This is a genomic window from Streptomyces sp. NPDC033216 (assembly GCF_055577115.1).
In genome coordinates, this window is sequence record NZ_JBVIQK010000015.1 from 68,018 (window position 1) to 125,340 (window position 57,323).

Consider the following 57,323-nt stretch of genomic DNA (forward strand, 5'->3'; position numbering starts at 1 on the left):
ACAAGGCACCCAGGGCGGCACCGGAGCCCAGGGCGCCCAAGGCACTACCGGCGCCCAAGGCAGCCAAGGCAACGTCGGCCCGCAGGGCACGCAGGGCAGCCAGGGCTCCCAGGGCGGCACCGGAGCACAAGGCACCCAGGGCTTCCAAGGCACCCAGGGCTTCCAGGGCGGCACCGGCGCACAAGGCACCCAGGGCGGCACCGGAGCCCAGGGCGCCCAAGGCACTACCGGCGCCCAAGGCAGCCAAGGCAACGTCGGCCCGCAGGGCACGCAGGGGTTCCAGGGCGGTGCGGGCGCCCAGGGAAGTCAGGGCGGCCCCGGTGTGCAGGGCGCCCAGGGCTTCCAAGGCAACCAGGGTTTCCAAGGGTTCCAGGGCACGAGCTCCGGAGCGCAGAGCTCGGTCGTCACGGCTACCAGCGCCACGGGCAGCGCCGTTGTCCTGTGCCCCGCCGGTAGGTTCGCCGTCGGCGGCGGCTACCAGGTCGACGGGCTAGGCCTCGCCGAGATGATCGTCAGCCGTCCTATCGGGGGTTCTCCGGCTACCGGCTGGCAGGCCACCGCGGACGACGCACGCACCATCACCGTCTACGCGGTATGCGCGCCGTGAACCCCCGAGCCGTGAAGCCTCTCGCCCGGCCGGCCGGCGCACACGGCCGCACGGGGCGACGGCTCCCGGAAGCATCGGCCGCGCAGCCACAGGTGCTTGCTCATGCCGCCCGACTCACTCGCGTTATCGGATCGGTGAGGTAGACCCCTTGAAGAAGCGGTTCGTACTGTGGACCGGACTCGCGGCGGTAGTCGTGGTCGCCAATGCGGCGACCGGCTGGGTCCAGCTGCTCGCAGGAGACCCCGAAACCACTCCCCCGACGGCGTCCGGGCCGGAATCACCCGTGTCCAAGCGCGCCGCCCGGGCGGAGGCACTGCTCCAAGAGGGCATCAAGCGGGGCGAGAACAAGGACTTCTCCGGAGCGACGCATAGCTTCCGACAGGTCCTGGACCTGAACGTGAATCCCGCCGACAAACTCGCCTGGTACAACCTCGGCGTCATCGCCCAGCACAACAACAAGACAGTTGACGCACGCGCGGCCTACGACCACGCCCTCGAAATCGACCCGAACTTCGAGTCGGCCCTCTACAACAAGGCGCTTCTGATCGAGTCGAGCCACACCGACCAGGCGATCGCGATCCTGCGGCACATCGTGGACGCCGAACCGAAGGCCGCCACGGCCCATCTGCACCTCGGACAGGCCCTGGCGAAGAAGGGCCAGGACGAAGAGGCCGAGGAAGCCTTCGGTCTCGCCGTCCGCGCCGACCCATCGCTTCTCCAGTTCGTCCCGGAGGAATTCCGGGAATCCGCGAGCGCAGCATCGACAGCAACTCAGGTAGGTACCCCGGAATGACTTCTTCCCCGACCCCGAGGTTCTCCGTCTTCACCCCCAGCCACCGACCGCGCTTCCTGGACGAATGCCTCGCGACCCTGCAAGCGCAGACCTGCTCCGACTGGGAGTGGATCGTCCTCCTCAACAACGGCGCGCGATGGCGGCCGGAACGCCCCGACGACCGTGTCCGGCTGGAAGTCGCGGACGACATCCGGGGGGTGGGAGCCGCCAAGCGCCGTGCCTGCGAAGTCGCACGCGGCGAAATCCTCGTGGAGCTCGACCACGACGACTTGCTGGCGAAGGACTGTCTGGCGGAACTGGCGAAGGCCTTCGACGACCATCCCGACGTCGTCTTCGTCTACAGCCACACCGCTCAGATCACCGAGGACGGAAGCCGGGACGACACACGGTTCAACGAAGCGCACGGCTGGCAGTACGAGGAGGTGGACGTCGACGGCCGCCGCCTCCTGCAAGCCATCTCCATGGCACCGACGCCGCACAACGTCTCGTACATCTGGTACGCCCCCAACCATGTGCGAGCGTTCCGCAGGGACACCTACGAGCAGGTCGGCGGGTACGACGCCACGCGCACGGTGCTGGACGACCAGGACTTGATGTGCCGTCTCTTCCAGGCCGGCGACTTCCACCGCATCCCCCGATGCCTGTACATGCAACGAATGCACCCCGACAACACCCAGCGCGACACCGAGATCAACGCGCACATCCAGCGCGAGACCGTCGCCCTGTACGACAAATACATCGAGTGCAACGCGCTCGCCTGGACCAAGCGGCGCGGGCTGCTCGCGCTGGACCTCGGCGCCGCGCACCGCAAGCCGCCCGGCTACCTGGGAGTGGACCAGTACGCAAGGGACGGCGTCGACATCATTGCGACGCTGCCCGCGCCCCTGGACCTCCCGGACGACTCGGTCGGTCTGCTCAGGGCGGTGGACTTCCTGGAGCATGTGCCCGCGAAGGTTCCACTGATCAATGAGCTGTACCGCCTCCTGGCACCGGGCGGCATGCTCCTCAGTCAGACACCCAGCTCCGACGGCCGGGGCGCCTACCAGGACCCGACTCATGTCGCCTACTACAACGAGAACTCGTTCTGGTACTACACCGACAACCAGTACCGCGCCTTCGTACCGGAGATCCAGGCCCGATTCCAGAACTCACGGCTGGTCACCTACTTCCCGACCGACTGGCACTCCAGGAACCAGATCTCCTATGTGCAGGCCAATCTGATCGCGGTGAAGGACGGCGCCGAACGCTGCGGCGGTCCCTTGCTGGTGTGACGCCCGGGGCGACGACATGTGTGCTGGGGACGCGGTCACCTTTGGACTCGTCCGCGTGACCCTTGACGAGGGTGACCGCCGGCTCGACTCGGGCATCCCCGCGATACGCAAGGCTCTCTGCGTGTGGGCGCCAGCGTCTCACGGCGCCCTCCTCGTACGACCTCCGGATGGACGACGTGGCGCTGAGCACCCGGCGAGCGGGCGGGTCCGGCTCATGACGCGGTGCCCTTCGGGCGAGGCGCGCTGACCCTCGCCCGAGGGGCCGCCGGTGTCAGGACAGGAAGCTTCCGTAGGGGCCGTTGAGAATCTGGGTCTTCTGGCTCTGGCTGAAGTGGGTGGCGGGGTAGTCGTGGAAGGACGCGGACACCGGGTTCCAGGTGAAGGGCGCCAGGGAGTCGACGGTGACGGCCGGATTGCCGTTGACGTAGATCGAGTAGCCCTCCGGGACACCGGGGTAGCCGCTGCGGGAGCTGGAGCGGCAGGAGCGGGGCCACGCCGCGTGAGCGAGCACGAACACCCGCTCGACGTCACGGTCCTGCTGCACGCCGCCGAGCTGCTCGACGGTGATCCGCAGGTCGACGACTACGGGCCCCTCTGTGCGACGGTCGCCCGGGTCAACGCCCGGGCGATGGAACGCGACATCTACGGCTCGCTGTACCTGAAGGCCGCCGCCCTGCTGCACACCCTGGCGAAGCTGCCGTGCCTGGAGCACTCCGAGGAGGCCTTCGCCTGGCACGCGGCCGAGGCCTACCTGCTCCTCAACGAGCGTGCCCTGGAGTACCCGCCCAAGGCCGCCGTCGCACTGGTACGCGACGCCGCCACCGGAGCGCTCGGCGCCGCCCGGATCGCCCGGCAACTGCGCGACTGGACCCCCCACCTGACCCCTGCGGGACGCAGGGCACAGTCATCGCCGCCGCCGCTTCGTGGCGTAGGACAGGCCCTCCTCCCAGTTCCGGAAGGTTGGCGCGTCGAGCGGAGCTGGGTCCTGCGCTAGGACGGGTGGTAGGCGCTCACCAGCAAGGTGTCGGCCGTGCGCGGTCCGCTGGTGGTGGCAGGCAGGACGTCGGCGGTGATGCGGGTGAATCCGGCCTCGTCGAGCAGCTGGGTCCACACGTGCTCCTGGAGGACCCATCGGCGCATCTTCGCCGCTTCGCCGTCCGGCGTCCTTGCCGGAATGTCGGCAGCCACCGCGTCAGGCTGGGCAGGTGCGCCGCTGAGGTAGTGGGCGAGGGTGGCGAACACCAGTTGTCCGCCCGGCTTGAGGGCAGCGGCCGCCGCCGGCAGCACCTCGCGTGGGTCGGTGAAGTCCAGAGCGCCGAAGACGCTGTACAGCACGTCGTACGCGCCGGTTCTCGCCTGTAGGTGGGACACCACGTCGGAGTGCACGATGCGCAGACGAGGCGCGAGGTGCCCGTACAGGTCGACCGCCAGGGCGTGCTGGGCGGGCGAGGCGTCGACGGCGACGATGCGGGCGGGCCGGTGATGGACTGCCAGGTGTGCCGCGTGCCGGGCTGTGCCGGCGCCGAGGTCGCCCACGCGGCGGCCGGTCAGATCACCGAGGACCTCCGGGCCGGGCCCGGCGTCCTGGCCCCAGCTCCAGGAGAAGGTGGCGGGAACGGTACGGTCGCCGGCGGCGCGGGCGCGGGCGTAGTGGTGCCAGAGGTCTGCGGTGCTGGTGGTCACCCTGCCCATCCTGGTGGCCACCACCGGGCGGCGGGCCGGTTCGCCGAAACCTCACCCGGGCATGTTCATGTACATGAACGTCGTGCACATGGGTGTACTCCTTGCGACGACTGTGCCACGCTCATGACAACTTCCTGGGCCGGTACGAGTTGGAGGTCATCCCCGCATGGTCGTTTCCCGGCGCACTGTCCTTTCCACGGCGGCCGTCGCCGCCACCGCCGCACAAGTGGCCTCAGCGCCGGGCGCGCGGGCCGCCGCTGCCGAGCCGCCGGCCGAGGTGAGACGCACGCTGCGGGCGGCCGCCGACTACGCCGTCGAGAAGGTGGGGGCCGTTGCCCCGCAGGTGACCGGCTTCCCCGTCGGAACGCGGTTCGAGAAGTGGGTGTACTCGCAGAGCGGGGACTGGGTCGGCGGGTTCTGGCCGGGCACGCTGTGGATGGCGTACCTGCACAGCGAGGACGGCGCGTTCCGCGACCTGGCCGTCGACTGGGCCCGCCGCCTCGCTCCCCGCCGCTACGACACCACCACCCATGACCTGGGCTTCCTGTTCTACCCGTCGTGGGTCACCGCCTGGCGGCTGACCGGTGACGAGGTCTGGCGGGCGGGTGCGCTGGAGGCGGCCGGCACGCTGGTCCGGCGGTACAACGCGCGCGGCCGCTTCCTGCGGGCCTGGGGCCGGCTGGACGAGGCGAACAACGCCGGCCGGGTCATCATCGACACGATGATGAACCTGGACCTGCTGGCCTTCGCGAGCCAGGAGTCGGGTGACAGCCGGTACCTCGACATCGCGGTCGAGCACGCCAGGACCACGCAGCGGCACTTCCTGCGGCCGGACGGGTCCACCCCGCACGTCTTCGACTTCGACGCGGAGAGCGGTGCCCCGGTCGGGCCCGGTACCGTCCAGGGCTACAGCCCCGGTTCGTGCTGGTCGCGGGGGCAGGCCTGGGGGATCTACGGCTTCACCACGATCCACCGCCGAACCGGCGAGGCGGCGTTCCTGGACACCGCGCGCAGGCTCGCCGACTTCGCGATCGGGGCGCTGAGCTCCGACCATGTGCCCGTGTGGGACTACCGCGCGCCGCAGCAGCCGTACGACGTCAAGGACGCCTCGGCCGGCGCGGTGATGGCCTGCGGGCTGCTGGACCTGTCGGCCGTGACGGGTGAGCGCGCCTACCGCGAGGTGGCCCTGCGGCTGCTCACCGCGCTGTCACGGACCTGCCTGACACGGAGGTCGTCGCGCGCCGACGCGGTCGTCGCGCGCTGCACCCGCAACCGGCCGGCCGAGGACGGGGTCGAGATCTCGGTCCCCTACGCCGACTACTACCTGCTGGAAGGCATTCTGCGCGTGCTGCGGCCACGGGACGTGGACCGCGCGATCGACCTGTCGAGCCGCTGACACGCCGCTCGCACCGACACCGGCCCACGAGAGAGCGGGAGATGCGCGACATGAAGGGCAACGAGGGCGTGGCCACCTCCGGAATGACCAGGCGCGGCCTGCTGGGCAGCGCCGTGGCCGTGGCCGGCGCCGTCACGGGAAGCGGGACCGCCGTGGCCGCTCCGCACGCGCGTGGTCACGTTCCCTCCCTGTGGCACGAGTTCACCCGTGACCCGTATCGGCACCCTCAGATCCCGTACATCGGCCGGGCGGGCTTCGGCGGTGGGGCGGCGCGCCTGCCGCGCCACCCCGTGGTCGCCGACGTGCGCGCATTCGGCGCCGTGGCGGACGGCCGCACGGACTGTGCCCCCGCGATCAACCGTGCCATCGCCGCCGCCGGGAGGGCCGGCGGCGGCACGGTCACCATCCCGCCGGGCACCTTCCGCATCGACGGCCTGATCCGCGTGGGCCACTCCAACGTCGTCCTGCGCGGCGCCGGCAGCGGCCGCACGACGCTGTACGCCACGAAGAACCTCACGGAACTGATCGGCCCGTACGGCTCCCGCTACGGCGGCGACAAGTCGTCCTGGTCCTGGGCGGGCGGCCTGATCTGGCTGGCGCCCCAAGCCCGCTGGGACTCCCTGACCGCGGCGATCAGGGCGCGGGCCTGGCCGTTCGAGGGCTGGACCGGCAACCGGCGCGAGGAGTGGCGCACGCTCACCGCGGTCGGCCCCGCCCGCCGGGGCGACGCGACGGTGACGGTCACCGACCCGGCCGGGCTCCGCCCCGGCGCCCTGGTCCTGCTGCGTCTCACCGACGACGCCGGACACACCCTGCTCAGGCACATGGCGGGCGACGGCCCCGGTCCCGACGCCTACGCCTGGACCGACAAGAGCAAACTGCTCTCCTACGTCCCCTACGAGTGGCCCGTCCGCGTCAGCCGCGTCCACGGACGGCAGGTCACCCTGGAGCGCCCGCTTCCCCTGGACGTACGCCCCGAGTGGGACCCGCGGTTCACCACGCACGTCCCGGAGCTGACCGGCTCGGGCGTCGAGGGGCTGACCCTGGAGGCCGTGGAGAGACCCCAGCAGCCGCACCTTCTCGACCTGGGTCACAACGGTGTCGTGCTCCAGTGCGCCTACGACTGCTGGGTCGACGACGTGACGGTGCGGCACGCCGACAACGGCTTCGGCCTGGTCGCCGCCTCCGCGTGCACCCTGCGCCGCACGCGGGTGGCGGGACGTGGCTCCCACCACCCGTACTTCTGCCGCGAGGGCTCGCACGACAACCTGATCGAGGACTTCGTGATCGAGGAGCGCACCACGCCCGCCCCCGCCGGCACCCAGTTGCACGGCATCAACGTCGAAGGGCTGTCCTCCCACAACGTCTGGTCGCGCGGCGACATGCGCATGGGCACCTTCGACAGCCACCGCGGCATGCCCTTCGCCAACGTCCGCACCGACATCACCGTCAACAACAACGGCCGCCACGGCGGCGACGCCAGTGCCGGGCCGCTGTTCGGCGCCCGCTTCGCCCACTGGAACATCCGCGTCACCAACGGCCGCGCCGGCCTGATGAAGATCGACGGGTTGGCCCCGTACTCCGCGACCGTCGGCATCTCCGAGGTCCGCGAGTTCGACCAGATCGACGTCCCCGACTTCACCGGCGACCTGCACAGCCGGCTGGAACTGTACGGCACGACCGACGTGGTGCGCCCCCGCAACCTGCATCAGGCGCAACGCGACCTGCGCCCGCGCGCGGAAGGGGCGGGCCGATGAGGGCAGAGCGCCGTCTGGCCGTCCTGCTGGCCGCCCTGACCGCGTTCGTCGCGGTCGCCGTGGGAACCCACCCTGCTCTGCCCGCGCCTACGGCGAGCGCCGCGCGCGGAGTCCCGCGTACCGCCGTGCTCGACGGCGCCCGCCTGCTCCAGACGAAGACGCGTCTGGCGCACGGCGACGCCCGTCTCCGGCACGCGGTCCGGGCACTGACCGCCCGAGCCGGCGCATGGCTCGGCCAAGGCCCCTGGACGGTCGTCGACAAGCCCCGTCCGGCGCCCGGAGGCGACGTCCACGACTACCTGAGCCAGGCGCCCTACTGGTGGCCCTCCCAGCCACCGGGCCCCGGCAACGAGTGGGGCTGCCCGTACGTGCAGCGCGACGGACAGCGCAACCCCGAGGTCGACACCGGCACCGACCGCCAGGACCTGGAGAAGGTCGTCGACTCCGTCCACGACCTCTCGCTGGCCTGGTACTACACCGACGACCCGCGGTACGCCCGCAAGGCCGGCCAGATCCTGCGCACCTGGTTCCTGGACGCGGCCACCCGGATGAACCCCCACCTGGACCACGCGCAGTTCATCCCCTGCAAGTACGACGGCCGCGCGATCGGCATCATCGACTTCTCCCAGTCGTACACCGGCGTCCTGGACGCGATCGCCCTGCTGGACACCGGCGCCCCCGGCTGGTCCGCCGACGATCGCGCCGGCATGACGCGGTGGAACACGGACTTCCTGGCCTGGCTGCGCACCAGCGACTTCGGCCGGCAGGAAGCAGCGGCCGCCAACAACCACGGCACGTTCTACGACCTGCTGCTCGCCGCCCTCGCCTACGCGACGGGCGACGAGGAGCTGGCACGCCGTACCGTCCGGCAAGCGGCGAGCGCGCGCATCACGCCCCAGATCGCCGGTGACGGGAGCCAGCCCCAGGAGCTGGCCCGCACCCGCAGCTGGCACTACTCCACGTTCACCCTGGTCGCCCACACCCGGCTCGCCGCCGTCGGCCGCCACGTCGGCGTGAACCTGTGGTCGTACCGGGGCCCCGACGGACAGAGCCTGTTCAAGGCCGTGGACTACCTGCTCCCCGCCGCCACCGGCGCCGCGGCCTGGCCGCATCCGGAACTCGCCTTCCACCGGTACGCGGCCACCGACGTCGTCCACGCCGCCGCCGACGCGGGCAGCACCCGGGCTCGACGGGCCGTGGACGCCCTGGAGGAGCCGCCCGGAGGCGACCTGTGGCCGCTGCGCCCGGCACCGGAGCAGCTCGACTCGATCGTCGGGTGAACCGTCACTGACGGACCGTCCGGGCGGCCCGGCCACACCTGATCGCCCGTCGCGGCGCCGCCCCGCCCGAGCCCTCACCGCGTTGCCGTGTCAGCGCGCGTCGCGTGGGCGCGATCCCGATGCCTGTGGAAGCTGCGCTCCGGACCGGGCATCGACTCCACACCGAACGGACCGGTCGTGGAGCCGACGACGCTCCGCGTAACGGAAGCACCGCTCCATCACCGGCCAGCGTCAAGGGTCTCTGTGAATGGCACCTTTCGGACTGCGGCGGCGATCGTGTGGTTGAGGGTGACCTCCGTGCTGTCGCGACTTTTCAGGACCTCTGTCGCCAGGCCGGGACCACGCAGGATCTCGCACGCACTCCGCTACAGGACATCGACTTCGCTCCCGGTCGACGGTCATGCAACACCCGTCCTGCCGGGGAACAGGGCGCCGCCCCGGCTCCGTTCGTAGCCGGGGCGGGTTCTCGTCATGTGCGGTCAGGACTGCGGCCGGTTGCGGCACAGGCAGAACGGATGCCCGGCCGGGTCGGTGTAGACCTGCCACCCGTAGCCGGACTCGCCGACGAAGCTCTTCTGGAGGGTGGCGCCCAGCTTGATCACCCGGCGCTGCTCTGGCTCGAACTCGTCCACTTCGAAGTCGAGGTGGAACTGCTGCGGATGCTCCTGGCCCGGCCAGCTGGGCCGCTGATAGTTCTCCACCCGCTGGAACGACAGCTCGACGCCGTCGTTGCGCAGGTTGACCCAGTCCTTCTGACTGATGTCGGTGTTGATCTCCCAACCCAGCAGCTCGGCATAGAACTCGGCCAGCTTCCAGGGGTCGGGGCAGTCGAGAATGACATCGGTGAACTTCAGCATCCGATCATCGTAGGTCGCGGCGCCGGACGCCCTCAAAGCATTAGATCGGGCGCACCTCGGGTTGGTTCGCACATTCGGGATGCCGGTCCGACGGAGCAGCGGTGTGTGCCGGACGCGTCAAGCGGCTCGCGGGGCTGAAGATGTGGCTGCCGTGGGTCGGCTTGAGTGCCGAGCGTTTTCGGCCCCGCCGTGCGCTTACCGCCCCGTCCCACGCCCGGACGACGCCGCGAACCGAGGGCTTCCGGCCAACCTGATCGTCTCTGAGTACGCGTACTCAGGTCCGGGGACGATCACGCGGCCAGACTGTGGCGTCCATGACAGATCAGCGAGGAGCGAGTGTGGAACGAACGAGAAAAGTCCTGGCCATGACCGTGCTGACCGCCTGTGTGATGGCAGGTGCCGGAGCGGGGCCCGCCGCCGCCGTCGGAGATCCCCTGCTGCCCCACCCCGGTCCGGAGGGTCTGGTGTGGGTGGAGGAACAGATCGGTGACGGCGGGGTCGCGTCAGGAGGCGCCTGGAGAGGGCTGCCCACCGTCCTCACGGTGGCGTGCGAGGGCGGCGGGGATGTGCGGGTGACGATGCAGTCGCAGGAGTCGGAGGTCGCGGCGTTCTCGGTCGACTGCCCGGCGGGGACAACCGGAGTGGGCTCGGTGACCATGGACGCCGGCGTGGTGCGGTCGGGCTCCTTCACCATCAGGGTCGACGCCTCGTCGGAGGAGATCCGGTGGGCACTGACGGTGACACAGCCGGAGTAGCCGGGGTGGTGTGGTAGCGCCGAGCGCTGGTCCCCGGCTTTCCTGGAGGCGGTCCACTTCCGCCCGGCCGGCGGCGGTTCACCGGGACTAGGGCAGTTCCTGGAGGAGACGGAGGGGCCGTGCCCCATCTCCTGAAGTGCCGGAACTGTGGGTAAGGATGCGTCGCAGAACGGTGCAGAAGATCATGTGGCGCCACGCACATCTGTCCCCATGCACCAGGCAACCAGGCATATTCCGGGACACCTCCGACGGCTGCACAAGCACCGCTCGCTTGTGCAGCCGCTCGGACTACATCCGGGTCAGGGCCAGGACCCGAGCGTGTGGACTGCCAGGAGAACGCAGAGCGTCAGCTGCACCGCCCCGAGAACCGGGTGCCCGATCCGCAGCAGCACGACGGCCGTTACGCCGACCGCCAAGGCCAGAGCGCCGAAGCCCAGCACTGGCGCCCAGTCCAGGCGTGGCACGCTGGTCCCCGTCTGTCCGGAGCTGGCGTCCATCCGGCCCAGCCCCCGGACGGCAAGGACGATGACGACCAACAGCCCGGCCGCCGCGTCCGCCACCAGTACGAGAAACAGGAGACAGCCTGCGGTGAGGGCACCCTCTCCGTCGGCGGGCCGCTTGTCGGCAAGTCCGGGCATGACTCGACGATCGCGCGGAATCCACCCTTCCGAAGGATCCGTCGCCGAGTCGCAACCGAGGCGTACTCCGCCCTTCATGAACCTTCGGGTGAGCGCGGCCGGGATCGCGCCGTCGCGACGACGTCTTGTTCACGAAGGCTCCGCCCCCCCAAGACCCGTGTCGGGGAAGGTTCTGACAGAGCGTTCCGAACGGTTCGGGCCGGCCGGGTGCAGGGTGAGGGCAACCACCCGCCGTCGCTCGCGTCCCGAGAACGAGAGGAGCCCGGGTTTCACCGCGAACGGGTTCTCAGGCGTGGCCCGCACCATAGAAGCGTACGTAGTCGACGGTCATCGTCGCGGGGGACGGCGTCGATGCGTCGGGCGGCCCCGGCCAGTCGCCTCCGACAGCAACGTTGAGCAGCAGGTGCATGTCCTGTTCGAAGACCCAGTCCCGCGCTGAGGGGAGGTCCGACGGAGTCAGGGTGAAGTACGGCTTTCCGTCGACGGACCAGATGATGCGGTGCGGTTGCTTGTCGACAGCGTAGGTGTGGAAGGCAGTCGAGGCGTCGGCGGTCAACGTGGCAGTTTCACCGAGCCCGTTCTCGTTGTAGTAGGTCGGTCCATGGGCGGTGCCGTACACCGTTCGCGGCTCCCCGCCGACCACCTCACAGATGTCGATCTCACCCTGTCCGGGCCATTCGACGCCGTTGTCGCCCAACATCCAGATCGCGGGCAGCAGCCCCGCACCCGTGGGCATTCTCGCCCGGATCTCCGCCCGCCCACGGGTCAGCGCGACCTTTCCCTCCGTGGTCAGGCGGGCCGACGTCCAGGGACAGAACTTCTGGGTGTAACACGGTAGTTCGACCCCCGGTGGAGCCGGACGCGCCGATACCTCGAGGTGACCCGCGCCGTCGAGGGCGGAGTTGGCCCCGTCGTCCGTGTAGTACTGCAACTCATCGTTGCCCCACCCCTCGGCCTCCCGGTTCCCGATATCGGTGTTCCAGAACCTCTCCGGCGGCCGGGTTCCCGCCGCTCCGTCGAACTCGGCCTGCCAGAAGGGCTTGTCCGCGGCCGGCATCGGACCGCGCGTCTCCGTCGAGGCCGTTCCGCAGGCGCCCAGCAGACCACCCAGGGCCAGCACGAGTGCCAGGCTGGTCCGTCGGTTCACCGTGCTGCTCCTGAATGAGCCCTCACCGGAAAAGTGCGCATGACACGAACCTTACAAAGGCGCCCGCGGCCTCGTCATTTCGCCGGCGCTGAGGTGTCCTCCTGATCCGCGGCGGGTGATCGACCGCGGGTCAGACGGAGGTCGGTCAGGGCGAGGGTGACAGCGGAGGCGACCACGACGGCGTTGAGGCACAGGGCGAGGCGGGGGCCGATGCCGACCAGAGTGCCCGCCAGTGCCGTGCCGGCCGAACCGGCGGCCATCTTCAGCCCGGCCATCGTCACGAACACCTGCGCCCGGGCGTTGGGCGGGGAGTACACCGATCGCACGGCCAGGGACGCGGTGAACAGGACCGCGCTCGTCGCTCCGGCCAGGGCGAAGGTCGCCAGCGCGAGGCCGTAGCCGGGTGCGAGCGCACAGAGGCCGACGGCCACGGCGTTCGCGGCGATCAGCCGCAGCACCCAGCGCTCCGGTTCCCCGGTGAGCGGGAACGCGCCGGTCAGCAGTGCTCCGCAGAGGTTGCCGACGCCGTAGGCGGCGCCGAGGGCGGCGCCCGCGCCTGCCGAGCCCTGGAGGTTGCGGCCGAAGACCACCGCGATCACCATCACGCCGCCGGTGCTGACCGAGGTGATCATCGTGGCGATCATGACGCGCCGCAGCGGACCCCGCCGGACGATCACTGCGAGGGCGTCCCGTACGGGCATCGAGCGCTGCCTCGTGGCGGCGGTCCGGTGCTCCCTCGGCAGCGCGAACATCAGCAGGCCGGCCACCACGCCGGCCAAGCCCAGCGCGACGACCGCGGTCAGCGCTCCGCTCAGGGCGGTGATCGCGGCGACCGCGGCCGGACCGAGGATGTTGCTGCTTCCGTAGGTCGCCGAGTCCCATCCCTCGGCCCGTCGCTGGGCGCGGGTGTCCTCGCCGACGATCAGCGCGAGCCGACTGCTGAGCCCGCCCGTCATCAGCGGGTCGCAGAGACCGCCGATGACGACGAGCAGACCCACCAGGGCGACGGGCAGACGGCCCAGCGTCAGACCGGTCGCGGCGAGCATCAGTCCGAAGACGATGAACGCGGCCGCCAGCCGGAATCTCGGTTCGCGGGCCTCCTCCAGCCAGCGTGCCATCCACGGTCCGGCGACGTTGGGCAGTGTGAGCAGGGCCGCAAGCAGGCCGCCGAGCGCGGCCCCGCCGTGGCCGGGCCGGGCCAGCGTCAGCGCGACGAGCGCGACGGGAGCGCCGCCGCTCGCCGAGCGTACGAGCGTCGCCGAGGTGAGGTACACGGCGAGGGAGAGACCCCGGCGCTCTCGTAACTCTCCCCGTGCGGCCTGTGGTTCCGGCGTCGGCGGTCCGTCCGCCCGGTCGGGTGCGTGCGGGGCGCCGGCCGGCTCCCGCTCCTTCGATGCCGCGGTCGCGTCCGGCGTCCGCAGGGTGCCGGACGTGGCGTCGTCGTCGGCGTGCTCGCGGCGGTCGGACACGTCTTCTCCGTTCGGTGAGGTCCGGCCGCGGTGTCCGGACGCACTGTTGCTGTTCATGCCCGCGGTGCTCCGCCGGCCGCCGTCGCGCCTCACGCGGCCGGAGCCGGGGTGCGGGTCCGCTCGGCCAGCAGCGGGAAGCCGAAGAGACCCTCGATGTCGGCCTTGACCGCCGAGCACGCCGCCTCGGCCTCGGCGGGCGTGGGGGCGAGGGCGCGCAGCATGCCGAACGAGTCGAAGTTGGTGCGCATGGGCGGCACCACGTCTCCGGCTCCCACCCGCGCGTAGCCGGAGTGGAGTCGGGCCAGGAAGGGGGCGAACCAGTCGTCGGGGAGGTGGGCGGGCACGGTGGACTTCTCCGGGGCGGCGAGGAACGAGTGCGAAGCCGAGCCCTCCAGGGGCAGCGGGCCGTCGGGCAGTGGCCCGCCGAGGAACAGGTCGACCAGCAGGGCGAAGACGTCCACCCCGGCGACACTGCTGATGGTGTCCGGCAGGGAGCCGCCCGTCAGCCGCGGGTTGACCTCGATGAGCCGGAAGCCGGACGGGGTGTGCATCACCTCCACGTGGAAGATGCCCAGGTCGAGGCCGAGTGCGTGGCACACCTCGACGGCGTAGCGGCCGAGTGCGGCCTCGTCGGCGTCCGGCAGCCCGGACGGGACGGTGCATCCCAGTTCCAGCACCGGGTTCTCCCGGCTCACCTTCCGGCTCGCGCACACGAGGGGGACCAGGCGCCCCCCGGACGCGGCGACCTCCACGGAGTACAGGTCCCCGGACACCAGTTCCTCGACCAGGTACCGCTCGTCGAGCTGCCGGGCCATGCCCTCGGTGAGCCCGTCGCGGTCGGCCGCCGCGGCGGCGAAGTGGGCACGGACGGCGGAGGGGTCGCGGGCGATCGAGGTCACGGCCTTTCCGATGCCGAGGACCGGTTTCACGATCACCGGGTAGCCGATCGCCTCAGCGGCCTCCAGCGCTTCGGCGGCGTCGGTGACGACACGGAAGCCGACGCTCGGCACCCCGCGCTCGTGCAGGATACGGCGGCATTCGCCCTTGTCCCGGGCGGCGAGGGTGCCGGTCGGCGAGGTGCCGCGCGCGCCGATGCGGGCGGCGAGGTCGGCGGCGGCCTGCGCCCCGTAGCTCAGCGTGGAGAGCACCGCGTCGACGCTCCCGGGGTCCGCCCCGGAGGCGAGCAGTGCGGCGTACACCGTGTCGCCGTCCAGGGGGTCGGCGAACGGGGCGGTGTGGTCCGCGAGTTGGATGGCCTCCCTGCGCTGGTCAGGGGTGGCGGTGAAGTCGTAGAGGGGGCAGTGCAGGTAGGTCACGGTGTGACCGCTTCGCTTCGCGTGGGCGAGTGCCTGAACACCCAGACCCGTGGTCTCCACGAAGAGGAGGTGAGACATTGCGGCCCTTCCTCGCCGCGCGGCGGCGGGGGATCGATCCGAACGGATGCGGGATGGCGTCGGACATGACAGGTGTTCCCACTGAGCGGCATTTATGTCCGGTCGTCCGAGCGTCGCACGAGCCCACCAGCGGCCGCGCGAGGGCACCGGATGCGGGTCGGTGCACGTGACGTGGGCCGATGCACGAACGCACAGGAGAACCGGGTGTTCACTCCTCGTCGATGAACGAGATGTAGGTCACATTTATCCCCGAGTGATGTGTGATTCACGCGGGGCTGGTGAACCGGGAGCAGCGAAAGCCCGGGGTGATCCGGAGGGCGGCTCGCGGCACACCGTCCGAAGGTCCCCACGGCTTTTCGCGCTCCACGCACCATCGGGTCGAGACCAACAGGTCCCGACCACAGGTTCGAGCCGGGGGAACACGTGAGCCACAGCGCGAAGACCGAGACGACGGCCGCCTTAGACAGGCCGCTGCTGTTACCGCTGGGAAGGCGGGCCGGCGACATCAGTACCGTCGTCTTCCATCCTCTGGGGGGCGGCTTTCTTCCCTACCTGGGTCTCGTCGCCCACCTCTCCCGTCATGGCCCCGTGTACGGCATACGGGCGCTCGGCCTGGAGGAGGGCGAGGAGCCGGACACCCGCATACCGGACATGGCCGATCGTTACGCCGAGGCGGTGGCCGCCCTCCCCGCCTGCCCCGACCTGTTCGTGGGCTGGTCCCTCGGCGGGCTGCTCGCGTTCGAGACGGCGCGCCGGCTGTCCGGCGGGCACACGCCGGACCTGGTGCTCGTCGACAGCAGTCCGGCACCGATCGGCCAGGGACCCGAGGCCTACGGCGCCGTACGCCGCCAGGTCCTGAGCGAGGCCGCGGCCCACATGGACGCGGACGCTCTCGCCCGCACGGAGCGCACCGTCGACGCCCACCTCGGGGCCCGCACCCGCTACCGCGCACAGGGGCGGCATCCCGGCCGCACCCTGCTGATCACCTGTACCGGCAGTGACGACCCGCAGCAGGCTTTGCGCTGGTCGCCGCACCTCGCGGACGTCTCCGTCCGCTCCCTGGACACCGACCACTTCGGCGTCCTGCGCGCACCGCATCTGCTGCAACTCCGTTCGCACATCCAGGAGTTCATCGGAACTCGCGGCAACGGCCCGGCGCGGTGCCCCGCGCCCGGCACGGAACGATGTAGAGCCGTCGCGGCTCCCGTCCGCTGACCGGCGCCGCTCCGCAGGCGCACTGACGGCGCCACCTCGCGGTCCCGCCCTGACGGCGTGCACCGCCACCCGCGTTCCTCTCCCCTTCCCGTTCCCACCGTTCCGGCGGGGTGCACCACCGCCTCCGCCCGGGACGGCGCACCCGACTGCCCGTCGGCGGTCATCTCCCGTGTCCGGTCATGCACTCAGCGTTCCCGGACGCCCCGCGTATCCCCGTCCCGCTCCGGCAAAGGAATGGCATGCAGCACGCACAGCCCACGTCGCCCCACCTCACGAGCGTCGTCAAGAAGGTCGTCGCGGCGGCCTCCGAACCCCCCGTCGACCCGCGCGACCTGACGGACGACGAACCGCTCAACGGCGAACGCCTCCACATCAACTCCCTCACCCTCATCAGCCTCCTGGTCCAGATCGAGGAGGAGAGCGGCGTCGCCCTCTCCGACGAGCTGTTCGTCGGCAGGTCCTTCGCCACCGTCGCCGACATCACCGCGATCGTCGAGCAGAGCAGCGAGGCCGCCGCATGACCGAGGTCCCCCGCCGCTGGCGCAGCGTCCTCCCCCACCTCGGGCAGCCACTGCCGGCCGACCGTACCCAGCACTCCGCCACCGACAGCGGCAGCGTGCAGGCGAACCTGCCGATGGAACTCGTCCGTCAGAGCTTGCAGTCACGGGAGTACTGGGACATCCCCGAGGAGGTCGTCGACGCCTACCGGCGTTTCCGTCCCACCCCGCTGTGGCGGGCCCGCGCCTTCGAGAAGGCGGTGGGCGCCCGGGTGCCGATCTGGGTGAAGTACGAGGGCGGCAACATCTCCGGCAGCCACAAGCTCAACACCGCGCTCGCCCAGGCCTATTACTACCACCGGGCGGGCGTGAAGGAACTGGTCACCGGCACGGGAGCCGGCCAGTGGGGCACCGCGCTGGCCGCCGCCTGTGCCCGCTTCGGCATGCGCTGCACCGTCTTCATGGTCGGCGGCAGCCTGGAACGCAAGCCGTACCGGGGCGTGTTGATGCGGATGCTCGGCGCGCGCGTCATCTCCAGTCCCAGCACCCTCACCGAGGTCGCCCGCTCCGGCCGGTCGGCGGGCAACAGCCTCTCGCTCGCGATCGGCGAGGCCGTCGAGTACGCCGCCCGCACGGAGGGAGCGGCGTTCTGCATCGGCAGCGGCGAGACCTACAGCATCCTGCACCAGTCCGTGATCGGCCTGGAGGCCATCGACCAGCTCGCCGAGGAGGGGGGCGAGGTCGACGCTGTGGTCGGCTGCGTCGGAGCGGGCTCCAACTTCGGCGGCATCGCCCTGCCGTTCCACGCCCTGGCCGCCGCCGAGGGCACCGAACCGCCGGCACTGATCGCGGCGGAGTCCAGCACGACCCCGAAGCTCACCCGCGGCGTGTACGCCTACGACCGCACGGACGCCACCGGATCGTCCCCGCTGGAGGCCATGTACACCGTCGGCAGCGACTACTCCATCCCCGACTCCCATTCGGCGGGCCTGCGTTACCACGGCGCCGCCAAACTCGTCTCCGCCATGCGGCACGCGGGACAGGTCTGCGCCACCGCCGTCGACCAGGTCGCCGCCCTCGCCGCCGGCCGCGCCTTCACCACGACCGAGATGACCCTGCCCGCTCCGGAGTCCGGACACGCCCTGGCCGCCGCCGCCCGTGCGGCGGGCGACGGCGGTGGGGAGGGCGACGCCCCCCGTGCCCGCACCGGCGTCCTGGTCTGCGTGAGCGGCCACGGCTACCTGGACCTCGGCGCCTACCAGCAGTTCCTCGAGGGCGAGCTGACCGACCGCGCGCCGGATCCGGCGGCGATCGCCGACGCCGTCGCGGGTCTCGCCCGTATCGACGCAGCGGCGGACACCGGCGCGGCGCCCGGCCGGATCACGGTCCCGCCCGCCGGGACGGCCGGACGGCCGGCGGGTGCCGCCGTCGGTCTCGAGGAGGTGCGATGAGCGCCCCCGCCGTCCCGCGGACCGCCCCGCCGGCGGATCTGCGCGCCGAGCTCCTGGACTGCCTCCAGGTCAACCTGGCCTGGCTGGCCCGCGTCGAGTACGGCGTGTCGCCACTCGTCCTCGGTGCGCGCCTGGAGTTCGCGCCCCGCGACGACGGTCCCGGCGGTCTGCCGACCGTCGAGGCGGCCACCGACACCCACGTGGAGCGCACCGCCGCGGCACTCGGTCTGTCCCTCACGGACCGTCACATCCTCGCGCCCCGCACCGGTGTCCCGCCGGCGGGCCCCGGCACCCTGTACGTGATCGCCGACGCGTACCACCTGCCCTGGGTGCCGTACCACGGCCACGCCCACATGGACCACAGCTTCCTGCTCGGCAGGGACGCCTCCGGGCGGGCCGTGGTGCGCGACGGCTACCACAACGACACCCCGTACGGTCCGGCCCGGCCCGGCACCTGGACCCTCACCGAGGGGGAGCTCGCCGAGGCACTGCCCGACGGCGCGCGCGTCTACCGCACGACCCGCGCCGGGGTCCCCCAGGACACCACCGCGGTCGTGCCGGCCACTGCGGCGGCCGTCGAGTCGTACGTGCGCGCCTACCGCGAGCACCCCGACCGGGAAGAGACCCTCGCCCGGCTCACCCTGGAGACCTGGCTCCTGGCCCGGGCCCGGCGGCTGCACGCCGCGCGCCGGGCCACCGGCGGGGGCCCGGCGCCGGCCGTCGAGGAGCACCTGACGGCCTGGGGCAAACTAACCGAACAGACCTTCCTCGCCCACCGCCGCGTCCAGCGCGGCCGACCGGAGCCCGCCGGCCCGCTGGAACGGCTGGCCGAACTCCTGCACGCCGACGCCCGGGTCTTCGCCTCGCCGTCCCCGGCGCGGGAGGCCGTCCCGGCCGCCGCCGCGGCCGGGGCGACGGGCACCGGTTCCCCGGACACGGACGCCCTGCGCACGGCCGTCGCCGAGGAGGCCGCCGCCGTGCTCCGCGTGCCCGCCGCCGAACTGCTGGCGGGCCGCCCATTGACCGAGATACCGGGCTTCGGCTCCTTCCGCATGGTCGACATCGTCGAGCGGATCGAGGAACGGCTGGACATCGAGTTCGACGCCGCCGATCTCGTCCCGGAGAACCTCCACGACCTCGAGGGCCTGTGCCGCATCACCGCCCGCGCCCACCGGGAGACGCCGTGAACCTGCTGCACGATCTCATCGACACCGCGGCGCACCGCGCGCCGGACGCACCCGCCGTCACCACCTCGCGGGAATCCCTCACCCACGGCGAACTCGCCGTCGCCAGCCGTGCGGCCGCCCACTGGCTGGGCGCCCTCGGCGTCCGCCGCGGGGAGCGCGTCGTGGTGGTGGCCCCCTCGGTCGTCGAGGTCGCCGTCGTCGTCTACGCCGCCTCGCGGATCGGCGCCCCCTTCGCGCTGCTGCACGAACAGACCCGCGGCCGGGCCCTGGCCCACGTCCTGGACGACGCCGAACCCGTCCTCCTGCTCGCCGACGACGAGGACGCCCGGCGCCTGGCCGCCGAACGCGGCATCACCGCCGCCCGCCTCTCCGACGTCCCGCGCGGCCCGGTCCCGGCCCCCGGCCGGCCCGGACCGGCCGCCGACGAGAGCGGCACCGGCGTTGCGCTCCCGATCGACCCGGTCTGCCTGATCTACACCTCCGGCACCACAGCGGCCCCGAAAGCTGTGGTGAGCACCCACCAGCAGGCCCTGTTCGCCGTCCACGCCATCCAGGGCGAACTCGAGTACCGCCCCGACGACGTGGTCTACAGCCCGCTCCCCCTCTCCTTCGACTACGGCCTCTACCAGTTGTTCCTCGGCGCCGTGAGCGGGGCGGCGGTACGGCTCGGGCTGCCCGCCGAGGTCGGTGCCACTCTGCTGCGCAACATCGAGGCCGCGGGCGCCACCGTCCTGGCCTCCGTGCCCGCCGTCGCCGAGACCCTGGCCAAGCTGGTGCGCCGCTCGCCCGACCACGGCCTGCGGCTGCGGCTGCTCACCAACACCGGCGCCGCGATGCCCCCGCAGCCCCTCGCCGTACTGCGGGCCGCCGTCCCGGGGCTGCGGGTGCAGCTCATGTTCGGGCTCACCGAGTGCAAACGCGCCGCCATCAACCCGCCGGACGCGGACCTGGAGCACCCCGGGAGCTGCGGCCGGGCCCTGCCCGGAACCGAGATCTACGCGGCCGGCCCGGAGGGGGAGCGACTGCCCCCGGGTGAGATCGGTGAACTGGTGGTGCGCGGACCGCACGTCATGGCCGGCTACTGGCGCCGCCCCGAGCTGACCGCCCAGCGGTTCCCGCGCCGCGACGGGCTCTTCCCCGAGCTGCGCACCGGCGACCACGGATGGCTCGACGAACACGGTTTCGTCCACTTCGCCGGCCGCCGCGACGACATCTACAAGGAGCGCGGGTTCCGGGTCAGCGCCACCGAGGTGGAGGCCGCCGCCCGGCGCGTGGAGGGCGTCGAACAGGCCGCCGTCCTGCCGCCGGCGCAAGGCTCGCCGGCGATCCTGGCGGTGGTCTCCGACCGCCGGCCCGCGGACGTCCTGGACGCCATGCGCGAGGAGATCGAGGAGTTCAAGGTGCCCGGCCGCTGCGTGCCGCTGCCCGCCCTGCCCCTGACCCGCAACGGCAAGGTCGACCGCAAGGCCCTCGCCCAGGAGGTGGCCAGCCTTGTCTGACACGAGCACCGTCGTCCGCCCGAGCAGCGCCCGGCCCGACGCCGGGGCCGTCCCCGACCCCCTGCCCGCGGCGGTCTCGGCCGCACTGGACGCGGGCGCCGAGACACCCGCCTACGTGTACGACCTCGCACGCGTGCGGGAGAACACCGCCCGGCTGCGTGGGGCCCTCCCCGAACCGGCCGACCTCTACTACTCCCTCAAGGCCAACTCCCACCCTGGCGTCCTGCGCACCCTCAGGGAGGCCGGGGCCCTGCCCGAGGTGTGCTCCCCCGGCGAACTCGACGCCGCGCTCTCCGCCGGGTGGGACGCCGGGCAGATCCTCTACACGGGGCCCGGCAAACGCGACCAGGACATCGACCGGGCCCTGGAGAAGGGGGTCCGCGAGTTCTGCGCCGACTCCCCGACCGGCCTCGACCAGCTCGACCGGCTCGCCGGCCGGGCGGGGGTGGCGGTACGGACGCTGCTGCGCGTCAACGACGACCGCCCCGCCGCCGGACAGGGCCTCGCCATGACCGGGGTCGCCTCCCAGTTCGGCGCCGACACGCGGTGGATCACCGACGAGCCGGAGTGCTTCGGGGACCGCCGTCACGTCGAGGTGACCGGCCTGCACCTCTACATGGGCACCAACCTCACCCACGTACCCGACCTGCTGGCGCAGTTCCGGCAGTCGCTCACCACGGCGGCCCGGCTGCGCGCCGTACTGGCCCCGCACACCGCGAGGCTGGACACCACCCTCGACCTGGGCGGCGGCTTCGGCGCCCCCTTCGCCAAGGAAGGTGAGGCGTGCGATCTGACCGGCCTGCGCGAGGGGCTCGCCGAACTGCTCGACGCCTCCGCGCCCGGCTGGCGTGACGGCGCCCCCCGCCCTGCCTACGAGTCCGGCCGTCACCTGGTGGGCACCGCCGGAACCCTGCTCACCCGGGTGCTCGACGTGAAGCGGTCGCACGGTCGGGACGTCGCCGTCCTGGAGTCGGGCATCAACCACCTGGGCGGCATGGCCGGCCTGCGCCGCCTGCCACCGCTCAACCCCACCCTGCTCACCGACGCGGCAGGACGCGGCGAACCGCGGCCCACCATGGTCACCGGCCCCCTGTGCACCCCGCTCGACACCTGGGCACGACAGGCCCCGCTGCCCCCGCTGCGCCCCGGCGACCTGCTCGCCGTCCCCAACGTCGGCGCCTACGGGCTGTCCGCCAGCCTGCTCGCCTTCCTGGGCCACCCGGCCCCGCTCGAAGTCGCCGTCGACGGCGACGCCGCACCGCACATCACCCGTCTCACGCTCACCCGGAAGGACTGAACCGCCATGGACGCCGTGTTCGAGAAAGTGCTCCGTGACCACCTGCCCCGCCTCCAGGAGCAGCCGCTCACCGACGACACCCGCCTGCGCGACCTGGGGCTCGACTCCATGAAGTCGGTCGACCTGCTGTTCGCCATCGAGGACGAGATGGACGTCTCGCTGCCCGACGACGACCTCAACGAGGAGACCTTCGCGACCGCCGGCTCGCTGTGGCGGGCCGTGGACGCCGCGCGCACCTCCGAGGCGGTCGCGTGACCGCCACCTCCACCGCGCCCGCCCCGGCCGTCGGCACAGCCGACCGGGGCGGGTCCCCCCTCCTCCTCGCACCGCTGGTCGAGGAGGCCGCCGAGGTGACCGCGGCACACGCGCGCCGCACCGACACCGAAGCCGTGTTCCCCGTCGAGGCGCTGGAGTCGCTGCGCCGCACCCGGCTGCTCGGCCTGCTCGTGCCGGCTGCCGAGGGCGGGCTCGGCGGTGACCTGGGCGACGTGCTCACCGCCACCCGGCGACTGGGCCGCGAGGACATGTCGCTCGCCATGGTCTTCGCGATGCACTGCCAGCAGGTGGCCGCCCTGGTACAGCATGCCGGCGGCACGCTGCGCGCGGAACTCCTGCCCCGGATCGGGGCGGGCGAGGTGTACCTGGCGTCGGTCACCACGGAAGCCGGCAAGGGTGGCGCGCTCCTCACCGCCACCGCTCCCCTCGAACAGCGCGAGGGCCACCTGCTCCTCGACCGGTTCGCGCCGATCGTCACCGGCGGCGCCCACGCGGACGGCTTCCTCGTCACCATGCGCAGCCCGGACTCCGACAACGAGCACGACGTCTCGCTGGTGTACGCCGACCGGAGCCAGCTCGAGGTGGCCTCCGCCGGCGGCTGGGACCCGCACGGCATGCGGGCCAGCCACAGCGGCGCGCTCCACCTGCGAGGCACCGTTCCCGGCCACCAGGTCGTGGGGCGGCACGGCCGCTTCCGCGACATCGTCACGCACACCTTCGGACCCCTCGCTCACCTCGGCTGGAGCGCCGCCTGGCTGGGCACGGCCGAGGGCGCGCTGGCCCGCACCGTCGGCATGCTGCGCTCCGCCCGGACCCGCGGCGGCGCCTCCCTCGACTCGGAGCTGCTGCTCACCCGGCTCGCCCGGGTACGGCACCGCCTGGAGGCCGTCGACGCGCTGCTGGCCCACACCCTGGACACGGTCGTCCACGAGGACGTCTCCCGGCCTCGCGTCCAGCTCCTGGTCAACGGACTGAAGGTGACCGCGTCCGAGCAGTGCCACGCGGCGGTGCAGGAACTGGTGGACGCGGTCGGGCTGCGCCACGGCTACCTGCGGGACTCACCCGTCGCGCTGGAGCGCGCCCTGCGCGACCTGCGGTCGGCGAGCCTCAACTTCAGCAACGACCGGCTGCTGCTGGCCGACGGCAAGCTCACCCTCCTCGACGCGGAGGTGCGCCTTGCCTGAGGTCGTGGAACTCCTCGAGCGGGGCGACGCCGAGCCGGCGGAGCGGCCCGCGCCGGCCGGCATTGGGTCCGGACGCGAACTGTGGGCACGCCTGGGTGCGGCGGGCACCCTGCGCGGGATCTACCGGGAAGGGCTGCCCGAACGCGGGGTCATACCTGACCGGCTCCGCGACGTGATCGTCCGCGCCGAGGCGGAGGAGGGCACCGGGCCCCTGCTGTCGGTCTGCGTCCAGGCCGCCACCGTGCTGCCGCTGCTGGCCGAGGCGGGCCGGCGCGGGCCGGGCGCGGCGGACGTCGCCCGGCGGATGCTCGACGGCCGGTCCGTCGTGGCCCTGGCCGCCACCGACAGCGGCCCCGGCTCCGACCTCACCGCCCTGACGACACACGCCGAGGAGACGGGCACCGGGACGGTGCTGCGCGGCACCAAGCGCTGGATCACCAACGCGGTCCACGCCGACCTGCTGCTCGTCCTGGCCCGCCGCCGTCCCGGCCCCCACTTCACCAACTTCACCTGGTACCTCGTGCCCGCCGACGACCCGCGGGTACGCGTCGAGGCGGCACCGGGCCCGTACTTCACGGGCTCCGGCACCGGACACGTCCACCTCGACGGCGTACCGGTGCTCGCGGACGGGCCGGTCGGCGGTGCGGGGCGCGGACTCGCCCTGTTCGCCCGGCACATCGCGGTGGAACGCCTCGCCGGCGGCCTGTGGGCGGCGGCGGCCTGCCGCCGGGCGCTGGCCGACACCCGGGACCGGCTGGCGGAACGCGGCCTGTGGGAGCAGCCCGCGATCCGCCAGCGGCTCGCCGCCGCCCTGGTCCGCACCCGCCAACTGGATTCGTTGGTGCAGGCGTTGGGACCCGCCGTCGCCGCCGATCACGACCACACCGGTGCGGCGCTGGTGAAGGCGGCGGCCGGGGAGACGGCCGACCACGTCCTCGACGTCTGTGCGCACCTGTGCGGTGCGGACGGCTTCGCCGCCATGGGCATGCAGCACCGGCGCGCGGAGGCCGCGCTGTTCGGCATCGCCGGCGGCAGCACCGAGACCGTCCTCGCCTCCGTCGCCGACCAGGCGGAGGCGCTGCTGTCCCGGCCCCGCGGGGCGGCGTCGTGACTGCCGCCACGGCACCGGCGCGTCCCGGCACGATGGCCCGACAGGCTGGTCCCGTCACCGTCGAGGTGGCGCCCGGCGTGTGGGTGGCCTGGGCGCGCGCGGCCACGCCGAGCCCCCACCCCGCCGATCTGGCGGACGTGAGCGGCCGGCCGCGGTGGCAGCGCCGCCAGTCGCTCGCCGCCCGGGGACTGCTGCGTGCCCTGCTCGCCGAGGTGTGCCCCGGAACCGAGGGCGTCCCGCTGACCGCCGGCGCCCGTGGCCGGCCCGTACTGGAGGGGCTGCCCGGCCTGGGGGTCAGCCTCTCCCACGACGGCGCGGACGACGCCTCGGGTGGTGATCTGGTGGCCGCCGCCGTGGCCCCCGGCCGGCGCGTGGGCGTGGACGTCCAGTTGCCCCCCGGCCCGGATCTGCCGCCCGGCCTGGTCCGCCGGTGCCTGCGCGAACGGGCCGCCGAACTGTCCCCGCTGCCGGCCGACCGCCGCGCCCTGGAGTTCGCCTGGGTGTGGACCGTGCAGGAGGCCTGCGTGAAGGCCGACGGCACCGGTATCGCCGGCCGCCCGTGGTCCCTCGACATCCCGGTGCGGCCCAGCACCGGCACGGTGGGCGATCTCACCTGGATCGCCCTGCGTCACCTCAGTGTCCATCCCGTGAGCTGCGCCTTTGGAGATCTCCGTGCCCGCTGAAGCACTGAGCTGCTACACCACCAACCTCAAGGAACACCTCCGTCTCACCGACCCCGCCGCCGAGCGCCGACTGGCGGCCGGCTTCACCCTCTCCGTCCGCCGCGACGGCCTCGACGACACTGTGGCCTTCAGCCACCACGACCGAGTGGCGCCCGACTTCGGCTACCGCGGCGCGCGCCGCTGGGACGACACCCTGTCCGCCCTCCGGGGCGAGTTCGCCCGCCAGGGCGACGTCCTCGCCGTGGCCAACTGCCGCAACCTGCCGTGGAGCCCGTCCCACCTGGTGCGCGACGTGCCGCACTGGCTTCGCCTCGCCGCCCGCGACGGCGACCGCTGGCTGGTGGTCGACGACTTCGACGCCCTGCTGCCCGAAGGCCACCAGTCACCGCACCGCGGCTGGGTCGACGAAGCCGGACTACGGGTCCTGCTGGCCCCGTTGCCGGGCCTGGACACCGTGCTGCACCAGCGCGACATGTACGCCCTCGGCGGCGGCCCCGCCTGGGTGCCGGGTCCGGGGAACCACCGCTGGCTGGAGCACGGCGCCGGCCGCTTCGATCCGTGCCCCGGCGACTGGGTCCGGGGCACCGAGGCCTCGCTCGCCCTCCTCCGAGACCTGCTGCCGTCCGACCCGCAGGCACTGGTCCGCTACGCCGAGGACCTCTGGGCCGCGGCGCGCCACCACCAGTACCTGCACCGCGCCGAGCCGGCGACCGCCGCCGCGTGGGGCGAGCTGTCCCGCTCACTGCGCTACGCCGCCCAGTCGGCGGCACGCGGCAGGCCCCGCGCCTCGCTGGTGCGCACCGCCTTCGACCGCATCCTCGCCTCGATCGGCCCCGGTGACACGGCCGCTGCCCGCCCCGCCGCCGTGAGCGCGGGAGCGGCCCGGTGAGCGCCCGCCCCGGGGACCACCCCGGCACCCTGTACGCGTGGTTCGCCGCATCGGCCGGGCGCCACCCCGACCGCGTCGCCCTGGAGGCCGACGGGCAGGTCCTGACCTACCGCGAACTCGACGAGTACAGCGCCCGTGTCGCGGCCGGCATCCTCCGGGCCTGCCCCGGACCGCCGCGCCGCGTCGGTCTGCTGGCCGGCCGGCGGCCCGCCACGTACGCCGGCTACCTGGCCGTCCAACGACTCGGTGCCACGGTCGTCCCGCTCAACACGGCTTGGCCCGAGGCCCGCAACGCCTCCGTCGCCCGCCGTGCCGGGCTCGACCTGGTGCTGACCGACGGGAGCGGGGAGGTACGCGGGCTGCCCGTGCCGTTGCTCGACCTGGCCGACGCGGCCGGCGGCTCCGCCGACGGCTCGGCTCCCCGTTCCGGGGAACCGGGGGAACCCGCCTACATCCTGTTCACCTCCGGCAGCACCGGCGCCCCCAAGGGCGTACCGATACTCCATGACAACGTCGCCCCGTACCTCGCCCACGTCATCGAGCGCTACGAGGTCGGGCCCGGCTCCCGGCTCTCCCAGACCTTCGATCTCACTTTCGACGTCTCGGTGTTCGACATGTTCACCGCGTGGGGTGGCGGTGCGACCCTCGTCGTCCCGAGCCGGGACGAGATCCTGGCACCCGTACGGTTCGTCAACGACCGTCGTCTGACCCACTGGTGCTCCGTCCCGTCGGTGATCTCCTTCGCCCGCCGGATGCGGGCGCTGCGCCACGGCGCCATGCCGGGACTGCGCCACAGCCTCTTCGCGGGGGAGCCGCTCACCCTCCAGCAGGCCCAGGCGTGGCAGGCGGCGGCACCGGCGTCACGGCTGGAGAACTTCTACGGTCCGACCGAACTGACCATCACGTGCTCGGAGTTCTCTCTCGGCACCGACATGGGCAACTGGCCCGCGACCGCCAACGGAACGGTGCCGATCGGTCACGTCTACCCGCACCTGGAGCACCGCGTCCTCGACGCTGCGGGGCGGCCCGCGGAGGAGGGGGAACTGTGCGTGCGGGGACCCCAGCGTTTCCCCGGCTACCTGGACCCCGCCGACAACGCCGGACGTTTCTGGGACCTGGACGGCGACCGTCCCGCCGACCCCGCTTCGGCACCGCCCGGTTCCGCCGCCCGCCCGACGGGCGTGGTCCCGGCCCGCATGTGGTATCGCACCGGCGACCGGGTCCGCCCGGCCGGCCGGGACGGACTCCTCCACCTGGGTCGCCTGGACCACCAGGTGAAGGTCGACGGCTACCGCGTCGAACTCGGCGAGATCGAGTCCGCGCTGCGCGACCAGCCCGACGTGCACGACGCCGTGGTCCTCGCGCTGCCCACCGCGCACGGCGGCACCGAACTGCACGCCGTCTGCACCGGTGACGACCCCGCCCCCGGCACACTGCTCGCCGCACTCCGTGACCGGCTGCCCGCCTACATGGTCCCCGCCTTCCTCCACGTCCGCCCCGAACTGCCCCTGAACGGCAACGGCAAGACGGACCGGGCGGCCCTCGCCGCCCTCCTGCACGACGCCCCCGCAGTGACACCGGTGAAGGAGCTCCGATGACCAGACACCACCCCGGCCCACCCGTAGTCCTGGTCGGAGCCCGTCCCGCCGAGGGCCACGCCACCCTGACCCGCCTGGGGATCCCCTTCGTCTGGATCGTCGACCCCAGCGAGCCCCTGAAGCAGGCCGGACCGGGCGTCCTCGCCGTGCACCGCGCCCCCTACCGCGACGACCCGACCTCCCTGCTGGAGGTGCCGCTGCCGCGCGACACCGCCGCGGTACTCTCCTTCACGGAGTTCGGCCTGCTCCCGGCCGCCCTGCTCTCCGAGGCGCTCGGGCTGCCGTCGGTGTCGGTGGGCGCCGTACTGCGCACCCGGGACAAGCTCGTCATGCGCCGGGCGCTGCAAGCCACCTGCCCCGGCCCCGCCTTCGGCATCGTCGGTGAGAACGAGCCGTGCGCCGGCGACTTCCCCCTCGTCGCCAAACCCGTCCGGGGCGCCGGCAGCCGGGGCGTGCGCTACATCGCCGCACCGGCCGACTACCCGGCCCTGCGCGAAGAACTTCGCGGCCTGCTCTGGGAGCGCTACATCAGCGGCCCCGAGTACAGCGTGGAGGCCGTGTCCGGCGAGGACGGCCACCGCATCCTCGGCGTCACCGCCAAGCGCACCAGCGGACGTCCGCGCTTCATCGAGATCGGTCACGAGAGCCCGGCCCCCGTCGACCCGGCCGTGCGCGGCCGTATCGAAGACTGCGTACGCCGCTGCCTCGACGCCCTCGGTGTCGACCGGGGCGCCAGCCACACCGAGGTCAAGGTCGAGGACGGCCGGGTGCACGTGATCGAGACGCACACCCGGGCCGGCGGCGACCGCATCCCGCTCCTGACCCGACTGGTCACCGGGCTCGACCAGTACGAGCTGGCCGTCCGCTCGGTCCTGCCCGGCGCGGCCGTCGGCGAGCCGCACCCCCGCTTCGCCCACGCGGCCGTCCACTACTTCCCCTGGGAGGACGCCGTCCTCGCCGGCCACGCCGATCCGGACCGCTGCCGTTCCCTCGACGGCGTGGTGGAACTACAGGTGCACGCGCGCCCCGGCGACCACCTGCCGGTCTGGCAGCACAGTCACGAGCGTCCCGGACACGTCGTCGTCGGGGCCGACAGCCGCGACGAACTCCACACGCGGGTGCTGGCCGTGGAGGAAGCGCTGAGCCCGGTCCTCCACCGTGCCTGCGATCCCGTGTCCGTCGCGCCCCCGCTGCTACCCGTCTCCTGAGGAGTCACCCCATGGGCCTTCCCGCCCCCACTGCCACGACCCTGTCGCCGGCCTCCGGCAGCGGCCCCCAGCGCGGGCCGCGCGCCGACCGCGACACCTTCTGCGCCGCCATGACCCATCTGCCCAGCGGCGTCAGCATCATCACGACGCAGAGTCCGGACGGCCCGCTGGGCTGCACCGTCAACTCCGTCATCTCGTTGTCCGCCCAGCCGCCCTCGTTGCTGGTGTCGCTCGCGAACACCAGCCGCACCCTGCTCCACGCCCTGCGCACCGGCGGCTTCGCCGTCAACGTCGTCTCCTGGCAGCAACGGGAGCTCTACCGCCGGTTCGCCCAGGGGGACCCCCTCCGGCGCTTCGACGGCGTCGCCCACACCGTGCGTGACGGCCAGCCCGTACTGACCCACACGTCCGCCGTGTTCACCTGCACCGTCGAACGGTCCATCGAGGTGGGCGACCACACGCTCCTGGTGGGCAGCCCCATCGAGGCGTCCCACGACACGGACGCCCACCCCTTGGTCCTCCACCGCCACCGCCCGCACCAACTCGACCCGTACGCGTGACACACGCGGGCAGCCGGTGCGTCGCGGCGCTCACGCCGTCCGGTGGCCCGCGCGCCACGGACGGCGGCCCGCGCGTCACGAACGGCGGCCCGCGCGTCACGAACGGCGGCACGCGCTCAGGTCGGCACGCGCCTGCGGCGGCCGAGCCGCCTGGCCCGCCGTCCGGGGAAGTCCGGTTCAGGCCTTCGGCGACCTGCCTCTGGAGCCTCGCACGGCCGGCGGTTCCCCCGAGGTCCTCTTCGCCGACAGCCTGCTCGGCGAAGACCTTCACCCCCCCGTCTAAGCGCGACCGCCGTCGACCGACTCAATCAGGACTGACGTGTCCCGGCAGAGGTTCGTCGCCCCACCCCGCGCGACCGGCGCCGCGGGGTGGGGCGTCGGCCGGCGTGGTGCGTGATCCCGCCCGGGCCGAGCCGCAGCCCGCGGGTCTCCGCGGTGAGCCGGGACAGCAGCGGGCTCGAAGAAATTCCTGGAGCCGATTCGTGCGGATGGGGTACACGCGTTGCCCTGGGACGGACTCGCTACGTGGCAGGGCAGGAGGATGCGGTGACGCTTTCGGATGTGGTCTACGCGTGCCTGGGAATCGGGGCGCTCGGGGCGGCTGTCCTGCCCCGCGTAGTCTCCAAGCGGCCCTTTTCCATGCCCATGATCTTCCTTGCCGCAGGCGTCCTCACCCAGTTGCTGCCGGTGCCCCTACCGATGGTGGATCCCGTGCGCGACCGACTGTGGGTCGAGCACACCACGGAGGTGTGCGTGATCGTGTCCCTGATGGGCGCGGGACTTGCGATCGACCGGCCCTTCGGCCTCCGCAGGTGGTCGAGCACCTGGCGGCTGCTGGGCGTCACGATGCCGCTGACGGTGGTGGCCATCGCCCTGCTCGCCTGGGGACTGCTGGACTGGCCACCCGCCGTCGCCCTGCTGCTGGGCGCTGTGCTCGCTCCCACCGATCCCGTACTGGCCGGGGAAGTACGGGTGGGCGAGCCGCTCGGTACCGAGGATGACGAGGATGAAACGCGGCTCGCTCTCACCAGCGAGGCGGGACTGAACGACGGCCTCGCCTTCCCGTTCGTCTACGCGGCCATCGCCCTCGCCGCGGCGGCGGGTGCCGGGTGGTCGGCGGACTGGATAGGCCCATGGGTGCTGACCGACGTGCTGGGCCGATGCGCCGTCGGGCTGGCCGTGGGCGCGGGCGTCGGCCGGCTGCTGGGGTGGATGTTCTTCCGAACGGAGGTTTCGGTGCTGCGACTGTCCGAGCACATGGAGGGCTTCGTGGCGTTGGGGGCCACCTTCTTGTCCTACGGGATCGCCGAGGTGCTCCACGGCTACGGCTTCCTGTCCGTGTTCGTCACGGCCTGCGTCATCCGCGCCGCCGAACGCAGCCACGGGTATCACAAGGTGTTGCACGAGTTCACCGAGCAGATCGAGCGGTTGCTGACCGTCTTCCTGCTGTTCCTGATCGGCGGATATCTCACGGCCGACGCCTTGTCCGCCCTGACGTTGCCGGGCGCGGCAGTCGGCGTCCTGGTGCTGCTGGTCGTCCGTCCTCTCACCGGATGGCTGGCTCTGGTGAGGGGTGCAACGGGGCGGGAGGAGCGCGTCGTCATCTCACTGTTCGGTATTCGGGGGATCGGTTCGCTGTTCTATCTGTCCTACGCGCTGGGGCAGAACTCATTCAGCGGGCTGGAGCGCGAATTGTGGGCGATAGTGGCCTTCACCGTGGTGATCTCGGTTGTGCTGCACGGAACGACGGCGACCCCCACCATCGGTCATCTGGACCGCAGGCGCCACCATGCGGAGCCCGGCGATCACCCGTAGGCGTCCGCTTTCTTTCGCGTACCGGTCGGAGGCGAAGCTCGAGTTCCGGCACGGGACAGCGCCGTGGCACTTCTTCTGCCATGAACTTCGAAGCCCTCGACTCTTGACAGTTCCACCAGCCCACCGCACGATATCGATCACATCCCGGCAGTTCTCAGTGCCTTGAGGCGCGCCTCCGGATGGGAGCGCTCCCACTCACCGTCGACTCTCTGTGTGGCGCGGTTTGCTGGAGAACCGTCGGCACAAGGGGGCGCCATAGCACCGCACTTCCTCAGCGCGTCGCATGCTCGGGACGAGCGTGCGGCGCATCCCTGCCAGGAGATCGAGGTACAGCATGCGCCGCAGACTCCGCGCCCTGGTGGCAGCGTTCTTCGCGCTGCCGCTGGCGCTCGCCGCCGCTCCGTCCGCACACGCGGCCGACCCGACGACCATGACCAACGGGTTCTACGTGGACCCCGACTCCAGCGCGAAGCGGTGGGCCGCCGCCAACCCCGGTGACGGGCGGGCGCCCGCGATCAGCGCCTCCATCGCCAACACACCGACGGCCCGCTGGTTCGGCTCCTGGAGCGGCACCATCGGCACCGCCACCGGCGCGTACGTGGGCGCCGCCGACGCCCGGGACAAGCTGCCCATCCTGGTCGCCTACAACATCTACAACCGCGACTACTGCGGCGGGCACTCCGCGGGCGGAGCCTCCTCGGCGTCCGCCTACCGGAACTGGATCGCGCAGTTCGCGGGCGGGATCGCCAACCGCCCGGCCGTCGTCGTCCTGGAACCCGATTCCCTCGGGGACTACGGCTGCATGACCCAGGCCCAGATCGACGAACGCAAAGGCATGCTCACCGGCGCCCTCGCCGAGTTCAACCGCCAGGCTCCCAACACCTGGGTCTATCTCGACGCCGGCAACCCGGCCTGGGCGAACGCGGCGACCATGGCCCGGCGTCTCCACGAAGCCGGCCTCCGACAGGCTCACGGCTTCTCGCTCAACGTCTCCAACTACCTGACCACAGCCGAGAACACCGCGTACGGCAACGCCGTGAACAGTGAGCTCAACGCCCGCTTCGGCTACACCAAGCCGTTCGTCGTGGACACCAGCCGCAACGGCAACGGTTCCAACGGCCAGTGGTGCAACCCCTCTGGCCGCCGTATCGGCACCCCCACCCGGCTGGGTGGAGGTGCCGAGATGCTCTTGTGGATCAAAGTCCCGGGCGAGTCCGACGGCAACTGCGGCGCCGGGGCGGGCTCCTCGGCCGGGCAGTTCCTTCCGGAGGTCGCCTACAAGATGATCTACGGCTACTGATCCAGGACTCCCGTGGCCTGGATCGTCCCCGCCCCGCCACCGGGCCACGGGCATCGTCCGCCACCGGCCGGGGTCACCGGTGACGACCTTCCGCCCAGGCCATCGGCGTCCGGCCCGGGCCGCGGGGGCTCTGCTGGTTCCGCGATCCGGCGCTGACGGAGCCGGCCCGGCGGCGGGGTAGGCATCGGCGTGCCGGGCGACGAGCAGCAGTGCCCCGTCGTCGTCGGGTTCCTGGTCCGGGCGCCGAGGAGCACGTCGCCCGTCTCCTCCACGGCGCGGGCTCGGCGATCAGCAGGTCCAGCACCCACCGGACGCCGTGAACAGCGCTGTTGACGTAGGCGCGCCGACCTCACGTGCCCGGCGGTGCCCCGGGCTCGGCACCGTCCCGGTCGCAGGGCACCCTGGCGGGCAGTGCCCGCCCGTCACTTCCGCGCTGCCGTCCCGAAGGGGAGGGCTTCGCCGGAGCCCAGGTGTCGCCTCAGCCACTGCTCGGTGTTGCTCACGTGGAGCAGCGCGGCGGCCTGGCTGAGGGCGGCGTCACGGGTGGACAGCGCGTTGAAGATCCCCTCGTGCTCGGCGACAGTGCGGCCCGCGGCCTTGTCGTCGACCAGACCGCGCCAGATGCGGGCGCGCAGGGTGCGGCCGGAGATCCCTTCCAGGAGGGTGAGGAGGGTCTCGTTTCCCGTGGCCGAGACGACGGCGCGGTGGAAGGCGGCGTCGTGGGCGTTGAGCTGTTCGACGTCGTCGCGGGCCTCGCGCATCGCGTCCAGGTGCCGCTTCACCTCGGCCAGTTGGGCGTCGGAGATCCGGGTGGCGGCCAGCGCCGTGGCGTTCGGTTCGAGTAGCCGCCGTACCTCCATGAGGTCCTGTAGCGCGACCGAGTCACCCTGCAACAGTTCCACCGCTCCGCCCAGCCCCTCCAACAGCAGGCTCGGCTGAAGGCTGGTCACATACGTGCCGTCTCCCCACCGGACCTCCAGGATCCGCGCCACGGCCAACGCCTTGACCGCTTCCCGGGCGAGGTTGCGGGACAACCCCAGCTGGGCGGCCAGGTCCGGCTCCGGAGGGAGCTTGGATCCTGGAGGCAGCGCACCGGTCCGGATCAGCTCACGGATCTGCTCGATGGCTTTGTCCGTCAGAGACACCGCTCGCCCCTCCCCCGTCGTGCCCCGTGGGCACGTCCGACCCATCAGCCCCGCACGCGCGGATCGTCCCAGAGACCGTCCGGGACTCGCTGAGCATGAAGTTCCACGTTTCGTCCGACCTGTTCCGGAGTCCGCGTGAAGGGGGTGACGTCGAGGGTACTGGGAGGGGTGCACGGGGGGGCGATCGCTGCGGTGGGCAGGTCCCGTGCGCCGCACAGACCTCGGCGGTCGCCCGAGCCCGGGCGACCGGAGGCCGCGGAGCGTCCTGGTGGCCGTTCTTCATGACCTCGGTGGGCCGGCCACCGGAGCAGTCCCGAGTGCAAGACGCCGACCGCGACGACGCTCTTGCCCGCATCCCGCGCGGTGGACGGGAGGTCGTCCCGTGGGATCCGGACACCACGGCGGGAACGACGGCGAACGCCGTCAGGAGGCCCACCACCCGGGCGGCTGCCCGGGTGAGCCTCGTGCCGATGGCGGGTAACGGTCGAGAGGGGTGACCATCATGCCTTCCGGGAAGCGCCGGCCGGCGGCTGTGCTGCCGGCCGGGCCGTGACGCCCCTCACGCGCGGGACCACTTCTGGTTGGTCTGGCCGTTGCAGGTCCACAGGACCAGCGGGGTTCCGTTGGCGGTGCCGGCCCTGTCGGCGTCGAGGCACAGCCCGGCGTGGATGTTGCGGACGGACCCGTCGGAGCCCACTGTCCACTTCTGGTTGTTCTGGCCGTTGCAGGGCCACGTGATGACCCGGGTGCCGTTGGCTGTGCCCTGGTTGTAGGCGTCCAGGCACTTGTCGCCGAAGACGCGGATCTCGCCGCCCGCCCACGTGGTCCACAGCTGGTTGGCGGCCGTGTGGCAGTCCCAGAGCACTGTGGCCCCGGCGGTGGTGGAGGCGTTGTCCACGTCCAGGCAGCGGCCGGAAGCGTTGCCGCGCAGCCGCGAGGTGGTGGCGGCCAGCGGGCTGCCCCCACTCACCCGGAACACGGCCACGCCGTGCGCGGGGACGCTCGCCGAGATCTGCCCGGACGTGCTCGTCGTACCGCCGGTCCACAGGTCCGTGAGGGTGAACGGCCCTCCGGTGAGGCCGACTTGCGCGGCGGTGGTTGTCACCGTCGCCGTGCCGCCTCCCCGGTTGAACAGGCCCACCGCGACCGAGCCGTCGGACAGCGGCTTGGCGAACACCTCGGTGCCGCCGTCGTCGCGCACCTTGCGCCCGCCCGCGCCCAGCGGGTCCTGGTTGACCGCCAGCAGACGCGGGTTGCGCAGGATCGCGCTCACGTCGGCGGACATGGTGCGGATGTCGTTGCCCGCCATGAGCGGGGCGCTCAGCAGCGCCCAAAGGGCGAAATGCGAGCGGGACTCGGTCAGCGACAGGCCGGGACGGCCGACGACCAGCATGTCGGGGTCGTTCCAGTGCCCCGGGCCCGACTGCGCCGCCAGCGGCGCGGTGACGTCCAGGACGTTGCCGACGCCCATCGGATAGCTGTTGGTGTTGCCGTTCTGCCAGATGTCGAGCAGGTCCTCGGTCGTCCGCCACAGGTCAGCGACCTCGCCCCAGTTGTAGGTGGCGCCGGTGATGGCGTGGAAGCTGTTGGGGTTGATGCTGTAGACGATCGGCCGGCCGGTGGCGCGCAGGGCGTCACGCATGAGCGTGAACCGCGCGACCTGCTCGTCACGGGTGCCGCTGGAGGAGCACCAGTCGTACTTGAGGTAGTCGACACCCCAGGAGGCGAACGTGGCAGCGTCCTGGGTCTCGTGCCCCCTGCTGCCCGTCGACCCGGGATAGGCGCCGCTGGTCTGCGCGCAGGTGCGTTCGCCCGGTACCTGGTAGATGCCGAACTTCAGGCCCTTGCCGTGGATGTAGTCCCCGAGGGCCTTCATCCCGCTCGGGAACTTGGTCGGATGGGCCCGCAGGTTACCCGCCGCGTCGCGTTGCGGGTCGAACCAGCAGTCGTCGACCACCACGTACCGGTAGCCGGCCTCCCGCATACCCGAGGAGACCATCGCGTCGGCGGCCTGACGGACCTGGGCCTCGGTGATCCCGCATCCGAAGCTGTTCCAGCTGTTCCAACCCAACGGTGGGGTGAGGGCCGGGCTGCCGGGCGCGGCCGAGGCGGTGGAGTGGGCGGAGACCGTCACGGACGCGGCGACCGTCAACGCGGCCGCCGTGAGGAGACGGAGCAGTCGTCTGCCTGATCGTCTGGGCATCGTGGGTCCTTCGGGGGTGGGCGTAGGCACCGCGGCTGGACACCTACGGCGCCGACGAGGGCTTGGGCCGATGCGGTCGTCGGCAGGTGGCACGAGCGAGACAGCGGATGACTGACGTGGCTTGGCAGCCAATGTCAGGCGCATGACACTTACAGACTGTTCGAAATTTCGGTCTCCTTTCGGATCTCCGACGTCACGGATATTAGGGAGGTTTCCTGGCTTGTCAACCGCCGTAGCTCCCGCAGCTGTCCAAAAACACCTGCCCATACCGACTTACGGCCGCCAAAAGACCGAAACATTTCGCCGCTTCTGACGAATCGTGCGAGACATATTGACGGGAGCTCTCCACCCTCTACGATCCAGGGTGCTCACCAGCGAACACCGTTCGTAATATCGAACACATGCGGGATCCACCCACCGAGCGCTCGCACGCAGAGGGAGCGACCCATGAACATGTCATGTTCTCGTCATTCAGTGGGGCGTCGCCGGGCGTTGGCCGTCGGGACCGGCCTGGTCACCGGTGCCTTCCTGCCTCTGGCCGGAGGGTCCCGGACCGCCGCGGCCGCTCCCGGCCGGGAGTCGCCCCTCGCGGCCGCCCCGGTGTACGCGAATCCGGTGATCTGGCAGGACTTCGCGGACATCGACGTCATCCGCGTCGGCGCCACCTACTACGCCTCGGCCTCGACGATGCACTACTCCCCCGGGGCCCCCGTCCTGCGGTCGTACGACCTGGTGAACTGGGAGATCGCCGGTCACTCGGTGCCGGTCCTGGACTTCGGGGCCAAGTACGACCTGAACGGTGCCCGTGGCTACGTCCGCGGCGTCTGGGCGTCGTCACTGGCCTACCGGCCGAGCAACAGAACCTTTTACTGGCTCGGCCAGATCGACTTCGCCAGGACGTACGTCTACACCGCGACCGCGGTCGAGGGTCCGTGGAGCCGGCTCACGACGATCAGCACGCCCTACTACGACGCGGGACTCCTCGTCGACAGCGACGACACTCTCTACGTGGCCTACGGCAACACCACCATCAGCGTGGCCCAGCTCTCGCCCGACGGACGCAGCCAGGTCCGCACGCAGCAGGTCTTCACCACGCCTTCCAGCGTCGGCACCCTCGAAGGCGCCCGCTTCTACAAGATCAACGGGCAGTACTACATCTTCCTGACCCGCCCTGCCAACGGCCAGTACATCCTGAAGTCGTCGAGCGGCCCCTTCGGTCCTTACACGATGCGGCAGGTCCTCCTCGACCTGCGCGGACCGATACCCGGCGGTGGCGTCCCGCACCAGGGCGGGCTGGTCCAGACGCAGAGCGGCGCCTGGTACTACCTGGCCTTCGTGGACGCGTACCCCGGCGGCCGGGTACCGGCCCTGGCGCCGGTCACCTGGACCCCGGACGGCTGGCCCGTCGTGCAGCTCGTGAACGGCGCCTGGGGCACCTCGTACCCCAGCCCGGTCGTGCCCACCCCACCCCGCCAGGTCACCCCCTTGGTCGGTGTCGACACCTTCGACGGCACGACGCTGAAGCCGAGGTGGGAGTGGAACCACAATCCGGACAACACCAAGTGGTCGGTCGGCAACGGTCTGACCCTGCGGACCGCGACCGTCACCAACGACCTGTACTGGGCCCGCAACACGCTCACCCACCGCATCCAGGGTCCCACCTCCACGGCGACGGTCGAACTCGACTTCTCGGCGATGCGTGACGGGGACCGGGCCGGCCTCGCGCTGCTGCGTGACTCCTCCGCCTGGATCGGAGTCAAACGCGACGGCGGCGCGACACGGGTGGTGATGGTCGACGGACTGACCATGGACGGCAACTGGAACACCATCGGCACCGGCACCGAAGTCGCGAGCGCCACCATCTCCGGCGGCCGCGTCCGACTGCGCGCGAGCGCGGACATCCGCCCCGGCGCGGCACGCCCCGGAACCTTCTCCTACAGCACCGACGGCATCAACTTCATCCGCCTCGGCCCGTCCTTCTCCCTGGGCAACGACTGGCGGTTCTTCATGGGATACCGGTTCGCCCTCTTCAACCACGCCACCCGGGCGCTCGGAGGCGCGGTCCGCGTCCCGCGGTTCGAGCTGTCCACGCCCTGACCCATCCCACCGACCGCACCACCCGCCCCCCCCCCCCCCGCAACCGTACGAGGAGAGACCATGAACCCGCTGAAACGGCTAGGCCGCCGCCGAGCCTCGGTGTTGTCCCTGCTGGCCGTGGCCGCCCTGGTGACGCCGGAGGCCGCGAGCGCCGCACCCGACGCCGTCCGGGCCTCCACACTCGGCGCACAAGCCGCCCAGTCCGGACGGTACTTCGGGACAGCGGTGGCCGCCGGCAGGCTCGGCGACGGCACGTACACCACGATCCTGGACCGCGAGTTCAACTCGGTCACCCCCGAGAACGAGATGAAGTGGGACGCCACCGAGCGCTCCCGCGGCGCGTTCACCTTCGGCGCCGCCGACCAGATCGTCAACCGCGCGGCGGCACGCGGTCAGCGCGTGCGCGGCCACACCCTGGTGTGGCACTCCCAACTGCCCGGCTGGGTCAGCTCCATCAGGGACGCGAACACCCTGCGCAGCGTCATGAACAACCACATCACGACAGTGGCCAACCGGTACAAGGGCCGGATCCATGCGTGGGACGTGGTCAACGAGGCCTTCGCCGACGGCGGCAGCGGCCAGATGCGCAGCTCGGTCTTCCGGGACGTCCTGGGCACCGGCTTCGTCGAGCAGGCCTTCCGCACGGCACGATCGGCCGACCCGGCGGCCAAGCTCTGCTACAACGACTACGGCATCGAGGACTGGAACGCCGCGAAGACCCAGGGCGTCTACCGCATGGTGCGCGACTTCAAGGCGCGCGGCGTGCCCATCGACTGCGTCGGCTTCCAGGCCCACTTCGGCACCGGCGGCCCGCCGGCAAGTTTCCAGACGACCCTGTCGAACTTCGCCGCCCTCGGCGTGGACGTCCAGATCACCGAGCTGGACATCGCACAGGCGCCCACAACGGCCTACGCCAACACGGTCAGGGCCTGCATGAACGTGGCGCGCTGCACCGGCATCACCGTCTGGGGCATCCGCGACAGCGACTCATGGCGCAGCGGGGAGAATCCTCTGCTGTTCGACCGCAACGGCAACAAGAAGCCCGCCTACCAGTCGGCGCTCACCGCGTTGGGCGGCAGGGCGGCGGCACAGCGGACGGACGCCCGTTCGGCCCGGTCCGCCGCCGCGCTCCCCTCCTCCTTCCGCTGGAACTCGAGCGGAGCACTGATCTCCCCCAAGCCGGACGCGACCCACAGGATCGCCGGGATCAAGGATCCGTCGGTCGTCTACCACAACGGCAAGTACCACGTGTTCGCGAGCACCGCGAGCTCCGCCGGGTACAACCTGGTGTACCTGAGCTTCAGTGACTGGTCCCAGGCCGGATCGGCCACCCACCACTACCTCGACCGCACCGCCGTCGGCGCCGGGTACCGGGCCGCGCCGCAGGTCTTCTACTACGCGCCGCAACGCCTGTGGTACCTCGTCTACCAGACCGGCAACGCCTCGTACTCCACCAACCCCGACATCAGCAACCCCAACGGGTGGAGCGCCCCGCGCAACTTCTACTCGTCGATGCCGGACATCATCCGGCAGAACATCGGCAACGGTTTCTGGGTCGACATGTGGGTGATCTGCGACAGCGCCAACTGCTACCTCTTCTCCTCCGACGACAACGGCCATCTCTACCGCTCCCGGACGACCGTCGGCCAGTTCCCCAACGGCTTCACCGACACGGTGATCGCGGCGCAGGACTCCAAGTACGCCCTGTTCGAAGCGAGCAACGTGTACAAGGTGCAGGGCAGCAACCAGTACCTGTTGCTCGTCGAGGCCATCGCCTCGGACGGCCGCCGCTACTTCCGCTCCTGGACGACGAGCAGCCTCGCCGGATCGTGGTCCCCCCTGGCCGCGTCCGAGAGCAACCCCTTCGCCAAGGCGAGCAACGTGACCTTCCCCGCCGGAACCTGGACCAGGGACATCAGCCACGGCGAGATGATCCGCGCCGGCAACGACCAGACAATGACGATCCCTTCGTGCAGGCTCCAATACCTGTACCAGGGCAAGGACCCCAACGCCGGCGGTGACTACAACAGCCTGCCGTGGCGGCTGGGCCTGCTCACCCAGACCAACTCGACCTGCTGACGGTTCGGCGCCGTGGGCCCCGCCGCTCGTGCGGGGCCCGTACCCGTTCACCGCCGCCACTCCGTGACCGGCCCTGCTCCGGGTCCCTGTGCCGGGCGTGTTCGACTTGGCGTTCAGCGGTGATGGCCGTTGCCTGCGGTCCTCGCACCAACGGGGCAGGTCTCCCGTAGGGCGTCCCGTCCCCCGGCAGGCTCGATACCAACGCTGGGGCGTATCCGGCGAGGGACAGCCTTGCCGTGAGGAGGGTGTACGTCGCCCTTCCACGACGTCGGATACGCCGGTCGCTCACCCGCGTCCGGACGCCGGGGCGGCCCGTGCGAGCGGTCATGGGAGCGCCGGGCCGGCGTCGTCGTACACAAGAAGGCCGTCGCCGCGAGGGCGCACGCCCGGCGTCGGGTGGTGCGCTGTGAGGCGTCCGTCGTGCATCAGGTGGTGGACGAGCATCCCGCGGGACAGGACGGCGAAGTCGGCGATCAGGCGCCGGTGGCATCGCCACCACACCGCTTCACTGCACATCACCGCGGTGCGCTCCTGACCCGCTCGGCGCATGAGGGCGTCCATGGCGGTGACGAACTCCGGGCTGCGTGTATGTGCGGCGTAGCCGCGGAAGGAGGCGTTGCGCCAGACCACGTCGGGCGAGTCCGGCGCCGGTTTGCGGAAACCGCCCAGCCGCGGCTCCCACCGGTAGGCGATGCCCTCTTCGGGCAGCCACCGGGCGAGCCGCTGCCGTGACAGGTTCGGGTCGCGGCGGCTGCCGGGAGCGGTCCTGAAGTCGACGACGGCGACCACGCCGGCCCCCCGCAGGAGCTTTGTCAGTGTTCCCCGGTCCGCGGTGCTGTGGCCGAAGGTGATCAGTTCGATCCGACGCATCCGGAACCCGTCTGCGGGGTCGGTCCGGTCTGGGGCCATACATCGAGTGCAGCAGCTCCTGGCCGGCGCCGCACCCTCCGATCCCGCCCGCTCGGCTGTCCGGGCCGGCGGGGCAGACCGGTCAGGGAGAGGAAGTCGCTGCGGAAGCGGGCGTCAGTGCGCGGCAGACCGGGCGAAGATGATGCTCACGGACGCTTCGGAGCGGGAGAGCCCGAGCGACACTGGTTGCGTGATCATTGAACGCGCCTACGCCCATCTCTCCTCGTACGACGAGGAAACGTGGCCTTGGACGGTGCCCTGCGTCCGACAGCTGCTCGACGAAGGACTGCGGTTCACCGCACCGGTGACCTTCCTGGTCGGAGAGAACGGCTCGGGGAAGTCGACCCTGGTCGAGGCCCTGGCGGAGGGGTTCGGTCTGGACTCCTACGGCGGCTCCCACGACTGGCGCTACGCCTCCTCGCGCGGCAAGTCGACACTCGGCGAGCGCATGAGATTCGACGCCGCCTCGGGACGCGGGCGCCGTATGGCCACCAGCTGGTCAGCCCGCAAGGGGTTCTTCCTGCGTGCCGAAACCGCCCTGGACGCCTTGGGCAGGGAAGGGTTCTCGCCGGACCACGTCAGCCATGGTGAGGGCTTCCTCGCCGCGTTCCGCGGAAAGTTCCTGCACGCCGGGCTCTACGTCCTCGACGAGCCGGAGGCGGCGCTCTCCTTCTCCTCGTGCCTCGAGCTGATCGGACACATCGACCGGTTGGCCAAGGAGGGCGGCCAGGTCATCTGTGCCACGCACTCCCCGTTGCTGACCGCGCTGCCGGGCGCCGACGTCATCGAGGTCGGTGAGCACGGTATGCGGAGGGTCGCCTGGCGGGAGCTGGGCGTCGTGGACCACTGGCGCCGCTATCTCGCCGACCCGCACGCCTATCTGCGGCACATCGTCGGACCGTAGGCGGTGCCTCTCAGACCTCGTTGTCCGTTCGCAGTGAGGTTGGCTGTCGATCTTTCCGAGCCTTGGGCGTCTCCGACTACCGGCGCCGAAAACCGACACCGCGGCGATCGGCCGCGCACGGGGGCTTGGCTCTCTCCGCGATGACGTCGCATCGTCTCTGACCGGACCTGGTGGTCGGCTTTCGGTTCCGAAGCTGTGGAGCCGCTGCGACCTGGCGGCTCTGCGGCAGGCCGGCTGGGCTGTCGCTGCATCACACAACGCCACTGCGTATGGCGTGAGCCACGGCGTGGGTGCGGTTATGGAGATTCAGGCGCGTGATGGCGTCGTGCAGAACATTTTTTATCGTCCGTTCCGAGTAGTTGAGGTTGTCAGCCACTTCGGTGGTGCTCATCCCCTCGGCCAGAAGCCTCAGTACGTCTATTTCTCGTGCGTTGAAGGGCCAGGTATGGGAATGAGGGGTCGACCGGAGAGAGCGCAGCCTGTCGATCAAGGCGCGAACCATGGAGGGAGGCATGGGGGGCCGGCCGTCCAGAGAGCCCCGGACAGCACTGAGCACGTCGGTGTAGTTCACCTCACCGCGTAGCAGGACTCCCACGACCCCTCGGTTCACGGCGTCGAACAGCTCCCGTTCGCTGAGGGTGTCCGCCACGAGAAGCACCGGGAAGCTCGCACTGTGCGTCATTCCGGAGGCTTCGTCGATGTAGGCGAGAACCCGTGCAGTCACCTCGTGCGCGATGACAATCGCTACCTGTGCACTCTCGCGCTCGGCCCAGGGAATGACCTGCACTCCCTCCACCGCTTCGAGCCAGGCTCGCGCGCCTTCGGCCGTCAACCTGTCAGTCGCCCTGACAGTCACCATGACCGGCACGGGTCGAGGCGTTCCCGCCAGTCGGGCTCGTCCGTGCCGTATGCGGCGGGACTCGTCAGTGTCGGGAACGCCGGCCAGACGCGTGCGCTGAGGCGGTTCCTGACGTTCAGGTTCCGTTGCTGATGCCATGGTCTTCCTCGTCACGTGCGGTCGTCCGGAGGATGCGAGATACCAGCGCTCAGCGGAACGGCGGTGCGAAACAGGCTTCACGGGGTAGTTCACGTCGTCGATGAGCCCGCCACGAGCCGCTGTGTCCTCTTCGCCCCGACGGGCGAGATTTCCCAGTCCTCGGCGGCCCGCTCCCCGCTGGGGAAGGCGGCCCCCGATTGTCATCGCCGGACCCGAGCCCGCGGTGTGGTCGCGAGCACTCCCAGGCGTTCGACGACGAAGCCCCCAGCCTGCCGCGCGACCTCCACGACCTCCCACCGAAGACGGGCCGTGGTGATCAGCTGGACACGGTCCTCCGTGCGCCGTGCCGAAAGCCGTTCGTCCCTGGTCATGCCCCCTCCGGTCGGTGATCTTGAGCGCCTGCCACCACTGTCGCCTGACCAGGCTCCCCAGGAGACCAGGGTGATCACTGGCCGAGTCCCTGGGGCGCCGCGGCTTCACCGGGGGTTACGCCGGTCTGCGGGGCCAGGGAACGACCGGAACCGACGGGACCCCAGGTGGGCCTGCCGAGAATCGGCCCCTGGTCCCGGGTCACGTCCACGGCCGTGATGTCTGGATCGATCTTCGCCTGATCCTGTTTCCGTCAGGTCGAGCGGTGAGGAGGGGTAGATCCGGAGGAACGCGCAAACCGAGACGTTCCTCGGGCCCCGGCGCTGCCCGCCTTCCACCGCCGGACAGGCGTTTCGTCAGCGACCGACCCACGGAGGGCGGGACCGTCACTACGGCGTGGATGCGTGCTCGCTGGGAGGCAGGACGTCCCTCAGCTGGCGGCGGGAGGTGATGGAGAGCTTGGCGAAGATCTTGCGCAGGTGCCACTCGACCGTTCGCGGACTGAGGAAGAGCCGGGTGCCGATCTCCGGGTTGGTCAGGCCGTCCCGCACGAGCAGGGCGACCTGCCGCTCCTGCGCCGTCAGTCCCTCGCCGGACGATGCCTCGCTCGTGCGATTGCCGATGCGCTCGCCCGTAGCGACCAGTTCACCTCGCGCCCGCTCGGCGAACGCGTCCATACCCATCGACACGAACATCTCATGCGCGGTTCGCAGCTGCTCCCGTGCCTCGCCTCGCCGACGGTCCCGGCGCAGCCACTCGCCGTACAGAAGATGGGCGCGTGCGAGTTCGGGGCGCAGCTCTGTTCGTCCCAGCCGTTCCAGCGCCTCGCGGTAGAGGTCCTCCGCGGCGTCGTCGCCCACAAGTGCCCGGGAGCGGGCGAGCACGCCCAGCGCCCAGTCCGTGCCCGACGGCTCCGTCGCCTCCGCCAGATCCCGCAGTGCCGCGCGAGCGATGTCGCCGTCGCCGACGCGCACCGCCGCCTCAACCAGTTCGGGCAACGCCCAGACCGACACCCACGGCTCGGCCATCCGGGTGCACACCTGAGCCGCCGACAGCGCCTCCTCATAGCGTCCCAGACCATTGCGCAGGACCGCGGCCGCCCACTGGGCGACTGTGACCCCCATCAACTGACCGCTCGCCCCGGCCTCCCCGATCGTCGCGGCGATCAGTACCTCGGCCTCGGCAGCCCGGCCGCGCAAAGCGCTCAACCTGAGCTCGACATGCGGCGCGATGGGGACACCCGTCGCCGCGCACACATCCTCGATCTCCGCGACGATCGAAGCCGCGGCGGTGAAGTCCCCGGTCCAGGAGATCGCAATCCCCAGCGATGTCAGACAGAACGGAAGCTCGGTCAAGGCGCCGGCAGCCCGCACCCCCTCCACGACCCGGCCCACCAGCACGCGCATTGCCCGGTCGTCCCAGACGGCCGCGCTGACACCGTTGGCCACCCAGCCCCAGATCAACATCTCGCTTGCCGAAAGATCCGCCAGCGCCGCCAGCGCCCGCCGCAGTACGGGCACAGCGGCAGCCCGCCCCTCGGTCACCAGCAGCGCACAGCCCTCCAGCACCACATCCAGGGCGTGCGGTGCCCCAACCCGCGCCGGAAGCGCCCTGACCGCCTCAGAGATCGCCCGCAGGCTGTCGGAGTCCGCGGCCAGCAACGCCGCGGCACCCCACGCGACCAGATACGTCTCACGCGCGAGGTCCATGTCGAAGGGCTCGAGCCGCTGTGCTGCCGTCAGCAGCAACGGAGGCGCCTCCTGGTTGAGTCCGGCCGCGAACGTGATCCGACTCCGGACCAGGTGTGCCCGGACGCGCTGCACCTCGTTCTGGGCGGCCCGGTCGGCGACCTCGGCAAACCTGCGCGCGGCGTCGAGGTCACCGGCCTGAAGGGTGGCTTCCGCGGCGGCCACCGCGCGCTCGGCACGCCGCGAGGAGTCCTCCGTCAACGCCACGCACCGCTGTAGGAATGCTGCGGCGGCGGCCAGCCCGCCGCGTGCCTGCGCCCGGTCGGCGGATCGTTCCAGTTCCGCGGCGACGGATTCGTCCGGCGAGGCTGTCGCGGACGCCAGGTGCCAGGCACGACGGTCCGGGTCGGTCTGCGGATCGGTGACTTCCGCCAACGCCAGATGCACCGCTCGGCGGTCGTCGTTCGGCGCCGACCGGTACACCGCCGATCGCACGAGCGGGTGACGGAACGTCACGGCTGCGTCCAAGGACAACCACTCCTGCGTGCCTTCGGCGAGCGTCTCCTGCGGTGTCAGGCCGAGCCGGTCGGCCGCACCCCACACCAGGACCGGATCGCCGACCGGCTCGGCCGCGGCGATCAGCAGCAGCAGTCGGGCCGGCTCGGGCAGAGCGCCGATGCGGGTCAGGAAGCTCTGCTCGATCCGGTCCGGCAGCGTGTCGGCGCGCAGCAGACCGAAGCCGCCCGCCATCTCGGTCACCGTCAGCCCGCGCGGCAGTTCCAGCAGGGCGAGAGGATTGCCCCTGGTCTCGGCGATGATCCGATCCCGGACCTGCCTGTCGAGACGCCCGTGCGTGACCGAGTCCAACAAGGTGTGCGCGTCCGCTTCCCGCAAACCGGTGATCTCCAGTTCGGAGAGCCCGAACAGCTCCTGGGACCGCTCCCGCACCCCGAAGACAATGGCGACCGATTCCGCCAGCAGGCGGCGGGCCACGAAGCCCAGCACCTGCAATGAGGCCTGGTCCACCCACTGTGCGTCATCGACCACGCACAGCAGCGGATTCCCCTCCGAGGCGTCCGACAGAAGGGTGAGCACCGCCAGGCCGACCAGGAACCGTTCGGGCGGCGGCCCCGCCCGCATCCCGAACACCGTCTCCAGCGCTGCATGCTGCGGCCCGGGAAGCCGCTCCAGCCGGTTCAACAGGGGAGCGCACAGCTGATGCAGTGTGGCGTACGCCAACTCCATCTCCGACTCGACGCCCACAGCGCTGAGCACGTGCATGCCCGCGGCCGTGTGTTCCGCGTACCGCAAAAGCGCCGACTTGCCGACCCCTGGCGCGCCGTGCACCACCAGCACGCGGCTCTCGCCGTTGTCGACGGCCGCGAGCATCTGATCGACGATGGCACGCTCCGCATTCCGCCCGAGCAACACGACCTGTTCGCCGTGCCCTGCGCCACGCCTCCGCCGATCCACCATCACCGCCTTGGTTTGCCCAGCCCCTGGTCACGCCCATCTTATGCTCCGAATCCGGCCCGACATCGAGCAGGTTCGTCAGAGGCCAGGAACCCCCGAGCGGTGATTGCCCAGGTGGGAAGGCGACCGCCGGCGCGCTCCGCCTGTAAGGCGACCGCGCGTCACCAGCGGCACCCGGCACCCGCCGGGCAGCGGGGGCGGTCGCTGGAAGCGGGAGCCGCCGGACCGTCCCGAAGTGGCCGGGCGGTCGGGCAGAACAGCGGCCGTCTTCCAGTGTCCCAGTCATGCCCATCGCCTCACGAGCGGCAGTCGGACCGCGACCACGTGGTGCGGCTGCTTTCGCCAGCGACAGGCCGGCCGAGGCGGGCAGCTTCTCTTTCACTCGAAGCCGAGACGGCCGTGCCGGGTTGCGCGATCGTGCGGACAGGACCGGCTGCGTCAGGCCGTCGGCGTGGCCCCTGTACGGGCGGGCATGTGGAGGCATTGAGGCGTTGGTCGGTTCGCGCCGGTGGGTACCCGGCGTGTCATACCGATCAGTACCGCACGGAGCCCGCCTCGGATCCAACGCTCCGGTGTCGGTCCGGGTCGCCCGGGCCCTCCGCGGGCGGGCTCCGGGCGACGCCGGACCAGGACTGGTGCGGACTCGACAGGCGGAAGGGCCCCGGGTGAGGCCGCCGCCGGACAGGGAGGACCGGATGGCCCGCTCCGACGACGCTCTCCGCATCCACTTCATCGGCAACGCGACCGTGCTGCTGCGGTACCGCGAGCTGACCCTGCTCACCGATCCCAACTTCCTCCACCTCGGTCAGCGCGCCTACCTCGGCTACGGGCTGGTGAGCCGCCGCCTGACCGAACCGGCGCTGGACGTGCGGCAATTGCCGGACATCGACGCCGTACTCCTGTCCCACCTGCACGGGGACCACTGGGACCGGCAAGCCCGACGGCACCTCTCCCGCTCTCTGCCGGTGATCACCACCCCGCACGCCTCCCGCCGGCTCCAGGGCCTGCACGGCTTCCACCGGGCCGTGGGACTGCGCACCTGGGAGCAGTACACGGTCCAGGGCTCGGACTCGCAGGCGCGCGTGACGTCACTGCCCGGCCGCCACGCCGGCCATCGTGTCCTGCGCGGTCTGCTGCCGCCCGTCATGGGCAGTGTCCTGGAGTTCGGCCCGGTGTCGGGGCCCGCCCGTCTCAGGCTGTACGTGTCGGGCGACACGCTGCTCTTCGACGGCCTCGACGACATCGCTCGGCGCTTCCCGGCTCTGGACCTCGCTGTTCTGCACCTGGGCGGCACCCTGCTCCCGGGCGGGTTCCTGGTGACGATGGACGGGGCGCAGGGCGCGGAGCTGGCACACCGTCTGGACCCCGGGCTGATCCTCCCGGTGCACTACGGCGACTACACCGTCATGCGGTCGCCGCTCGGCGCGTTCCTGTCGGAGGCGGAGAGGCTGGGCCTCGCGAAGCGGATCGTCCACTGCCGCCACGGGCAGGAGGCGACCGTCTCCCCCGACGGCGAACCGCCTGTCGTGACCGACCCGTCCTGACCGACCCCGGAGGTGGCCCACCCGTGGTGACCGCTCCGGAGACGGCCCGCACATCGTGACCTGCCAGGTCACCCGACCTAGGTGACCGACCGAAGGTGAGCGACCGAAAGGTGAGCGACCGAGGTGGCCGCCACGGCGTGGTCCGTCTGTAGTCGGCGATCATCTCTCGTGGCTCCCGTGCGAGGGTCCCCTACGGTCGGTGGTTCATCCTTCGCCGGTCCCGGCGAGCATCCGAGCCACGCCCTCCCGCGGCGGACGCGCAGCGAGGGCAGACGCGCCGGACCGCGTCGGCGGCGCCCCCGGACTCGGGAAGGATGTCCGGCCAGGCGACGCCCGCGAAACGGGCGAGCTGCGACCGGTGCAGGGACAGTCCGCACACCGACTGGTTCGTGCCCTGTTCCCAGGCGTGGACTTCCCCGCCGGGCAGCCAGCGTCCGTCCTCCTCGTCCCACCAGCGGCTCGATGCCGCCACCGCGTAACGCCGTGTCTTCATCATGGCCTCCGTGAGTCCCTACCGGGTCCGCGAAATCACCGAAGCGCCGAACCGCCGGAGGCGCGGACCCTGCTCCGCGCCCTCGGCGAACGGACGGTCAGAGCTGGGGGCGGATGACAGCCCGCACGCATCCGTCCGTCTTGTGCTTGAAAAGGTCGTACGCGTGCGGCGCCTGGTCCAGGGACACGGTGTGGGTGGCCAGGTGCGAGGTCTTCAGCTGTCCGGCGGCCATCTTCTCCAGGAGCATCGGGATGTACCGCTGGCCGTGCATCTGCGCGCCCCGCACGGTCAGGCCCTTGTTGATCACGGCGCCGAGGGGGAACTTGTCGACGGCGCCCGCGAACACGCCCAGGATGAAGACGGTGCCCGCCTTGCGACAGGCGTGGATGGCCTGGCGTACGGCGGTGGGGCGGTCGGTCTGCATTCTGAGCTGCTGCTTGGCCTGGTCGTAGAGGTGCATCGGACCGTCGCTGTGGGCCTCCATGCCGACGGCTTCGATGCACACGTCAGGACCCCGGCCTCCGGTGCGCTCCCGCAGTTCGGCGGCGACGTTCGTGCTGGTGTAGTCGATGGTCTCGGAGCCCACGTACCGTTCGGTCATCGCCAGCCGCTCGGGGATGCGGTCGATGGAGATGACCCGCTCTGCGCCGAGCTGGAGCGCCGCCGTGGCGGCCATCTGTCCCACGGCGCCGCAGCCCCATACGGCGACCACGTCTCCGGGTTTCACCCCGGCCAGATCGGCACCCATCCAGCCGGTGGGCACGGAGTCGGAGACGAACAGGGCGCTGGTGTCGTCGACGCCTTCGGGTATCGGAAAGGCGCCGTAGTCGGCGAAGGGGACGCGGACGTACTCGGCGTGGCTGCCGCGCAGGCCGCCCATGGCGTGCGAGTAGCCGAAGATGCCCGCACCCTCGTATCCGAAGAGGGCCTGGCCGATCCCGGGGTTGGTGTTGGTGTTGTCGCACAGGGACCACAGGTCGTTGGCGCAGTACCAGCACCGTCCGCAGCCGACGAACGAACAGACGACCACCCGGTCGCCCACCCGGTGGCGGCGTACGCCCGGGCCGGTCTCCACCACCTCCCCGACGAACTCGTGTCCGATAACGTCACCGGCACGCATCGCGGGTATGTAGCCTCCGATCAGATGCAGGTCGGAGCCGCAGGTCGTGCCCGCCACGAGACGCACGATCATGTCTTGGTCATTGTGCAGTTCCGGATCGGGGACCTGCTCGACCGACAGCTTGTTCACTCCTTCCCAGCACAGCGCCTTCACAGCACTCCCTCCCCCGCGGACCTGCGGCTGAGCAAACCGATCAGCTTGCCGCCGGGTGTCGGGCGCGTCGTGGGCGGTGTGTCCGCCCGGAGCACCTCGCCGGTTTCCAGCAGTGACTTGGCCTCCCGCAGGGCGACTCGGATCTCCTGGCGCGGATCGAGGCCCGCGAGCCGTGCGGGTGCGGAGGACAGGGCGTGGCCAGCCGGCTCCTTCAGCCGTGCCGCCAGTTCCGTGCCCCGGTCCCCCGGCGCGGGACGGATGCGCACGTCGATGGTGTCGGCGTGCTGGTCCAGAGGCGGGGGCAGCTTGCCGTCGGGCTGTATGTCGGCCGGTGAACGATTGACCGTCACGGTGAGCCAGCGCTCCTCGGACCGGTCCTCGGCCGGGCGCCGGGACAGGGCCTTGCGTGCCACCGGGATGCCCGCGCCCAGCACCGGCAGAGCCCAGAGAACCAGTTTCTTGTTCATGCCTTCCCCTCGGGACCGTATATCGACGTCCGTCATCCGGCGGGGTACCGTCGCCGCTCCGTGCCAAACAGGGGTCGGCGGACGCGGTGCTGCGACGCCCGCATCGCCGGACGCCTGACCGCCCCGGTGCGCGGGCCCGTGGCGTCCTGGCGACGAGCCGACGGGAGGATTTTTGCCGAGCAAGAAGCTGCTTCGTGCCGAGCACGAAGCAGCTTCAGCCGGTCGGCTGAACGTCATTCATGAAGGTGAGTGCACGAAGGTCGGCGTCCAGCATACGGATCAGCTCACCGACCCGTCCGCCGCCGACGGGGGGTGCCGGGAAACGCTTGAGCACGTCAACGACGGCTGGAGTCGCGGTCTGTAGCGCTCGTTGAAGGTGTTCGGCACCGATGTCCCGATTGTCGCCAGCGGCGAGTTCGGCTGCTCTGGCCGCGTAAGCGCCGGCTCCGAGGATGTGCTTGACCTGGGTGGCCTTGGCCAGCGGATGCAGATAGGCGGCGCCTGCCGCAGACATCGCTGCCCACGCTGCCTCGCGCGCAGCCGCCGTGTCCGCACACTTGGCTGCCTTGAGGGCCGCCGACGCCGTGTCACGCAGGGACTTTCCACGCTCGCCGCCCCGAGCGAACTCCCACGCCGCACCGACAGCGTCTCGAGGCCGGGAGTCGTCCGGCTGATCGGCCTCGAAGATCTCGAGCACCACCTCCGCGCACGCCGCGGCGAACCCGGTGACCTCACGGAGGTCCTGCTTGCTCAGAACGATCTCGCTCGCTTCACCTGTCATGAACTCATTCTCGACCCCTGCGCCGAGCCGCAGAGCCACATGGGCGGCTCCAGATACCCATGCCGAGGTCGGGACGACGTTCGCGGCGTCGGGTAGGCCGGCGGCACACCGCCGCAGGGTGAAGATCACGGTGCGCTGCTGGAGTACCCGGACCCGTACCTCGTCCCGTCACTCGCCGTGGCCGCTCCCGGTCGGCGGCACCGGGAACACCGTTCGACGGTGGGGGCGGCCGTGTCGGGGTACCCGGTCACATGCCACAGACAGCAAGGAAGCCGACAAAGACGACCTTGCATACGCGAGCAGGGGCGTTCCAGTGCGAGCGGCGCTCATCGTGCTCCATACGCCGCAGTCGCGGCGGCCCGTGGCGCCCGAGCACCTGCACGGGCCGCCGATGCCGTCAATACAGGAGAACCTCATGACCGGCCGTGATGACCACCGGTCCGCACCCGCTCCCGACCTGCGCGCGGACCCCGACGCCCACCGCGCGGAACGTGACGAACGCCGGCCGCAGCACACCGAGCCGGCACAGACCGCGTTGCCGTCAGAGACCTCCGACGCCCTGGAGGAGGAAGCTTCCGTACGCGAAGCCATCAACGACGACACGGGCACCGCCGCATTCGCCCAGCACGACCGGATGGACGACGGCCCTCTCGGCCCCCGATTCAGGCAACCGGTCGACGGCAGGGAGTGACCGCACGAGATACGACCGACAGCTCAGGGAGACACCATGTCTTTGCGGTCATGGATTCGCGAACACGTGGCGGGTGGATCGGCCGGGCCCTCGCCTGCCGAAACCGCGGAGGTCCGTTCAGGCCGCCCCCAGGACACGGGCGGTGAGCCGGTGGACGGGGCCACGGACCAGCACAGCACCACAGGAACGACACCCAGCGACATCTTCGTGGGCCGGGTCGCCGGCGACGATGCCGGATACCTGGAGACGGGCGCCGAGAAACGCGCCGAATCAGATGCCGAACGGACGGCGACACCACGACATCCGCGTGGAACCGACTGACCTGATGTCCTCGGGACCCCTCCGCGGCTGACGGACAGCTCGACCAGCCTCTACGCCTCGTCGCTCGGTGCCCGCCGGGCGTGCCGACGGGCAGAGGAGCCCCCGACCGTTCTCCGGCTCCTGGATGTTGCTCCGACGTCCTCCTCGATCAGAGGCGCCCGCCTCCAGACGGGGCCGGCAGGCTGGGCGGTTAGCGGCGGGGCTCACCCAGGACAGCCGTCCTCGGGGAGCCAGTAGGTCTGCCTCAAGAACGCGGCCATGTCCTGAAGCGCTTGGACGTAACCGGCCCTGTAGTGGGCATCGACGTCCGTGCGTCCGCTCTCCGCCTGCGCCCACCGGTCCAGGTGGAGGGCAATGTGCAGGTGGTTCCGGTACAGCGGGCCGGTGTCGCCGTCGAGAGCCGCTCGCGCTCGTTCTTCGTCCCAGCTCTCGAGCACACTGGTGTCGAAGTCCAACAGTTCCTGGTCCGAGGGCCGCATGGACGTCTCCCTCATTGCGAGCTCAGCAAGACCGGGTACCGCTTCTCGTGAGGGCGGCTTCACCGCAACGGTGCGTGGCCGGCCTGTCGGCCGACGCCCTGTAGCCGCCCAACGCTTCGCAGGAACGCGGTGAATGCGGTCGTATGGCGTGGAGGGGGTAGTCGATGGACATGTTCTTCTTCAGCAACCGCATCGGCTGCCTTGGTTCCCTGCTCATCAGCGCGGTGGCGACCGTCATCCTGGTGATGCTCTTGAACCGCTGACGGGTCGAGCCACTACGTTGTCAGTGTCGTTGGGGGCGCGCCACTGGAAGACCGGGTCCTGCTCGGCGCCGCAGACTGGCGGACGGACCTGACGTGTGGCGGCTCGCCCCGTGGTCGCTGCCGAGCACGGCAGGGAGAAGCATCCGCGCAGCGCTCCTCCATGTCGTGACAACGAGGGGGGATCGTTGCCGTAGCCCGTTCGGATGGCTCGTGGGACGGCCCGTCCACCAGGACGGGGAGGGGACGGGCCGGGAGGCGTCTAGCCGAACAGGATCATGTCGTTGATTCCTGCGTGATGCGGTCGAGGAAGCCGAGCACCCGATGGTCGACCTGCGTCGCGGCCTGTTCGTCGTAGGACGGGAGGCTGCTGTCGGTGAACAGGTGCCTGTCGCCGGGGTAGAGAAACAGCTCGCCCGCAACGGCCGCTCCGACAACCGCGCGGGCGGCCTCCACGTCGCCCTCCCCGGCGAAGAAGGGGTCTGCGTCCATGCCGTGGATCTGGACCGCGACATCCTGGGGCCAGACCCCGCCGAATTCCGAGATCGGCACACATGCCTCGAGCAGCAGTGCGCCCCTTGCGCCGGGGCGAGTCTGGGCCAGCTTCTGCGCCGGCAGGACGCCGAGCGAGAATCCGACGTAGACGAGCTCCGCAGGCAGCCCCTCGGCAGCGGCGGTTCCGCGCTCGGTGATCGTGTCGAACCCGGCGTTCTCGGCGTAGCCGGTGCCGTCCTCGAGGCTGTCGAACACCTGCCCCTCGTACAGATCCGGGGCGTGCACGGTGTGTCCGGCCCGTCGCAGATGCTCGGCGAACTCGCGGACGCCGGCGGTCAGCCCGTGTCCGTGGTGGAAGACCAGCACCTCAGCCATGTTGCTCCCCTCGTGCCACGGTGCCCGGGCGGCGCCGCGGGCACGAGTATGGCGCGCAGCACTGACATCCCCGGGCCGGGGCGGGCCGTCAGGTCCGTGGAGTCGGCTCGGTGAGGCGGGGTCCGAGGTCGGCTACTCGCCGGTCCGGGAAGCGCAGGTTCGAGCGGGCGCTCTTCGACCGGTCGTCCAGGGTGCGGTTCGGCGGTGAGTTGCCGGACGCGCTGTTCGAGGTCGTGTATTTCGGTGGTGATATTTCGGTGGTGACCCGCCTGGGCGTCAGGGCCTCAGCAGTCCGCCCACCCACCAGTCGTGCGGCTTGCCGTCGTTGGCTATGCCGCGATTGCGCAGTGTCCCTTCGACAGTGAAGCCGAGGCTCTCGGCGACGGCACGCGAGCCGGTGTTCCCGGCCATGGCCCACCACTCGATGCGGTGGACGTCGAGGGTGTCCCAGCCCCAGTCACACAGGGCCCGAGCGGCCTCCACCGAGTACCCGCGTCCGCGCTGCTCCTTGACCGCCCAGTAACCGAGCTCCCAGACGCCGCGGCTGACGAGGGTCAGGCAGTACGAGCCGACCAGGGCGCCGGTGTCCTTGCGGAACGCCCCGAGGGTGTAGTCCCTGTCCTCGGCCCACTGAGCGGGCAGCTTCTCGCCGACGAGCCTCTCCGCGTCCGCACGCCGGTACGGCACCGGCACGGGGGTGTAGAACTGGATGTCCTCGTCCTGGCAGGCTTCGTACACCGCGTCCACGTCGGCGAGTGTGAAGGCCCGCAGCACCAGACGGTCGGTGTCAAGGGTCACTGGATCCATCGCGGCAGTATGACCAGCATGGACAAGCGGCGACCATCGAATATCCCGACCGAGCACCGCCCACCACAACCGCCGGGCTGGTCAACGGTCATCGCACACCCCAGATCAGCTGCCCTCGGGACTTCTCGGTTTCCGGCACGGAGTCCGCCCATGGTCCTCCGGGGCGCGGACCGCTCCGGGGGAGCACGCCGCCCTCCTCCTCGTCCCCTTCCACTGTCCGGAGGCGGCGACCACTGCGACCACGTAGCTCTTGACGCGTCACAGCCGGGCGCGCGGCGGAGGACCCACTCCGGTGTGGCGTCCCGGCACCATCGCCGCATGACGCTGCCCGGGTCCCGGGCCGGAGCGGGCGGCCAGGGCGTCGGCGACGGCACCGGTGGCAAACCCGTAGACGGCCTTGTGCAGCACGTCCACGAGGAGTTCCGCGCGCGGCCAGGTCTGCGGTGGAGCGCCGACGCCGGTGGCGTTCTCCAGGATTTGGTCGGTGGTCAGGCGCACGACCGTGAATTTGCCCGAGGCGAGTGGTCCACGCAGACCGGCGTGGGCCATGACCGACCGCAGGATGCCCATGACCGCGGCCTGGCCGACGTGCATGGCCCGGTTCGAGGCCACGGGTGCCGTGCTCCCCGCCATGCCGACCAGCCGTTTCATGGTCCGGCCGGGGACATGCGAGTCGGGCCGCCCGGTGAGGCGCTGCTCCGCCTTCTCACCGAGCGTCATCGCTGCCGCTCCTACCGCTCCCGCGATCAGTCCCTGCCACAGAGCCTGTCTCATCATGCGCGTCCGGGTACCCCCGGGGCCTGCCATTCATCACCCGGAGCTGCTGAGGGACCCTGAGAGACGGCGTTCACACGGCCGTGGCACCGGCTCCGGTACGGGCTTGCGGGGCGGCCCGGGCTCCTGAGCCCAGCGGTCCCGCTCCGCTCCCCATCCCGGCTGCTGCTGCCGCGCCTGGGACGGCTCGCGCCCACGGCGGCGCGCCTCCTCCCTCACAGTCCACGCGTCGCCGTGCTCCGGGTCGGCGAGAGCGCCAGGGAGCGTCGCCCGCCGGCCGTGGCCGCGACGCCACCCCACCGTGCCGACGCGGACCCGGGCCTTCCGGCGGGGAAGGTGGCGGAAGGGATGGCGCGGCGCGGAGACCGGATATCCCCATGTGGTGAACCCGGCGCGCGAGCGGCCATGCCCTCACTTCCGGACCGCCTCCACCGGACCGCGAGGAGGCTCCGTGACGGGGTCCCGGTCGCCTGGTGTTGTGCCGCATCACCCCCGGTGACGCGGGCGCCGGCGGCGGGTCGGTGCGCACCCGGCCGTGTGCTGGTGGGCGGACACTTGGTGCAGTCCACCGCAATGTCCCAGTGAGTGGTGTGCATCGTGAAGTGGCAGGTCACTCTGGGTGAGCGCGGTCCGGCCCGGACGCGCCTCGGAGATCACCGCCTGCCGCCACGACAAACTGACCGCCCACCTGCGCGCGGCCGGCCTCGGCGCGATCGCGGACCTGGGCTTCGTCGGTCTCGACGACGGCGGCCCGGACGCGGACCCGGCGGTGATCACCGGCTACAAGGCGGCCCGCAACCGGCCCCTGACCAGGGGGCAGAAGCTGTCCAACAAGGCGCTGGCCGCGGTCCGGGCCCCGGTCGAGCACGGCTTCGCGCATCTGAAGAACTGGCGCGTGCTCGGCAAGGTCCGCACCGACCCGAGGTGGGCGACCGCGCTGGTGCGGGCCCTGCTCGTGCTGACGAACCGGGAAGTCGCCCGCTGACCGGCGATCTCCACCGATCGTTCTGGCCCTCCCCTGGGCCTACCACCGGCGGCGTCGCCCTGCCTGACGCAGGGCGGGTGCCGGGTTCAGATGTAGGTCCTGCGCCACTGGTCGGCCGCGCCGAGAAGGGTCATGCCGGCGGAGGTGTAGGCCTGCATGGCGCCGGTGTTGTGGGTGTCCACGTCGACGCCGACCGTGCGGTGGCCGCGGGCGCGGAGGAGACTGAATGCGGTGGTGAGGAGTTGGGCGCCGAGGCCGTGGCGGCGGTGGGCGGGGTGGACGCCGAACCAGGCGATCCAGGCGCGGTCGACGGGGTCGCGGGCGATAAGGGCGCCGGCGGGGACGCTGTCAAGTTCGGCGAGGAGCCACAAGTCGGGGTTGTAGCCCTCGCGTCGGCGCTGGGCGTGGTGGAAGGCGTCGAAGTCCGGGTGGGGGTGCTCCGGGTCGTTGGTGAAGGCCTCGTTCAGCACGGAGTGGACGGTGCGGAGGTCGGTCTCGTTCCGGGCCGCGCGCACCGCGGGCGCGGGGTGCTCGGGGAGGCGGATGGCGTCCAGGTCGACGGTGAGGCGGCTGCTGCTGTTCACGACGGTCCAGCCGCGGCTGAGGAGTTGGTCGTGGGGGAAGCAGCCAGAAAGCTGATACAGCGTCACCGGCGTGTCAGGGGTCGGCAGGTCGTGGGCGGCCCAGACGTCGAGGCGGTCCAGGAGCGTCGCGGTGACGGCAGGTGCATCCGGGAACGGGGCGACGACCAACTGGGCACGCAGCTCACCCGGCTGAGGCGCGGGATGGAGGGCGGCGAAGCCGAGCAGGCCGCCGTCGGGGCCCGACGCGGTCCACGTGCGGGAGGGCAGGTCCAGGCCGGGGGCGGCCAGCATGCTGCGCGCCTCGGCGGGGCCG

Annotated in this window: 48 protein-coding genes and 3 pseudogenes (1 of these 51 cut by a window edge); 30 read left to right on the forward strand and 21 right to left on the reverse strand. The window is 71.4% G+C overall.

The window, feature by feature from the left end; all coding sequences use genetic code 11:
• From ACZ5Y0_RS25085 to ACZ5Y0_RS25095, 3 genes and pseudogenes are all read left to right on the forward strand, one after another.
• A pseudogene (locus tag ACZ5Y0_RS25085) lies at window positions 1–607 on the forward strand (collagen-like protein); the annotation flags it as partial.
• A gap of 148 nt (window positions 608–755) precedes the next feature.
• Window positions 756–1,400, forward strand: a complete 645-nt coding sequence (locus ACZ5Y0_RS25090; protein WP_469130919.1) for a tetratricopeptide repeat protein — start codon at window positions 756–758, stop codon at window positions 1,398–1,400.
• On the forward strand, window positions 1,397–2,671 hold the full coding sequence (locus ACZ5Y0_RS25095) for a glycosyltransferase (RefSeq protein ID WP_469130920.1): 1,275 nt from the start codon (window positions 1,397–1,399) through the stop codon (window positions 2,669–2,671). The genes ACZ5Y0_RS25090 and ACZ5Y0_RS25095 overlap by 4 nt, the downstream gene beginning before the upstream one ends.
• Window positions 2,672–2,942: 271 nt before the next feature.
• Here the strand turns inward: ACZ5Y0_RS25095 and ACZ5Y0_RS25100 are convergent, their stop codons facing one another.
• The gene (locus ACZ5Y0_RS25100; protein ID WP_469130921.1) at window positions 2,943–3,188 is read right to left on the reverse strand and encodes a hypothetical protein; all 246 of its coding nucleotides are present in this window, start codon (window positions 3,186–3,188) and stop codon (window positions 2,943–2,945) included.
• On the opposite strand from ACZ5Y0_RS25100, the pseudogene ACZ5Y0_RS25105 reads away from it, so the two are divergent.
• Window positions 3,171–3,542, forward strand: a pseudogene (locus ACZ5Y0_RS25105) (fic family toxin-antitoxin system, toxin component); the annotation flags it as partial. The gene ACZ5Y0_RS25100 and the pseudogene ACZ5Y0_RS25105 overlap by 18 nt on opposite strands.
• Window positions 3,543–3,661: 119 nt before the next feature.
• Here ACZ5Y0_RS25105 and ACZ5Y0_RS25110 read toward each other — a convergent pair.
• Complete coding sequence (locus ACZ5Y0_RS25110) at window positions 3,662–4,363, reverse strand: class I SAM-dependent methyltransferase (RefSeq protein WP_469130922.1); 702 nt, start codon at window positions 4,361–4,363, stop codon at window positions 3,662–3,664.
• Between the two features lie 157 nt (window positions 4,364–4,520).
• Here ACZ5Y0_RS25110 and ACZ5Y0_RS25115 point away from each other — a divergent pair, with 157 nt between their 5' ends.
• The 3 genes from ACZ5Y0_RS25115 to ACZ5Y0_RS25125 are packed head-to-tail and all read left to right on the forward strand — an operon-like array spanning window position 4,521 to window position 8,787.
• Window positions 4,521–5,750, forward strand: a complete 1,230-nt coding sequence (locus ACZ5Y0_RS25115) for a glycoside hydrolase family 88 protein (RefSeq protein WP_469130923.1) — start codon at window positions 4,521–4,523, stop codon at window positions 5,748–5,750.
• Window positions 5,751–5,791: 41 nt separating this feature from the next.
• Complete coding sequence (locus ACZ5Y0_RS25120; protein WP_469130924.1) at window positions 5,792–7,507, forward strand: glycosyl hydrolase family 28-related protein; 1,716 nt, start codon at window positions 5,792–5,794, stop codon at window positions 7,505–7,507.
• Window positions 7,504–8,787 carry an alginate lyase family protein gene (locus ACZ5Y0_RS25125; protein WP_469130925.1) on the forward strand — a complete coding sequence of 428 codons (1,284 nt, stop codon included), beginning with the start codon at window positions 7,504–7,506 and terminating at the stop codon, window positions 8,785–8,787. The genes ACZ5Y0_RS25120 and ACZ5Y0_RS25125 overlap by 4 nt, the downstream gene beginning before the upstream one ends.
• Before the next feature lie 479 nt (window positions 8,788–9,266).
• Here ACZ5Y0_RS25125 and ACZ5Y0_RS25130 read toward each other — a convergent pair whose 3' ends face one another.
• On the reverse strand, window positions 9,267–9,644 hold the full coding sequence (locus tag ACZ5Y0_RS25130; protein ID WP_469130926.1) for a VOC family protein: 378 nt from the start codon (window positions 9,642–9,644) through the stop codon (window positions 9,267–9,269).
• Window positions 9,645–9,982: 338 nt separating this feature from the next.
• On the opposite strand from ACZ5Y0_RS25130, the gene ACZ5Y0_RS25135 reads away from it, so the two are divergent.
• Window positions 9,983–10,399, forward strand: coding sequence for a hypothetical protein (locus tag ACZ5Y0_RS25135; protein WP_469130927.1), 417 nt, complete (start codon window positions 9,983–9,985; stop codon window positions 10,397–10,399).
• A 299-nt stretch (window positions 10,400–10,698) separates the two neighbouring features.
• Here ACZ5Y0_RS25135 and ACZ5Y0_RS25140 read toward each other — a convergent pair whose 3' ends face one another.
• The 4 genes from ACZ5Y0_RS25140 to ACZ5Y0_RS25155 form a co-directional block, all read right to left on the reverse strand.
• A complete protein-coding gene (locus tag ACZ5Y0_RS25140; RefSeq protein ID WP_469130928.1) occupies window positions 10,699–11,037 on the reverse strand; it encodes an inner-membrane translocator in 339 nt (112 codons plus the stop codon).
• Window positions 11,038–11,323: 286 nt separating this feature from the next.
• Window positions 11,324–12,184 carry a glycoside hydrolase family 16 protein gene (locus tag ACZ5Y0_RS25145; protein ID WP_469130929.1) on the reverse strand — a complete coding sequence of 287 codons (861 nt, stop codon included), beginning with the start codon at window positions 12,182–12,184 and terminating at the stop codon, window positions 11,324–11,326.
• A gap of 74 nt (window positions 12,185–12,258) precedes the next feature.
• Window positions 12,259–13,653, reverse strand: a complete 1,395-nt coding sequence (locus ACZ5Y0_RS25150) for an MFS transporter (protein ID WP_469130930.1) — start codon at window positions 13,651–13,653, stop codon at window positions 12,259–12,261.
• Between the two features lie 89 nt (window positions 13,654–13,742).
• Entirely contained in the window at window positions 13,743–15,047 is a 1,305-nt protein-coding gene (locus tag ACZ5Y0_RS25155; protein ID WP_469130931.1) for an ATP-grasp domain-containing protein, read from the reverse strand.
• Window positions 15,048–15,470: 423 nt separating this feature from the next.
• On the opposite strand from ACZ5Y0_RS25155, the gene ACZ5Y0_RS25160 reads away from it, so the two are divergent.
• The 16 genes from ACZ5Y0_RS25160 to ACZ5Y0_RS25235 all read left to right on the forward strand — a co-directional run bounded on the left by ACZ5Y0_RS25160 (window position 15,471) and on the right by ACZ5Y0_RS25235 (window position 32,817).
• Window positions 15,471–16,262: a thioesterase domain-containing protein gene (locus ACZ5Y0_RS25160; protein WP_469130932.1), complete on the forward strand. Its 792-nt coding sequence runs from the start codon at window positions 15,471–15,473 to the stop codon at window positions 16,260–16,262.
• A 239-nt stretch (window positions 16,263–16,501) separates the two neighbouring features.
• Window positions 16,502–16,783 (forward strand): acyl carrier protein, encoded by a 282-nt coding sequence (locus ACZ5Y0_RS25165; protein ID WP_469130933.1) that lies wholly within the window; start codon window positions 16,502–16,504, stop codon window positions 16,781–16,783.
• The gene (locus ACZ5Y0_RS25170) at window positions 16,780–18,210 is read left to right on the forward strand and encodes a TrpB-like pyridoxal phosphate-dependent enzyme (RefSeq protein WP_469130934.1); all 1,431 of its coding nucleotides are present in this window, start codon (window positions 16,780–16,782) and stop codon (window positions 18,208–18,210) included. The genes ACZ5Y0_RS25165 and ACZ5Y0_RS25170 overlap by 4 nt, the downstream gene beginning before the upstream one ends.
• A complete protein-coding gene (locus tag ACZ5Y0_RS25175) occupies window positions 18,207–19,397 on the forward strand; it encodes an acyl carrier protein (RefSeq protein ID WP_469130935.1) in 1,191 nt (396 codons plus the stop codon). The genes ACZ5Y0_RS25170 and ACZ5Y0_RS25175 overlap by 4 nt, the downstream gene beginning before the upstream one ends.
• On the forward strand, window positions 19,394–20,896 hold the full coding sequence (locus ACZ5Y0_RS25180; RefSeq protein ID WP_469130936.1) for a class I adenylate-forming enzyme family protein: 1,503 nt from the start codon (window positions 19,394–19,396) through the stop codon (window positions 20,894–20,896). The genes ACZ5Y0_RS25175 and ACZ5Y0_RS25180 overlap by 4 nt, the downstream gene beginning before the upstream one ends.
• Window positions 20,889–22,193, forward strand: coding sequence for a type III PLP-dependent enzyme domain-containing protein (locus ACZ5Y0_RS25185; protein ID WP_469130937.1), 1,305 nt, complete (start codon window positions 20,889–20,891; stop codon window positions 22,191–22,193). The genes ACZ5Y0_RS25180 and ACZ5Y0_RS25185 overlap by 8 nt, the downstream gene beginning before the upstream one ends.
• A gap of 6 nt (window positions 22,194–22,199) precedes the next feature.
• Window positions 22,200–22,448, forward strand: a complete 249-nt coding sequence (locus ACZ5Y0_RS25190) for a phosphopantetheine-binding protein (protein WP_469130938.1) — start codon at window positions 22,200–22,202, stop codon at window positions 22,446–22,448.
• Window positions 22,445–23,653, forward strand: coding sequence for an acyl-CoA dehydrogenase family protein (locus ACZ5Y0_RS25195; RefSeq protein ID WP_469130939.1), 1,209 nt, complete (start codon window positions 22,445–22,447; stop codon window positions 23,651–23,653). The genes ACZ5Y0_RS25190 and ACZ5Y0_RS25195 overlap by 4 nt, the downstream gene beginning before the upstream one ends.
• Entirely contained in the window at window positions 23,646–24,764 is a 1,119-nt protein-coding gene (locus tag ACZ5Y0_RS25200; protein ID WP_469130940.1) for an acyl-CoA dehydrogenase, read from the forward strand. The genes ACZ5Y0_RS25195 and ACZ5Y0_RS25200 overlap by 8 nt, the downstream gene beginning before the upstream one ends.
• Complete coding sequence (locus ACZ5Y0_RS25205; protein WP_469130941.1) at window positions 24,761–25,447, forward strand: 4'-phosphopantetheinyl transferase family protein; 687 nt, start codon at window positions 24,761–24,763, stop codon at window positions 25,445–25,447. Before ACZ5Y0_RS25200 ends, ACZ5Y0_RS25205 begins: the two co-directional genes overlap by 4 nt.
• Window positions 25,437–26,336, forward strand: coding sequence for a hypothetical protein (locus ACZ5Y0_RS25210; RefSeq protein WP_469130942.1), 900 nt, complete (start codon window positions 25,437–25,439; stop codon window positions 26,334–26,336). Before ACZ5Y0_RS25205 ends, ACZ5Y0_RS25210 begins: the two co-directional genes overlap by 11 nt.
• Window positions 26,333–27,934, forward strand: coding sequence for an AMP-binding protein (locus ACZ5Y0_RS25215; protein ID WP_469130943.1), 1,602 nt, complete (start codon window positions 26,333–26,335; stop codon window positions 27,932–27,934). The genes ACZ5Y0_RS25210 and ACZ5Y0_RS25215 overlap by 4 nt, the downstream gene beginning before the upstream one ends.
• A complete protein-coding gene (locus tag ACZ5Y0_RS25220) occupies window positions 27,931–29,142 on the forward strand; it encodes an ATP-grasp domain-containing protein (protein WP_469130944.1) in 1,212 nt (403 codons plus the stop codon). The genes ACZ5Y0_RS25215 and ACZ5Y0_RS25220 overlap by 4 nt, the downstream gene beginning before the upstream one ends.
• An 11-nt stretch (window positions 29,143–29,153) precedes the next feature.
• A complete protein-coding gene (locus tag ACZ5Y0_RS25225; protein ID WP_469130945.1) occupies window positions 29,154–29,702 on the forward strand; it encodes a flavin reductase family protein in 549 nt (182 codons plus the stop codon).
• A gap of 546 nt (window positions 29,703–30,248) precedes the next feature.
• Complete coding sequence (locus tag ACZ5Y0_RS25230; RefSeq protein WP_469130946.1) at window positions 30,249–31,517, forward strand: cation:proton antiporter; 1,269 nt, start codon at window positions 30,249–30,251, stop codon at window positions 31,515–31,517.
• Between the two features lie 334 nt (window positions 31,518–31,851).
• Window positions 31,852–32,817 (forward strand): glycoside hydrolase family 6 protein, encoded by a 966-nt coding sequence (locus ACZ5Y0_RS25235; protein ID WP_469130947.1) that lies wholly within the window; start codon window positions 31,852–31,854, stop codon window positions 32,815–32,817.
• A gap of 422 nt (window positions 32,818–33,239) precedes the next feature.
• Here ACZ5Y0_RS25235 and ACZ5Y0_RS25240 read toward each other — a convergent pair whose 3' ends face one another.
• A complete protein-coding gene (locus tag ACZ5Y0_RS25240; protein WP_469130948.1) occupies window positions 33,240–33,962 on the reverse strand; it encodes a FadR/GntR family transcriptional regulator in 723 nt (240 codons plus the stop codon).
• Window positions 33,963–34,521: 559 nt separating this feature from the next.
• Window positions 34,522–36,165 carry a glycoside hydrolase family 27 protein gene (locus tag ACZ5Y0_RS25245; RefSeq protein WP_469130949.1) on the reverse strand — a complete coding sequence of 548 codons (1,644 nt, stop codon included), beginning with the start codon at window positions 36,163–36,165 and terminating at the stop codon, window positions 34,522–34,524.
• A gap of 453 nt (window positions 36,166–36,618) precedes the next feature.
• Between ACZ5Y0_RS25245 and ACZ5Y0_RS25250 the strand changes: the two genes are divergently transcribed.
• Entirely contained in the window at window positions 36,619–38,262 is a 1,644-nt protein-coding gene (locus tag ACZ5Y0_RS25250) for a glycoside hydrolase family 43 protein (RefSeq protein WP_469131005.1), read from the forward strand.
• Window positions 38,263–38,322: 60 nt separating this feature from the next.
• The gene (locus tag ACZ5Y0_RS25255) at window positions 38,323–40,341 is read left to right on the forward strand and encodes a glycoside hydrolase (RefSeq protein WP_469130950.1); all 2,019 of its coding nucleotides are present in this window, start codon (window positions 38,323–38,325) and stop codon (window positions 40,339–40,341) included.
• A 324-nt stretch (window positions 40,342–40,665) separates the two neighbouring features.
• Here ACZ5Y0_RS25255 and ACZ5Y0_RS25260 read toward each other — a convergent pair whose 3' ends face one another.
• The gene (locus ACZ5Y0_RS25260) at window positions 40,666–41,250 is read right to left on the reverse strand and encodes a DUF488 domain-containing protein (RefSeq protein ID WP_469130951.1); all 585 of its coding nucleotides are present in this window, start codon (window positions 41,248–41,250) and stop codon (window positions 40,666–40,668) included.
• 190 nt (window positions 41,251–41,440) lie between these two features.
• Between ACZ5Y0_RS25260 and ACZ5Y0_RS25265 the strand changes: the two genes are divergently transcribed.
• Window positions 41,441–42,154, forward strand: a complete 714-nt coding sequence (locus ACZ5Y0_RS25265) for an AAA family ATPase (protein WP_469130952.1) — start codon at window positions 41,441–41,443, stop codon at window positions 42,152–42,154.
• A 250-nt stretch (window positions 42,155–42,404) separates the two neighbouring features.
• Here ACZ5Y0_RS25265 and ACZ5Y0_RS25270 read toward each other — a convergent pair whose 3' ends face one another.
• Both ACZ5Y0_RS25270 and ACZ5Y0_RS25275 read right to left on the reverse strand, forming a co-directional pair.
• The gene (locus ACZ5Y0_RS25270) at window positions 42,405–43,013 is read right to left on the reverse strand and encodes a helix-turn-helix transcriptional regulator (protein ID WP_469130953.1); all 609 of its coding nucleotides are present in this window, start codon (window positions 43,011–43,013) and stop codon (window positions 42,405–42,407) included.
• 896 nt (window positions 43,014–43,909) lie between these two features.
• Window positions 43,910–46,684, reverse strand: a complete 2,775-nt coding sequence (locus tag ACZ5Y0_RS25275; RefSeq protein WP_469130954.1) for a helix-turn-helix transcriptional regulator — start codon at window positions 46,682–46,684, stop codon at window positions 43,910–43,912.
• Window positions 46,685–47,376: 692 nt separating this feature from the next.
• On the opposite strand from ACZ5Y0_RS25275, the gene ACZ5Y0_RS25280 reads away from it, so the two are divergent.
• The gene (locus tag ACZ5Y0_RS25280) at window positions 47,377–48,225 is read left to right on the forward strand and encodes an MBL fold metallo-hydrolase (RefSeq protein ID WP_469130955.1); all 849 of its coding nucleotides are present in this window, start codon (window positions 47,377–47,379) and stop codon (window positions 48,223–48,225) included.
• 190 nt (window positions 48,226–48,415) lie between these two features.
• Here ACZ5Y0_RS25280 and ACZ5Y0_RS25285 read toward each other — a convergent pair whose 3' ends face one another.
• The 4 genes from ACZ5Y0_RS25285 to ACZ5Y0_RS25300 form a co-directional block, all read right to left on the reverse strand.
• Window positions 48,416–48,721, reverse strand: a complete 306-nt coding sequence (locus tag ACZ5Y0_RS25285; protein WP_469130956.1) for a hypothetical protein — start codon at window positions 48,719–48,721, stop codon at window positions 48,416–48,418.
• Between the two features lie 94 nt (window positions 48,722–48,815).
• Window positions 48,816–49,967: a zinc-dependent alcohol dehydrogenase gene (locus ACZ5Y0_RS25290; RefSeq protein ID WP_469130957.1), complete on the reverse strand. Its 1,152-nt coding sequence runs from the start codon at window positions 49,965–49,967 to the stop codon at window positions 48,816–48,818.
• A gap of 20 nt (window positions 49,968–49,987) precedes the next feature.
• Window positions 49,988–50,458, reverse strand: a complete 471-nt coding sequence (locus ACZ5Y0_RS25295; RefSeq protein WP_469130958.1) for an SRPBCC family protein — start codon at window positions 50,456–50,458, stop codon at window positions 49,988–49,990.
• A 214-nt stretch (window positions 50,459–50,672) separates the two neighbouring features.
• Entirely contained in the window at window positions 50,673–51,368 is a 696-nt protein-coding gene (locus ACZ5Y0_RS25300) for a putative immunity protein (protein ID WP_469130959.1), read from the reverse strand.
• A gap of 286 nt (window positions 51,369–51,654) precedes the next feature.
• Here ACZ5Y0_RS25300 and ACZ5Y0_RS25305 point away from each other — a divergent pair, with 286 nt between their 5' ends.
• Window positions 51,655–51,930, forward strand: coding sequence for a hypothetical protein (locus ACZ5Y0_RS25305; RefSeq protein WP_469130960.1), 276 nt, complete (start codon window positions 51,655–51,657; stop codon window positions 51,928–51,930).
• Window positions 51,931–52,454: 524 nt separating this feature from the next.
• Here ACZ5Y0_RS25305 and ACZ5Y0_RS25310 read toward each other — a convergent pair.
• The 4 genes from ACZ5Y0_RS25310 to ACZ5Y0_RS25325 all read right to left on the reverse strand — a co-directional run bounded on the left by ACZ5Y0_RS25310 (window position 52,455) and on the right by ACZ5Y0_RS25325 (window position 55,444).
• Entirely contained in the window at window positions 52,455–52,730 is a 276-nt protein-coding gene (locus tag ACZ5Y0_RS25310; RefSeq protein ID WP_469130961.1) for a hypothetical protein, read from the reverse strand.
• A gap of 536 nt (window positions 52,731–53,266) precedes the next feature.
• Complete coding sequence (locus ACZ5Y0_RS25315) at window positions 53,267–53,860, reverse strand: dienelactone hydrolase family protein (protein ID WP_469130962.1); 594 nt, start codon at window positions 53,858–53,860, stop codon at window positions 53,267–53,269.
• A 276-nt stretch (window positions 53,861–54,136) separates the two neighbouring features.
• A complete protein-coding gene (locus tag ACZ5Y0_RS25320) occupies window positions 54,137–54,667 on the reverse strand; it encodes a GNAT family N-acetyltransferase (RefSeq protein WP_469130963.1) in 531 nt (176 codons plus the stop codon).
• 258 nt (window positions 54,668–54,925) lie between these two features.
• The gene (locus tag ACZ5Y0_RS25325; protein WP_469130964.1) at window positions 54,926–55,444 is read right to left on the reverse strand and encodes a hypothetical protein; all 519 of its coding nucleotides are present in this window, start codon (window positions 55,442–55,444) and stop codon (window positions 54,926–54,928) included.
• A gap of 601 nt (window positions 55,445–56,045) precedes the next feature.
• Between ACZ5Y0_RS25325 and ACZ5Y0_RS25330 the strand changes: the two are divergent.
• Window positions 56,046–56,426: pseudogene (locus tag ACZ5Y0_RS25330) on the forward strand (transposase family protein); the annotation flags it as partial.
• A gap of 86 nt (window positions 56,427–56,512) precedes the next feature.
• On the opposite strand, the gene ACZ5Y0_RS25335 reads toward ACZ5Y0_RS25330, so the two are convergent.
• Window positions 56,513–57,323, reverse strand: partial view of a GNAT family N-acetyltransferase gene (locus ACZ5Y0_RS25335; protein WP_469130965.1) — the 3' portion only. Its footprint extends 92 nt past the window's final position; 811 of the gene's 903 nt are visible here — the last part of the coding sequence; its start codon lies beyond the right edge, outside the window; it ends in the stop codon at window positions 56,513–56,515.

Excerpts from the sequence above, each read along its gene's own strand:
- ACZ5Y0_RS25095 (WP_469130920.1), top strand. The coding sequence starts at position 1,397 with ATGACTTCTTCCCCGACCCCGAGGTTCTCCGTCTTCACCCCCAGCCAC.
- ACZ5Y0_RS25110 (WP_469130922.1), bottom strand. The coding sequence starts at position 4,363 with ATGGGCAGGGTGACCACCAGCACCGCAGACCTCTGGCACCACTACGCC.
- ACZ5Y0_RS25115 (WP_469130923.1), top strand. The coding sequence starts at position 4,521 with ATGGTCGTTTCCCGGCGCACTGTCCTTTCCACGGCGGCCGTCGCCGCC.
- ACZ5Y0_RS25120 (WP_469130924.1), top strand. The coding sequence starts at position 5,792 with ATGCGCGACATGAAGGGCAACGAGGGCGTGGCCACCTCCGGAATGACC.
- ACZ5Y0_RS25125 (WP_469130925.1), top strand. The coding sequence starts at position 7,504 with ATGAGGGCAGAGCGCCGTCTGGCCGTCCTGCTGGCCGCCCTGACCGCG.
- ACZ5Y0_RS25130 (WP_469130926.1), bottom strand. The coding sequence starts at position 9,644 with ATGCTGAAGTTCACCGATGTCATTCTCGACTGCCCCGACCCCTGGAAG.
- ACZ5Y0_RS25140 (WP_469130928.1), bottom strand. The coding sequence starts at position 11,037 with ATGCCCGGACTTGCCGACAAGCGGCCCGCCGACGGAGAGGGTGCCCTC.
- ACZ5Y0_RS25155 (WP_469130931.1), bottom strand. The coding sequence starts at position 15,047 with ATGTCTCACCTCCTCTTCGTGGAGACCACGGGTCTGGGTGTTCAGGCA.
- ACZ5Y0_RS25165 (WP_469130933.1), top strand. The coding sequence starts at position 16,502 with ATGCAGCACGCACAGCCCACGTCGCCCCACCTCACGAGCGTCGTCAAG.
- ACZ5Y0_RS25170 (WP_469130934.1), top strand. The coding sequence starts at position 16,780 with ATGACCGAGGTCCCCCGCCGCTGGCGCAGCGTCCTCCCCCACCTCGGG.
- ACZ5Y0_RS25175 (WP_469130935.1), top strand. The coding sequence starts at position 18,207 with ATGAGCGCCCCCGCCGTCCCGCGGACCGCCCCGCCGGCGGATCTGCGC.
- ACZ5Y0_RS25190 (WP_469130938.1), top strand. The coding sequence starts at position 22,200 with ATGGACGCCGTGTTCGAGAAAGTGCTCCGTGACCACCTGCCCCGCCTC.
- ACZ5Y0_RS25220 (WP_469130944.1), top strand. The coding sequence starts at position 27,931 with ATGACCAGACACCACCCCGGCCCACCCGTAGTCCTGGTCGGAGCCCGT.
- ACZ5Y0_RS25225 (WP_469130945.1), top strand. The coding sequence starts at position 29,154 with ATGGGCCTTCCCGCCCCCACTGCCACGACCCTGTCGCCGGCCTCCGGC.
- ACZ5Y0_RS25235 (WP_469130947.1), top strand. The coding sequence starts at position 31,852 with ATGCGCCGCAGACTCCGCGCCCTGGTGGCAGCGTTCTTCGCGCTGCCG.
- ACZ5Y0_RS25245 (WP_469130949.1), bottom strand. The coding sequence starts at position 36,165 with ATGCCCAGACGATCAGGCAGACGACTGCTCCGTCTCCTCACGGCGGCC.
- ACZ5Y0_RS25250 (WP_469131005.1), top strand. The coding sequence starts at position 36,619 with ATGTCATGTTCTCGTCATTCAGTGGGGCGTCGCCGGGCGTTGGCCGTC.
- ACZ5Y0_RS25255 (WP_469130950.1), top strand. The coding sequence starts at position 38,323 with ATGAACCCGCTGAAACGGCTAGGCCGCCGCCGAGCCTCGGTGTTGTCC.
- ACZ5Y0_RS25260 (WP_469130951.1), bottom strand. The coding sequence starts at position 41,250 with ATGGCCCCAGACCGGACCGACCCCGCAGACGGGTTCCGGATGCGTCGG.
- ACZ5Y0_RS25270 (WP_469130953.1), bottom strand. The coding sequence starts at position 43,013 with ATGGTGACTGTCAGGGCGACTGACAGGTTGACGGCCGAAGGCGCGCGA.
- ACZ5Y0_RS25275 (WP_469130954.1), bottom strand. The coding sequence starts at position 46,684 with ATGGTGGATCGGCGGAGGCGTGGCGCAGGGCACGGCGAACAGGTCGTG.
- ACZ5Y0_RS25280 (WP_469130955.1), top strand. The coding sequence starts at position 47,377 with ATGGCCCGCTCCGACGACGCTCTCCGCATCCACTTCATCGGCAACGCG.
- ACZ5Y0_RS25285 (WP_469130956.1), bottom strand. The coding sequence starts at position 48,721 with ATGATGAAGACACGGCGTTACGCGGTGGCGGCATCGAGCCGCTGGTGG.
- ACZ5Y0_RS25295 (WP_469130958.1), bottom strand. The coding sequence starts at position 50,458 with ATGAACAAGAAACTGGTTCTCTGGGCTCTGCCGGTGCTGGGCGCGGGC.
- ACZ5Y0_RS25305 (WP_469130960.1), top strand. The coding sequence starts at position 51,655 with ATGACCGGCCGTGATGACCACCGGTCCGCACCCGCTCCCGACCTGCGC.
- ACZ5Y0_RS25310 (WP_469130961.1), bottom strand. The coding sequence starts at position 52,730 with ATGCGGCCCTCGGACCAGGAACTGTTGGACTTCGACACCAGTGTGCTC.
- ACZ5Y0_RS25315 (WP_469130962.1), bottom strand. The coding sequence starts at position 53,860 with ATGGCTGAGGTGCTGGTCTTCCACCACGGACACGGGCTGACCGCCGGC.
- ACZ5Y0_RS25320 (WP_469130963.1), bottom strand. The coding sequence starts at position 54,667 with ATGGATCCAGTGACCCTTGACACCGACCGTCTGGTGCTGCGGGCCTTC.
- ACZ5Y0_RS25325 (WP_469130964.1), bottom strand. The coding sequence starts at position 55,444 with ATGATGAGACAGGCTCTGTGGCAGGGACTGATCGCGGGAGCGGTAGGA.